The following is a 57,671-nucleotide window of genomic DNA, read 5'->3' on the forward strand; positions in this document are numbered from 1 at the left end:
GACCCCCGTCTCAAAGCGCACGTGACGCGAGGCCTCGACGAACGGGAACATCGCGTCGGGATCGGCGGCATACCAGACGTCGCAGCCGGTCACGGCGCCGTCCTGCGCGCTCACGAGGAGCGCGTTGCCGAATGCCCAATCCATGTGGCGGCAGATCTCGGTCACGGCGACGCGCAACGCCGCCTCGATCTCGGCCGTCCGGTTGGCGCCGTCCGTGATGCGCTGGAGCAACAGCAGGCGCTGCTGGCTCTCGTAGAGCCGCCTCAGCCCTTGTTCGGCGATCGCCTCGGCTTCGATCCTGGCCGCACGCTCGCGAACGACCCGGCGCTCGGCGCGCGCGAGCCGAGCGTCGAGGTCATCGTCCCGAGGCGGAGCGCAATGCTTCAATGAAGCCAGCGAACCGCCAGGCGACACACCGGATTGCCCTCCAGCATGCACGCCATGTGCTCGATCTCCACCTGCTCCCCGAAGCGATCAGCCGCACCTTCGACGAAGCCGTGCGCCAGATGGCACATCTGCCGCGGCGACCGATAGCCGATGACGAGGCGCCCCTCGCCGTCATTGCTGAAGTTGAACTGCGGGCAACCCGCGCCCGAGTAGAGCTTCCGCACCTCGGGATGGATGATGTCGTTGACGCTCAAGATGAAGCTGCGGGCCGAGACGTGGCCGGCGAAGAACGGCTGGTAACGCTCCGCCAGCATCGGCATCGCCGCGCGGCCGAACCAACGGAGAACGTCCGCTGCCTCGAGATCGAGCTGCCTGGCAGCGGCTCCCACGAGCGCGACGATCTCGCTGTCCGGGTAGCTGCCGAGCGACGTGTAGGCGCCGTGCACACCGGCTTCCTCCAGCAGGTCGATCCAGACATCGTCCCCATAAGCGTCGGTGACGGCCTGCTCCAGGAGATTGAACACTACACCCTTCACCGCGCGCTCCCCGCCAAGCGTTGCCGCCCCGTTGGTTGGCGTGATCTAAACGGGTTAAGATCCGGTGTCCGGGCCTCGCGCCGGCGAGCCTCTACCAGCAGCGCGACCTGCGGCCGACCGTCGCGCTCGACGCGCTGGTCGCCGGGGCCGTCGCCGAAGGTCTCGCGCTCGATCCGCCGCTCGTCCGTCGTCGGCTGTTCGACCAGACCACCGCGTCGCCGAGTCTCGACGGTCTCGTGCGCGCGTGACGCTGTCGCCGCGCGCCTGCCGCTCACGATCCGCTCGAGCGTCGTGAGCGGCCACGGAGGCTCGTCACCGTTCGGCGGATGACATGGACGACCGGCCGGGCTAACGGCGGTGCGTGTCGGCGGCCCGGCTCCTCCTGGCGCAACGCCCGTTCGCCGTGCTCCTGTGCGCGGCGGCATTGCTGCTCAAGCTGCTGGTACCGGCCGGCTACATGCTGGCCAGCGAGCATGGGCGGGTGGCGATCGTGATCTGTCCAGGCATGTCGTCCGCGCCGGCCGCGGCCGAGATGCCCGCGATGCACGGCGGCCGGGCCGGCCATGGCGACCGGGCGGATCACGGCAAAGCGGAGATGCCGTGCGCCTTCGCGGGACTGTCCAGCCTGGCGCTCGCCGCGGCCGACCCGATCCAGCTCGCCGCGCTGATCGCCTTCGTGGTCGCGGGTGGGCGCGCGGCCGACGTGGTCACCTCACCGCTGGAGGCCCACCACCTGCGGCCGCCGCTACGAGGGCCACCCGCCTCCTTCTGACCCGCCACCTGGTGTCGTCCGCGACGACGCCCTGTTGATATGCGCCCGGCCGCCGTCGCCGGGCGGGTCGAAGGTATTCCCATGTTCAGACAGTTCGAGATCGTGGGCGCTGCTGCGTCCTGCCTGCTCCTGGCCGCTCCGGCCGCGGCGCGTGTCGACGCGCGGAACGAGGACGCGACCACCACCGAGGGCGACGACGTCGTCGTCACCGCACAGAAGCGACCGCAGGACGTGCGCGACGTGCCGGCGAGCGTCAGCGTCCTGTCGGACCAGCTCCTCCAGCGCCTCGACGCGACCGACTTCTCGCGCATCGCCGACGCGGTCCCGGGGGTCGCGTACGCGACGACCGGCATCGGGAACGCGCAATATATCATCCGCGGCATCGGCGGGGTCGGCTTCGTCCAGTCGCCCACCACGGGCGTCTACCTCGACGAGACGCCGCTGCAGACGCGCGCGCTGCGCGGCTTCTCCCAGCCCGACCCGCAGCTCTTCGACGTGGCGCGCGTCGAGGTGCTGCGCGGCCCGCAGGGCGTGTTGTTCGGCTCGTCGGCGATGGGCGGGCTGGTCCGGATCGTCACGCGCCAGCCCGACGCGTCCGCCACGGCGGCACGCGTCGAGGTGGGCGTCGACACGGTCCGCGACGGCGGCACGGGCGGCGACGCGCGCGCGATGCTGAACGTGCCGCTCGTCGCCGGGACGCTCGCGCTGAGAGTGACCGGCAGCCTGACTCGACAGGCGGGCTGGATCGACGACCTGCGGCCGACCACGGGCGACCTGACCGCGAACCGGGGTACCGACCGGGTCAGGAAGGACGTCAACTGGACGCGGACGGCGATGCTCCGCGGCGCGCTGCGCTGGACCCCCGCGCCCGGCCTCGCGATCACGCCGAGCCTGATATGGCAGGACGGCTACAGCAACGCCGATCGCCCGCACAGCGACGTGACCTTCGGCAGGCGCGCGCGGGAGAAGGCGCGCTACGAGGACACGTTCGCGCGCGACGCGTTCGTGATCGGCTCGCTCCTCGTCGAGAAAAGCGTGGACGCGCTCGGCGGCTTCGACCTGACGGCCAACAGCTCCTATCTGGATCGCCGGTCACGTCTCTCGTTCGACGTCACCGCGTTCGACTCCCCGATCGTCGAGGCGATCGTCGGCCCGGGACCCGACGGCCGCCTGTTCCCGACGCCGCTGCGCGACACCGGCCGCACCAGGCAGTTCACGCAGGAGGTGCGCGTCGCGTCGAGCGGCGTCGGGCGGCTCGGCTACGTGGTCGGCGCGGTCTATCGCGACCTCGACCAGCGCTCCGGGCGGACGATCACCGTGTCGGACCTCTTCGGGATCGTGGCCCCGGCGCCGCTGGGCGCGAGCACGCCGCCGTTCATCCAGGACACCGCCGTCCATTTCGCCGAGGGCGAGCTGGCCGCCTTCGGCGACCTGACCTACGCGATCGCGCCGAGCGTCAGGCTGTCGGCCGGTGCGCGGGCGTTCCGTTACCGGCAGCGCGAGGCGAGCCGGCGCTACGGCATCGGCGGCGCGGTCGGGGGCGATCTCGCCTATGACTATGCCGAGCGCAACCGCGAGACCGGCGTGACGCCGCGCCTCTCGCTGAGCTACGCGCCGAGCGACGTGGCGACGGTGTACGCCAGCTATGCGCAGGGTTTCCGCACCGGCGGCGTCAACGCGCCGATCACCGACGACATCTGCTCGCCCGCGGAGCGTCGTGCCGCCGGCATCCCCGACGTGCCGCCGCCCTATGACAGCGACCGGACGGACAATCTGGAGCTCGGCGCCAAGACGAGTCTCTGGGGCGGTCGACTGCGCGTCGACGGTTCCGCCTTCGCGATCGACTGGAAAGATTACCAGCAAGCGTTCCAGGGCGCCTGCGGGATCAACGGCGCGACGACGATCTCCTTCACCGTCAACGCCGGCCGCGTGCGCAGCCGCGGCGGCGAGCTGGAGCTGACGGCCACGCCGCTCGACGGCCTCGAGCTCCACGCCGGCGGCGCGTTCACCGATGCCACCTACCGCAACGCGGTGCCGAACCTGCTCCTCCCGGCGGGTGCTCGCGTGCTGGACGTGCCGCGCTGGACGTGGAACGCGCGCGGCAGCTACGACGTCTCGCTCCCGCACGCGTGGCGCGGGAGCGTGACGGCGGCGGCGCGGCACGTCGGGCGTTCGAACAGCGGCTTCGGCGAGGGCGAGGTCCTCCCGCGCCCGGCGTACAGCCTGGTCGACGTGACCGTCGGCGTCCGCTCCGAGCGCGGCATCGGCGTGGACCTGTTCGTCACCAACCTGTTCGACGTCGTGCCGATCTTCGGCCAGGAGTTCACGGCCTCGCCGGGCAACACGAGCGCGACGAGCTATTTCTCCTATCTCGTCGGTCCGCCACGAACGATCGGCGTCCGCCTGTCATCGGGGTTCTGACTCGCCCGGTTCAACTCACGCGGTAGGGTGGCCGAGCCGACGGCAGTGCCTTTCGCGCCACCCGGTCAGGATCGCTGAAATATACATGTTCTCCGATCGGCACATGATCCGGTCAGGCCAGAGTATTGGCAGCGATGATTCCTCTAGACTCCTGTATCGCGACGTGCGCTACTCATGGCGTCCTTTAGCAAATCGGGGGCGGCGCCATGCCTGAGAAAACCTTCCTGGTCTCGCTCGACAGGAACGACGGCTCGGCCGCCCTCGCGATCGAGGGCGATACGACCGTCGGTGGAGCTGGTTTCAAAGCGGGCACTATCGCGTGCGCTCAGAGGCTGGCTGTCATGAACGCGCTGGAGGTCACCCACCTCAACATCTCCAGCGCCGCGAAGATGTTGGGGGTCGGTCGGACGACCCTGTACCGGCTCATGTGCGCATATGGTATACAGACGAAGCTAATGCAGCGCGAGAAAGCAGAAGGATTAACAAAGGTCAGTTACGTGGATGGGGAATGGTTCTTGACCGAAACGAGATGATCTTCCAGCTGGGGCCATCGGTGGATCAACCCTGGGGAGCGCCGCGCCTGGCCGAAGGCCTAGCGGGCACGGGAGAGCCAACATGCCCAGCGTCCTTCCGTCCGGCCGGTGAGGCACGTCGGAGAGATCTCGAGGACAGGACGTAGACGAGAGCGCCGGGGAACGATGTCGGGAGAGCTGAGGCGCTCGTGCCAGGCCAAGCGAAGTGCCCGTCTCATGGATCGCTCGTGTCAGCGGCCCGTTAGGTCTTGCTGACGGGCTTGAAGGAACGCGGCATGGCCGAGGTAGAGAAGAGTGACGGCAAGGTCCTCGTGGACGTGGAGAGGCCGAAGCCGTGCTGCATGACCCTGGAGGCCAGCGAGGCGATCGACCTGGCGCAGCAACTCATCGCCGTGGCGATCACCGTCGAGCCGCCGGCGGGTGCCGCCGCCAAACCGCCGACGACCAGGGAGATATGGTGAGGGCGATACCGTCCGAGACGATGAAAGCTCTTCGCCCGACCACACGACGCGGGTGACACCGACGGCGCGTGACCTGGTGAGCGACCGGGTACGCGCCATCGCCGAGGGGCTACGTGCCGCGGCGGGCCTCGCGAGGATGAGAGCGGGAACCGGCGAACCCGCTGATCGCGACGACGACACAGGCCGAGCGTTCATGGTCTTCGCGGCGGAATTGGCGATCGTCGCGGATCAGATGCAGGGCCGGATCCCGGTGAGCCCGGAGGGGGCGCTCTATCGCGGGCCCCGATCGGCCAACGAGGCGGTGATCAGCATCATCCGGTCGACGGATGGTCGCGGGGCCAGTGCGACCGACGTGTCCACCGCTGAAGCGGAAGGGAGAGATGCGGGCGGAAACTTGGCGCGTTCGGCCTGCGAGAACCCGTACGGGCATGACATCTTCGAGCTTCGGACCGCATGGTTCAACGGTTTCAGCGCGGGGCGGGTACGAAGCGCCCACGAGCGCGGTGAGGACTATTAGCTGCTCACGGATGGATCGGTGATCATAGACCGATGCGCGCCGCGAGACGCGGGAAGTGTCGGCGGCGGTTCAGGAGACCTTCTGCCAGGGGTCGATATCTGGCGACGACAGGCGGGCGAGATCCTGACGCACGAACCGGCTGAGGCTCTGAAACGACTTCCCACTGACGTATCCCGCGGCGAAGCGTGACGCCAAGATGGTGTCGGCGCTCTCCTCGACCACATGCGAGATGTCGCCGTGGCGCGGTGCCTGGGCAGGCTGGTCACCGGCACGGTCACGACCATCCGCTACCGCAGCGACATGGCTCTGCGACGCGGTCGGCGCCCGTAGCAGATAGACTCTGCGGCGGCTGTCTCGATGATCAGCGACGGCGCTCCGTCCCGGCCCTGCCGACCTACGCCACCCTCGCCGACGACGACAGAGCGAGGCTGAAGGGGCGGCCGATGCGGGAACGTGCTGTCGGCGAGCAGCCGTCCGTAAGCCGCTGCCAGGCCGAGATGCGACGCTCGCGCGCAGGAAGAGGAGGCCATCGCGGCATTGTGGAGCGAGGTCTGCTCACGCCCCAGAATGTAGTTGATGTCCATGCGCTCTGCTCCTCGAAGCGGGAGCGCTATGTCTCTCAGCCACGTGGTGCCCGGGCGGAAGACGCGGTAGACTGAAGGTGGCGCTTGTCCCGCTACATACAAGGGGGCCGCCCGAGCGGGCGTGATCGGACGGACATCGCCGGCCGCCCCGCTTCGTCCCCACCGCAGGCCTGACACAGGGCGAGCGCGAGAATGTTTCTGACGTGCCGGGCCCGCCGCATGTGGCCGCCCGTTCCACCGGCACACGCGTCACGCACCAAGGAGGTCGGTCATGGCCAACCAGCAAGATAGCTCAGGCAAACGAGATCACGCCGCCGATGACAAAGCCGGCAAAGGCATCATGTCCCGGGTGAACGCGCCGTCCGACCCGAGAACCCAGGACGCCGACAGCGCGTCCGAGGACCGTGAAGCGAAGCCGTCCGGCGACGCGGACCGCCATGACCCGGGTGAGATCCAGCCGAGCTGAACCGTGCTCCGGTGGGCGCCGAGGCCCAGGGCCGCGATGACAGATCTCGCGGCCCTGGCCTCCTGCTCGCGCGGGAGCGCCGGTCGAAGGAGCGTAAGAGGTGAGCTTTCGCGGGCTGGGCATGGTTCCCGCCCCGGCCATCCGACACCCGCCGACGGGTGAGCGTGTTCGGACCCCGCGCGCTCTCGGGACCGGCGAGGTGGCGCTCAGGCAAGTGACCCGAGCGGCCCGTGACCCATCATCTCGCGGTCACCCGGGCGAGAGCGCCGGAGAGCTCGTCGAGCGAGTATGGCTTCCTCAGCAGCTCGTAACCGCTGGAACCCTTCTCCGCGAGGATGTGGCTGTAGCCGCTGGTCAGCACGACGGGGAGAGCCGGGAAGAGCCGCGTGACCTCCTCGGCGAGCTCGATCCCCGATCGCCCCGGCATGACGACGTCGGTGAACACGACATCGAAGCGATCGGGTGCCACGCCCAGCTCGACCAGCGCGGCATCGGCGTCGCTGACCCAGAGCGATTGATGGCCGAGCTCCGCCAGCGCCTGGGTCGCGAACTCGCCGACGTCCTTGTTGTCCTCCACGATGAGGATGCAGGAGCCCGCCCTCAGATTGCGCGTCGGTGCCACCGACACCGCCGACCGCTGCGGGTCGGGCGCCGCCACCGGCAGGTAGAGGGTGAACACCGCTCCGGCGCCGACCTCGCTCGAGACCGCCACGTCTCCCGACGACTGTTTGGCAAAGCCGATCACCTGGCTGAGGCCCAGCCCCGTGCCGTGCCCCACGCCCTTGGTCGTGAAGAACGGCTCGAAGATCTGCCCGATCCGCTCGGCGGGTATGCCGCTCCCGGTATCCGTGATCGAGATGGCGACATGCGCCCCGTCGACGGGGGGATGCGCCCGGACGGCGGGTACCCGATCGACGAGCCGCACCGCGATGGTGAGCGTGCCCTCACTGTCCATGGCGTCGCGGCCGTTGACGGCCATGTTCACGATGGCGGTGTCGAACTGGCTCGGGTCCGCGAGCACGAGCGCCGGTTCGGCGAGCAGGTCGTACCGCGTCTCGATGCGCGAGCCGGTCAGGGTCCGTAGCATGTCCTGCAGCGCGTCGATGTGGTGGGAGGCGTCGATCACCTCGGGCTTGAGGGCCTGGCGTCTGGCAAAGGCGAGGAGCTGGCCGGTGAGCTTCGTCGCGCGGTCGGTCGTGTCGGCGATCGCGTCGATGTAGCGCGCCCGGCGCTCGTCGCTGATGTTGGGCCGGCGCAGCAGATCGACCGAGCCCCGGATGACCGTCAGGAGGTTGTTGAAATCGTGGGCGACGCCGCCGGTGAGTTGCCCGACCGCCTCGACCTTCTGCGATTGCCGAAGAGCTTCCTCGGTCTGGCGCAGCGTGTTCTCCGCGGCCCGCTTCTCGGTGATGTCACGACCGATCGCGAAGATCTCATCGTCGCGCGTGGCCGCGGCCCAGTCGATGAGGCGATAGGATCCGTCCTTGTGCCGCACCTTCTGCGAGAAGGACGAGAGGTCGCCCTGCTGCGCCGTGACCAGGGCTCCCTCGGTGGCACGCGATTCGTCGGGGTGACTGAGCGCGGTCGCCGCCGCGCCGACGAGCTCGTCCTCGTCGTAGCCCAGGATCGTCCCCCAGGCCGGGTTCACGCGACGATAGGTGCCGTCCGACGCCATGACGACCAGCAGGTCGGGCGACGCGGTCCACAACCGCTCCACCTCGCCGGCGAGGACGACGGCCTCGTCGCGCAGCGTGCGCTCCGTCCGGACGCGGTCGCTCTGGTCGAGCATGGCACCGATCATGCGCAGCGGACGCCCCTCATCGTCGCGGATCACGTAGCCGCGATCCCGCACGTCCGCGTAGCTTCCGTCAGCGCGACGGAAGCGATAATCGTCCGACCAGTCGATGTGGCCGTGATCGATCACCGCATGGATGCTGGTCGCGATGCGCTCGCGATCCTCGGGATGGATGTGATCGAGCCACCAGGCACCGCTCGGGTTCACCGTATCGAGCGAGTGGCCGAAGCAGGTGCGGATCGCCTCGTTCCACGTCACCTGATCCGCGACGAGGTCCCAGTCCCAGATCGGATCGTTGGTCGCGCGATTGGCGAAGCGCAGGCGCTGTTCCGTCTCGCGCAGCCGTCGCTCGGCCAGGCGCGCCTCGGTGACATCCTGTACCGTGCCCAGCAGCCGCAGCGCGCGGCCGTCGGCGAAAAAGGCCTGGCCCCGCGCGGCCACGAACCGCAGGCGCCCGTCCGCGATGCCGACGGTCCGGTACTCGGTCTCGAACACACCGTCGCCCTCGGGGTCGAGCGCGCTCGCGACCGCGGCGTCGGCTCCGGCGCGATCGTCGGGATGAAGCCCGCGAAGGAAAGCTCCCTCATACGTGACGTTCGCGTCCGGCGAGAGACCGAAGAGGGCGCGGCAGCCCTCGTCCCACGCGAGATCGCCCGACGTGAGATCATAGTCGAAGGTGCCGAGGCGTGCCGCGTGGGTCATCATCGCGGCGCGGCCGCGCGCGCTTTCCAGCGCCGCTTTGGTCTCGTGCTCGGCGGTGATGTCGCGCACCGCCTTGACGAAGCCGGCTGCCTCGGTGCCGCGGAGAGGCGTCATGGCGCCGTGCGCGAAGAAGCGGCTACCGTCCTTGCGCAGGTGCCAGCGCTCGTCCGAGGCGCGTCCCGCGGCACGCGCTCCGTTGAACTCGCGATCGGGGACGCCCGCGGCGCGATCTTCCGGGGTGAAGAATCGGTCGGCCGGTTGACCGATCATCTCCGCCTCGCTCCACCCGAAGATGCGCTCCGCGCCCTTGCTCCAGCTGGTCACGTTGCCATCGGCATCCATCGCGATGATGGCGTTGTCGATCGCCGAGTCCACGATGGCCTGGTAACGCTCCTCGAGCTTCTCCGAGCGGCGTCGGGCCTCGTCCAGGGCCAGCGCCTGGTCCCTGACCATGATCGCCTGGCGCGCCTCGATCAGGTCGACGACCTGGTCGGCCAGCAGCCTCAGCGCCTCGGCCTGCGGGGCGGTCAGTCCGCCGGGTCGCGGGCTGACATCGATCGCGCAGAGGCTGCCCAACGCGTCGCCGTTCGATGCCACGAGCGGCGCGCCGGCGTAGAAGCGGATGCAGGGCCCGCCGGTGACGAGCGCCATCCCCGCCGTGCGCGCGTCGGCGGAGAGATCCTCGATCTGGAACACGCCGCGCTGTTCGATCGCCAGCGCGCAGACCGACGTGTCCAACGCGGTCTGGCTGACGTCGACGCCGCGCTTGGCCTTGAACCATTGCCGATCCGCGTCGACCAGGCTGACCAGCGCGATCGGGACCTCGCAGACGGCCTGCACCAGCGACACGATGCGATCGAAGCGATCGTCGGCCGGGGTGTCGAGAATGTTGTAGCGGCGCAGCGCGGCCACCCTGTCGTCTGACGCAGACATCATCGCACATCCGGATGCTTATAGGCGAGCACACTCATCCCTTCATGAGATGCGCTCAGGGCTGAGCTGCCGCGGCCGCGAAGCGCGTGGACAGGGATCGCGGTTAGCATGAGTGAAGCGCCACCGTCCACGCGGATCACGCCACGGAAGGCGCTGGGACGAGGAGCCTGCGCGTGACATCGCCGTGCGCTGGGTCCAGCATCAGCACAGTTTCACCGGAGGTGATCTTGCCTGACCTGACCCACCCCGCCCCCAGGCCGCCGGGCCTCAGTTCCGTCCTCGCGCGCAACATCGAACGCATGCGGGAGAGGCGCGATCGGGACGCAGCCGAGGCCAGTTTGTCTGAGAGGTTGTCGGACCGGATCACGCGTTTCGCAGGCAGCATGACGTTCGTCATCGTGCACGCGGTGGCCTATGGGCTGTGGCTAGCGGTGAATCTTCGTGCGATACCGGGCGTCAGACCGTTCGACCCCAGTTTCGTGGTGCTGGCGATGGAGGCCAGCGTGGAAGCGATCTTCCTCTCCACGTTCGTGCTGATCAGCCAGAACAGGATGATGAGCGCCGCCGCCAGACAGTCGGACCTGGATCTCCAGATCAACCTCCTCGCCGAGCACGAGTTGACGCGGCTGGTGGCGCTCGTCGATGCCATGGCGAGGAAGATGGGCGTCGACGTAGTGTCACGCGACGAGCTGGCCGAGATCGAGGAGGACGTCTCCCCGGAGGCGGTGCTCGACGGCCTCGAAGGCGCTCAGGACAACTAAGGGACGGGCCCGGAAGCACTCGCGCGGAGGTGAAGCGACTTCCAAGCCTTACTCGATCACTTGGAGCCGAATTGCCCCGGCTTGGCACCCAGATGCTCCTTCGCGTGGGCACGCGCGGCATGGGCGCTGTGAAACACTTCGGCCTGCAAGGTCGATGTCACGATCGGATAGCTCTGCGAGTTGTATCTCACGTCGCGCACCGTGATGCGATAGCTACCATCCTCACCCTTGGCGATCAGAAATGGCTGCGGGATGATCCTCGACATCGTAGCTTCCTCCAGGGAGAGAACATCCCGCTGGTTCGCGGGATGAAGGGAACACGCCGGGCGGGGATGCCGCCCGGCGGTTCGGACTTACTCGGCCTGCAGGTTGATGGCCGAGGTCTTTCCCCTGCGATCGGTCTCGAGCTCGTACGAGATCCGCTGTTCCTTATCGAGCGTGCGCAGACCGGCCCGCTCCACCGCCGAGATGTGAACGAAGGCATCGTCGCCGCCACCTTCCGGCGCGATGAAGCCATAGCCCTTGTCGGCATTGAAGAATTTGACTGTTCCGGAGATCATGAGGACATCCTTATCCCATGTTGGACGGGCATACGCCACGATTGACGTATCCCGGCTTCGGTGAGGCTAGAAAGGGACAAGGAGCACGACCAGGTCGGCACATATATCCGTCGCATGCGACGTCAGCGTGACCGATATAGGGTCGAACCGCCGCGATGGGAAGGGGCGGGCATGAATGAGCGGGCTACCCCTCGCGCGCCGGTCGCCGCTCCGCCGCTCGAGAACGGTCCCTTCGACGTGCGCCGTGCCTGCCCGGACCTTGCACGACGAACGCGGACGCCCCAGCTATGCCGCGTTGCACAATCATGGCGCGTGCGACGAGCGCGTCGCCGACCGGTTGCTCCTCACTCCCAGCAAGGGGCGCCGTCATGAGCTCTATCTCCGACACGATTACCCGCCTTCGCGCCGTCGGCTCGACGGCGCTGCCTGCCGATGTCGCGGTCAGCCGCCTCACCGCGATGGGAGAGGTCGGCCGGAATCCGGGTGCGCTGCGGGCTTGGCTTCATGTCCCGCCCGAACTGCCCGCCGGGGCTCCGCTCGTCGTCGTCCTGCACGGATGTACGCAGACCGCCGCGGCCTACGACCACGGCTCGGGCTGGTCGGCGCTCGCCGACCGGTTCGGCTTCGCTCTGTTGTACCCGGAGCAGCGGCGCGCCAACAACCCGAACCTCTGCTTCAACTGGTTCTCGCCCGAGGACACACGCCGCGGCGGCGGAGAGGTGGAGTCGATCCGCGAGATGATCGTCGCCGCGGTCGACCGGCTGGGGCTCGACCCGGCGCGGGTCTTCGTCACCGGCCTCTCCGCGGGAGGGGCGATGACCTCCGCGCTTCTGGCGTGTCACCCCGAACTGTTCGCCGGCGGCGCGATCATCGCGGGACTGCCGTTCGGCGTCGCGCGGAACGTGCCGGAGGCGCTGGACCGGATGCGCGGTCGCGGGCACGATCGCGCCGGCCTTGGCGACAGCGTGCGCGCCGCCTCGGCTCACGCGGGCTCCTGGCCGGCGATCGCGGTCTGGCATGGCACCGCCGACGCGACCGTGGACAAGGTCAACGCCGCCCTGATCGTGGACCAGTGGCGCGGGATCCATCGCGTCGACGGAGACGAGGCCGTCGAGACGTCGGACGGCCTCGTCCGCCGCGTCTGGCATGACGAGGCCGGGCGTGCGGTGATACGGCACTATGAGGTCGCCGGCCTGGGGCATGGCACGCCGGTGGCGACCGCGGGTGACGAGGCCTGCGGCGTGCCTGGTCCACACATGCTCGATGCCGGCATTTCCTCCACCTATCGGATCGCCGCTGAGTGGGGCATCGCTCCCCCCGTCGCCCCTCCTCGACCGGCCGACGCGCCGATCGCTGCTATCGCGCCGCCGCGCTTCGACCCGGCGGCGACGATCAACGATGCGCTGCGCGCGGCGGGGCTGATCGGGCGGTGAGACTGCTCATCCGGCATCATACCGTCTATCGCTACGCCAAGCCCGTGCATTTCCTCGCGCATCGCCTGCTGCTCACGCCGCGGGCAGGTCACGACACCATGATCATCCGGTCGAGCCTGGAGCTCGATCCCGCCGCCGAGCTGATCTGGAGCGAGGACCCCGCCGGCAACGTCGCCGCGCTCGCCCTGATCCCGGGCGCCGCCGCGTCGCTGACCATCGTGGCGCGGCACGAGGTGCTGCATATCGCCGAACCTTATCCGATCTACCGGATCGAGCCCTCGGCGCACCGGCACCCGTTCGTCTATGCGTCGGGCGACCTCGCGCTGTTCGGCACCGGGCTGCTCAGCGACGGCGTCGAGGACGCGCCGGATCTGCGATCATGGCTCGCCGGATTTCGCGAGACCGCCCCCACCGACACGCTGATGCTGCTGAACGCGCTCAACGAGGCGGTCGGCGCGGGCATCGCCTATCGCACGCGCGACGAGGAAGGAACGCAGTCGCCGGCGCGCACGCTGGCGCTGCGCAGCGGATCGTGCCGCGACCTGGCAGCGCTGTTCCTCTGGGCGGCGCGGCGACTCGGCTTCGCGGCACGGGCGGTGTCCGGCTATCTGTTCGACCCCGGGGTCATGGCCGGTGACGTCGGCGCGACCCACGCGTGGTGCGACGTCTTCCTGCCGGGCGCCGGCTGGATCGCCTTCGATCCGACCCAACGGCGATCGGGCGGCAGCGGGCTGATCGCCACGGCGGTCGGTGTCACCAGCGAGGCGGTGCTGCCGGTGGTCGGTGGCTACCTGGGAGACGCAGCCGACTTCATGGGCATGGACGCGAGCGTCGTCGTCGAGGCCCTCGATACCGGCACCGATCGTCACGCGTGATGCGCGTGCTGGAGCGCCGATGGCAAAGCTTCGACCAGACGGTCACAGTGTAGCGAGGGACCTCTCGAGTGCGGTCCTTCGTGCGCCCGAGTTCTTGCGCTTCCTACCTGATCCGTGTGGCTCGCGCCGCTGCTTAGACCCTGGTGGAGACCCCTCGGCGCGCGATTCATTCGGTTGTTAGAGGCATGGTGCGAGCCGTTCGACGGCTACCACCTCTATCATCCTAGTCGGAAGCAGCCGTCGCCGGCGTTCCAGCTCGTCCTTGACGCGTTACGCGTCCGGACGCCGAGCAGGTAGGTGCGCCAACTTCCTCTCGAGCCGGTCGGTCACCCTCTATACTGGGCAGATCAGCTGTACGCCGCTATCTTCCTCGGCGAAGTGCAGCGTGAAGCCGTGAAGGTCAGCGATCCCCTTCACCAGCGCCAACCCCAGGCCGTTGCCGCGGGTGGCGCCAGCGCCTCGATACGCGCGCTGGGTCACGAGCGCCCGCTCGCCCACGGCGATCCCCGGTCCGTCGTCGCGTACCGTGACAATCGCGACCGTCTCGCGACGCTCGAGCTCGACCGAGACCCGCCCGCGCGCCGGACCGAATTTTATCGCATTGTCGATGAGGTTGGCGACGGCCTCCATCAGCAGGCTCGGATCCCCCCGCACCTGCGTGCTCGCGTGGACGAGGCAGACGAGCGTGATCCCTTGGTCCTCCGCCATGGGCCGGTGCAGGTCGCAGGCGTCCTCGAGCAGGTGCGCCAAGTCGACGGGCCCGAAACGGCTGCGGCACTCGTGGTCTTCCAGCTCGCGCAGCCGCAGCAGCGCGGCGACGACACCGAGCAGCGAATCGATCTCCGCGAGAGCGCGCTCGATCACCGCCTCGAACGCGCGCTGATCTCCTGCCTCGCGCAACCCACGCTCCAGACCGGCGCGCAGGCGGGTGAGCGGCGTTCGCAGCTGATGGGCGATGTCGTCGCCGATCCCGCGCACGTCGGCGACGAGCAGCTGGAGACGGTCCAGCATCGCGTTGACCTGCGCCCAGAGCAGGCTGACGCTGTCGCCGCGGCGGCCGACCGGGAGACGCTCGCGCAGGTCCCCCGCGACGATCCGCGCGGTCAGTCGTCGCACCGCGTCGACCTCGCGCGCCGCGCGTCGGCCGAGCATCAGCCCGACGCCGAGCGCGAGCAGCAGCCCCGGCACCAGCGCCAGCAGCAGCGAGCGCCACACCAATCGTAGCGCCTCCTCGGCGTCGTCGAGGTCGACGCCGGTGAGCAGCCGGGTGCCGTCGGGCATCGCGCACACCGACAGCCGGGCAACGTCGCTGGTCCGCCCCGGCAGCTCGGTCGGCGCGACCGCGGCGACGAACGAGCGCCCCGCGCCGCTCGCCGCGGGCAGGCGCGCGACGTTGCCCGCGATCAGCCGGCCGCGCGAGTCGAACAGCGCGAGGAACTGCTCGCGGTGGATGTCGCGGCTGAGCCGCTCACGCAGCTCCTCGGGCCGCTCCTCGGCCGGGGTCAGCGCGAAGAAGGTGCAGTCGTCCGCCAGCCCGTGCTCGATCGCGCGGCGGTGATTGTCGTTGGCGAAGCCCCAGAAGATCGCGGTGAGGACGAGCGACTGGAAGACCAGCATCGCCGCGAGCGCCCCGCCCCAGCGCCAGCCGGTCCGCGCGACCGGGTCAGCCCGGAGCATCGAAGACATAACCCTGGCCGCGCACGTTGCGGATCAGCGCGGCCTCGCCCTCGCCGTCGACCTTCCGGCGGAGCCGACCCATGTGGACGTCGACGACGTTGCTGTTGGGCTCGAACGTATAGCCCCACACGTCCTGCAGCAGCATCGAGCGGGTCACGATCCGCCCCTGCCGCCGCGCCAGATAGGCGAGCAGCTTGAGCTCGCGCGGCAGCAGCCCCAGCGGGCGCCCGGCGCGCGTGGCGGTGCCGCCGAGCAGATCGAGGTCGAGCGGGCCGACGATCAGCCGCGTGGCGCGCCCCTCCTCGGGGCGGCGCAGCAGCGCCTCGAGCCGCGCCACCAGCTCCACCAGCGCGAACGGCTTGGGCAGATAGTCGTCGCCGCCCGCGCGCAGTCCGCGCACGCGATCGTCGAGGCTGCCGAGCGCGCTCAGCACGAGCGCGGGGGTGCGGCGCCCCTCGGCGCGCAGCGCGGCGATGAGGTCGAGCCCGTCGCCGTCGGGGAGCTGACGGTCGACGATCATCGCGTCGACCGCCGCCTCGCTTAACGCCGCGCGCGCGTGCGCGAGCGAGGTGCGATGGACCCCGTCGTAACCGGCCGCGGCGAGTTCGAGCAGGATCTCGGTCGCCGTGCCGGCGTCGTCCTCGAGGAGCAGGATCCGCGTCACGCGTGCCGGTGTGCGTCCGAGCGCCGTGCTGAATCAACTGAATAGCAGTTCAGACTCTGAACCGGGATTTAGTCGACGCCGCCCGCGCCGGGCCGCTAGCAGGGCTACGAGGCGAAGGAACGGAGGTGATCGATGCGCCGTGTCGCGCCCGCAATGATGCGCTGGCTCGCCGTGCCCGCGCTGGCGTCCGCCGCGCCCGCGGCGGCACAGACGGTCGCCGCGCCGGCCCTGTCGCTCGACGCGCTCGCGCGCGACGTCGTCGCCAACAACCCCGAGCGGCAATATTACGAGCGCCAGATCGCGGCGGCACGGGTCGAGCAGCAGGCCGCGGGCCGCTGGGCCGATCCGGAGGCGGTGGTCGAGTTCGGCCAGCGTCGCGCGCAGGACGTGACCAGCGGCGCGCTCACCGGCGAGGGCGTCACCTACGCGGTGTCGGTGGTGCAGCCGATCGAGTTCGGCGGCCGCATCGCGCTGCGCCGCGCCATCGCCGAGCGCCAGTTGGGGCTGGCCGAGCTCGGGCTGCGCCAGTTCGACGCGACGCTGGCGGCGCGCGCGCGCTCGCTCGGCTACGGCCTGTTCGCCGCCGACGAGAAAGCGGCGGCGGCGCGCACCGTGGCGACGCGGATGCGCACGCTGGCGCGCGTGATCGTGTCGCGCGACCCGGCCGGGCCTTCCCCCGTGCTGGAGGCGACCGCGCTGGAAGCGGGCGCGGTCGGTGCCGAGCGTACCGCCGCCGGGGCCGACGCCGACGCCAACTCGATCCTGTACGAGCTCAACCAGCTGCGCGGCCAGCCCTTCGCCGCGCGGCTGCGGGTGGTGCGCCCCGACATGGGCCTGCCCGCGCTGCCCACCGGCACGACCTTGGCCGCGGCGGCGAGCGAGAACAATTTCGAGCTCCGCGCGCTCCGCGCCCAGCTGGAGCAGCAGGGCCTCCGCGTCGATCTCGCCCGCAGGGCGCGGGTGCCGGTGGTGAGCGTCGGCCCCTATTACGACCGCGCGCGCTCCGACATCCGCGAGACCAACTACGGCGTGCGGTTGTCGACCACGATCCCGCTGTGGAACCGTCAGGCCGGCGAGGTCGCCGCCGAGCAGGGGCGCCAGGCGCAGGCCAACGCCACCTTGGTCAGCGCCGAGCGGCGCGTCGCGCGCGACGTGTTCGACCAGGCGGCGCAATATGAGGCCAAGCGCGCGGCGCTCACCCGCTGGGACGAGGAGGCACCGCGCCGCTTCGCCGCCGCGGCCGCCGACGCCGACCGCAACTACCGCCTCGGCGCGATCCCGCTGGCGACCTACACGCAGATGCAACAGGCCTATGTCGACGCCACGACCGCGGTGCTCGACACGCGGCGCGAGGCGATCGAGGCGCTGCTCCAGCTGCGCGCACTCAACGGCGGCGACGTGCTGCCGCGATGAACCGGCTGCTCCGCTGGGTGACGCACCACCGCCTCGCGGTCGCACTGGTCGGCGCGATCGTCGCGGCGCTGGGCCTGTGGTCCTTCGCCAGCCTGCAGATCGACGCCATTCCTGACATCACCGGGGTGCAGGTACAGATCAACACCCAGGTGCCCGCGCTCGCCCCCGAGGAGATCGAGCGGCTGGTGACGCTGCCGGTCGAGCGCGCGATGGGGGGCCAGCCCGGACTGGAGCAGACCCGCTCGCTCACCAAGACCGGGCTCAGTCAGGTCACACTGCTGTACAAGGACGGGACCGACCAGCTGCGCGCGCGCCAGCTCGTCACCGAGCGGCTCGCCGCGGTGCGCGACCAATTGCCCGCGGGCAGCACGCCCCAGCTCGCGCCGATCACCACCGGACTCGGCGAGATCTATTATTACACGCTGGAGTGGCGCCGCCCGCCCTCCGGCATGTCGCCCCAGCAGCAGCTGATGGCGCTGTACGAGGCGCAGGAATATACCGTGCGCCCGATGCTGCGCTCGGTCGCGGGCGTCGCCGACGTCAACTCCAACGGCGGGCTGGAACTCCAGTTCGTGGTCGAGCCCGACCCGCGCCGGCTGACGCTCCACGACGTCACCGCCGCCGAACTGGCCGAGGCGGTCGGGCGCAACGTCGAGAACGCGGGCGGCGGCGTGGTCGGCCGCGGCGCGGAACGCTTCACCGTCCGGACCGACGCGCGCGTGATGGACGCGACGCAGATCGGCTCGATCCCGGTCAAATTCGCCGGCGGCGTGCTGCCGCTGCAGGTGCGCGACCTCGCCGACGTGGTGATCGGCGCGGCGCCGCGACAGGGCGCGGCGACGCAGAACGGGCGCGAGACCGTGCTCGGCACGGTGATGATGCTGGTCGGACAGAACAGCCGCCAGGTCGCGCTGCGGGTCGAGGACGCGCTGCCCGGCGTCCGCGCCGCGCTGCCCCGGGGCATGGTGATCGATCGCCAGTACAGCCGCGCCGACCTGGTCGATCGCACCATCCACACCGTCGAGCGCAACCTCGGCGAGGGCGCCCTGCTGGTCGCGCTGGTGCTGCTGGTGGTGATGGGCAATTGGCGCGCCGCGCTGATCGTCGCGCTGGTGATCCCGCTCGCCTTCCTGGTGACGGTCAGCGGAATGCACGCGATCGGCCTGTCGGGCAATCTGATGAGTCTCGGCGCGCTCGATTTCGGCCTGATCGTCGACGGCGCGATCGTCGTCGTCGAGAACAGCCTGCGCCTGCTCGCTGCGCGCCGTCGCGACAAGGGTGAGAATCTCACCGCGGAGGAGCGGCGCGAGACGGTGGCGCGCGCGGCGCGGATGGTGGCGCGGCCGACCTGTTTCGGCATCGCGATCATCGCGCTGGTCTACGTGCCCGTGCTCAGCCTCGGCGGGGTCGAGGGCAAGCTCTTCCAGCCGATGGCGCAGGCGGTGATGCTGGCGATCGTCGCCGGTCTGGTCTGGACCTTCACGATCGTGCCGGCGCTGTCCGCCTGGCTGCTGCGCGCGCCCGCGGGCGACCACGGCGACGCCGCCGCGACCGGGGTGATCGGTTACGCCCAGCGCGGCTACGCCCCGCTGCTCGAGCGCGCGCTGGCGCACCCGCTGCCGCTGGTGCTCGCCGCGCTGGCGCTGCTCGGCGGCACCGCACTGGCGTTCCGCTCGCTCGGCTCGCAGTTCACCCCGCAGCTCGACGAGGGCGCGATCACCGCGATGGTGTACCGCCCCGTCGGCCTGTCACTCGAACGGAGCCTCGCGATCGAGCGCCGCACCGAGCTGGCGATCCGCCGCGCCTTCCCGCAGGTGACCCACACCTTCTCGCGCATCGGCACCAGCGAGGTGGCGACCGACCCGATGCCGCCCAACGAGAACGACCTCTACGTCTTCTATGCGCCCGAGAGGGACTGGCCGCAGGGCGACGGCCGGCCGCGCACCAAGCAGGAGCTGATCGCCGGGATCGAGCGGGTCGCGCGGCGCGTGTATGCCGGGCAGAATTTCGAGTTCGCCCAGCCGATCGAGATGCGCTTCAACGAGATGCTCGAGGGCGTGCGCGCCGACGTGTCGGTCAAATTCTACGGCGACGACTATGACGTGCTCGAGCGCGCCGCCGCCCGGGCCAAGGCGATCCTGGAGCGGCTGCCGGGCACGGAGGGCGTCGGGTTCGAGACCGCCGGGCGGCCCAGGACGATCGTGGTGGAGCTGGACCGCGCCGCGCTGCTGCGGCTCGGGCTCGGCACGCAGGAGGTCAACCGCGCGATCACCGACGCGATCGCGGGCGCCGAGGTCGGCTTCATCCCGCACGACGCGGCGCGCCACGCGATCGTGATCCGCATGAACGAGGCGCTGCGCGCCGACCCGGCCGCGATCCTGGCGCTGCCGCTGCGCGTCGGCGACCATGGCCTGGTGCCGCTGTCGCGCGTGGCGCGACTGCGCCAGACCCGCATGGTCGAGCCGATCCTGCACGACGACGGCAACCGCCGCGCCGCGCTGATGGTCAATCTCTCCACCAGCGACCTCGAGGGCTATGTCACGCGCGCACGCGCCGCGATCGACGGCAAGGTGGGGCTGCCGCCAGACTATCGCGTCGAGTTCGGCGGGCAATATCACCAGCTCGAGGCGGCGCGACGACGATTGGCGATCGTGGTGCCCGCCGCGCTCGTGCTGATCTTCGCCTTGGTCTATGCCGCGCTCGGCAGCGTGCGCGAGGCGGCGATCGTCTATACCGGCATCCCGTTCGCGGTGACCGGCGGGGTGCTGGCGCTGTGGCTGCGCGGCATGCCCTTCTCGATCACCGCCGCGATCGGCTTCATCGCGCTGTCCGGGATCGCGATGCTCAACGGACTGGTGCTGATCGACCATATCAACGCGCTGCGCGACGGTCGCGAGGGCGAGCCGGTCGACGTCGAGGAAGCGGTTCGACGCGGCGCGCGCGACCGGCTGCGCCCGGTGCTCTCCACCGCGCTGGTCGCCTCGATCGGCTTCGTCCCGATGGCGATCGCCACCGGCGCGGGCGCCGAGGTGCAGCGTCCGCTCGCGACCGTGGTGATCGGCGGCATCGTCACCTCGACGATCCTGACACTGCTTCTCCTTCCGAGCCTGTACACCTGGGTCGAGCGCCGCGCGAGGCGCGCCGAGGGGGAGAGCCGATGAACGACCTGAGCGAACACCATCTCGTCCACCGCGTCGGCTGGCTACGCGCCGCGGTACTCGGCGCCAACGACGGGATCATCTCGGTGTCGAGCCTGATCGTCGGCGTCGCCGCGGCGCCGGGTGCCAGCGCGGCGGGCGTGCTGATCGCCGGCACCGCGGCGCTCGCCGGGGGCGCCCTGTCGATGGCGGCGGGCGAATATGTCTCGGTCAGCTCGCAGGCCGATACGGAGCGCGCCGACCTCGCCCGCGAGGCCGCGGAGCTGGCGCGGGCGCCCGCCGCCGAGACGGCCGAGCTCGCCGCCATCTACGTGCAACGCGGGGTCATGCCGGAACTGGCGCGACAGGTGGCGGAGCAGATGATGGCGCATGACGCGCTCGCGGCACACCGCCGCGACGAGCTCGGCCTCGCCGACGAGGGCGGGTCGCGCCCGGGCCAGGCGGCATTGTTCTCGGCCTTCGCCTTCACCGCGGGCGCGGTCGCGCCGGTGCTGGTGGCCGCCCTGGTCGCGCGCGAGCGGGTCACGCTGGCGGTCCCGCTCGTCGCGCTGCTCCTGCTCGCGGTGCTGGGCGCGATCGGCGCGATTGCCGGGGGCGCCTCGATCGCGCGCGGGGTCGCGCGGGTCGCCCTGCTCGGCGCGCTGGCGATGGGGGTCACCGCCGCGATCGGCGGTGTGATGCCGGGAGGCGGCGCCTGAGCTATGCGCCGGGTCGCGGCGGGTCGCCGGGGCCGGGACGCGGCCGCGGCGTCGCGCGAGGGGCCGCCGCGCCGCGCGCGCACGCTGATGGGGCTCGCCGACGCGCCGGCGGTGAGAGGCCGCGCGGCATGCCGGCGCTGACCGTCACGACCGACCGGAACCGATGACAGCGTCGGCCTCGATCTCGACGAGGCGGTCATCGCCGATCGGTGCGGCGACCACGAAGCTGTTGGCAGGCCGGATATCACCGAACACCTCGAGATGAACCGCCGCGACGGCCGGGGCGTCGGCCGCGTCACGCAGGAACACTCGTGTCCGGACCACGTCCTCTAGCGATGCGCCGGCGCGCTCCAAGGCGTGCGCGATCTTGGTCAGCGTGACGCGTGCCTGACCTGCTGCATCGCGAGCATGTTCGACGGCGCCGCCGTCCGACGCGTTCACACCGGAGACGAAGACCATGGCGCCGACGCGGACCGCCTGCGAGAAACCGGCCGCACGCTCGGCCGCGCTGCCGGTATCCACCAGATCTCGTTCGCCTTCCGTCACGATCGACCTCCCACCGGGCATCACCGCAGAGCCGTCAACGCGCTCGGGATCCGTTAGACGCGTCGCGGATGATCCCGAGCTGCCGCTGTCGCGCATAGGAGCGAGGACATCATCTACTCGCGGGCGCTGACCCTCAGCCGGTCTCTGGGGACGCGAGCGGCCGGTCTTCCTCGCGGCGAAGACCCACGAGCGGTCATCCCGCGCGGCGAGATCCCCTCCCCTTCAGGCGGCACGTTCGACCCGACGGTCCAGGATGCGGGCGATGCGGCACGGAGCGCCGACGACCTGGACGCGGGCGGTCAGAGCGTTCGTCGCAGAACGTGCGGCCTGCCCCTCGCCAAGGTGACGAGGAGTTCCCCCAGCAACCCGTTCGCCCAGGCGAACCAGGGCCGCGTAAAACGCGTGGGGTCGTCCTTGTGGAAGGTCTCGTGGACGAAGCCGGTGTCGGCGTCGGTGTCGCGGATCGTGCGCAGGCACGCGCGGACCAGCGCATCGTCGCGGCTGGAGAAGGCGCGCACCAGCGTCGCCATCGGCCAGATCAGGTCGAAGCCGGCGTGCGGCCCGCCCAGCCCCTCGCCGGCGCGGCCGCGGACGAACCAGGGGTTGCGCTCGCTCCACGCCGCCGCCTCGGTGCGGCGCCAGAGCGGGTCGTCGGGCGCGGCGCAGCCGAGGAACGCGAGGCCCGAGAGCGACAGCTCGCAGCAATCGTCCATGAAGAGCGCGTTGCCGAAGCCGTCGACCTCGAACGCCCATATCTCGCTCCCGTCCGCCAGCCGCATCTTGCCGTGGGCGGCGAGCGCGGTCTCGATCTCCGTAGCGAGCGCCGCGGCGTCGGCGGCGAGCGCGGTATCGCCGCGGGCCGCCGTCGCCACCGCCGCCAGCTCGCGCAGGGTCCGCGCGGCGAAGATGTTGGCGGGGATGAGAAAAGGCAGGATCGTCGCGTCGTCGGAAGGACGGAAGCTGGAGTGGATCAGCCCCACCTTGCGCGTCGGGTTGCCGACGCTCCACAGCTGGGTCTCGGTCGGCTGCACGCTGCTGCGCTGAAAGCGGTACGGGCCGGGGTCGTCGCGGCGCTGCTGCTCGCGGAACGTGCGCACGATCGCGCGCGCGGACTGCGCCCATTCGGCGGTGAAGGGCGCGCGATCCTGGGTCGCGCGCCAGTAGCTCGACGCCAGCCGGAGGACGTAGCAGAGCGAGTCGACCTCCCATTTCCGCTCCGCCACGCCCGGCTTCATCTCGGTCTGATCGTGCTGCGAGGAATCTAGGTCCGTGCGCGCGCTCGGGTCCTGCAGGAAGGCGTTGGCATAGGGGTCGATCAGGACGCAGCGCGCCTGGCGCGCGATCAGCCCGCGGAACAGCCTCGTCAGCGCGGGATCACCCGCGGCGATATGGAGATAGGGCCGCAGCTGCGCCGAGGAGTCGCGCAGCCACAGGCACGGTATGTCGCCGGTGATCACGAAGGCGTCGTCGTCGGTGACCGACAGCACCGTCGTGTCGAGCGTGTTCGGATAGCAATTCTCGAACATCCACGCGAGTTTGGGGTCGGCGATCAGCCGTTTGACGCGCACGATCTCGCGCTCGACCGCGGCGCTGTGGAAGCGCCGCTCCGACGCGGGCGGGCGTTTCGACGGTCGCATCGGGGTCGCCGCCGCGACGGGAAGGGCGGCGAGCGCGGCGGGGGCCGCCAGGAGGGCGCGTCGATCGATGCCTCGAGTCGCGCCCGTTCCCGCGCCGTGTCGACCGTCCATGCACAACCCTCTCGTCCACGGCGCCCGCTACATCGGCGCGCGCCTCTCCTGCGTGGCTAGCACAGCTGCGCCGCAATCTTCCACCTACTTTGTTTTTGATTGCTGCACCCCCGTCCGCATGCGACACGACTCCCACACCGATCGACCGCCGGCATACCGAGGCAGACCAGGAGAGAGACATGCACCCGACGCGACGCGCCGTGATGGGGAGCGCCGCCGCGCTGACGATCGGCGCACCCGCCGCCCCCGCCGCGGCGGGCTTCGTCAGCCGAAGGCCGCCGGTGGCGAAGCGCCGCTTCGTCAGTGCCGCGGTGGAGCGCGAGCTCAGCCGCCTCAAGGCCCGGATCGCCGACCCTGAGCTCGCCTGGATGTTCGAGAATTGCTACCCGAACACGCTCGACACCACCGTCTTCTCCGGCGCGATCGACGGCACGCCCGACACGTTCGTGATCACCGGCGACATCGACGCGATGTGGCTGCGCGACAGCGCGGTGCAGGTCGAGCCCTATCTCCACCTCGCCCGCACCGACCGGAAGCTGCGCGTGATGCTGCACGGGCTGATCCAGCGCCAGGCGCGCTGCATCCTGATCGATCCCTATGCCAACGCGTTCGTGCGCGATCCCGGCGCCCGATCCAACCTCGACTCGGCCACACTCGACGACACCGAGATGCGGCCGGGCGTGGCGCAGCGCAAATGGGAGATCGACTCGCTCTGCTATCCGATGCGGCTCGCGCACGATTATTGGGCGACCACGCGCGACCCCGCGCCCTTCGACGAGCTGTGGCGCCGCTCCGCGGCGCTGATCGTCGACACGCTGCGGGTGCAGCAGCGCAAGGACGCGCCTGGCCCGTATCGCTACCAGCGGCTGACCAAGATACCGACCGACAGCCTGATGCTCGACGGCTATGGCCCGCCCTCGAACAAGGTGGGCCTGATCCACTCGGCCTTCCGCCCCTCCGACGACGCCTGCGTCTACCCGTTCCTCGTCCCCGCCAACCTGTTCGCGGTGTCGAGCCTGCGGCAGGTCGCGCGCGTCCACCGCGAGGCGCGCGGCGACGCCGCCGCGGCGGCCGAGGCGGAGGCGCTGGCGACCGAGGTCGAGGCGGCGCTGCGCGCGCACGCGATCGTGCCCGACGGACGCGGGGGCCAGGTCTGGGCCTATGAGGTCGATGGCTTCGGCAACTGGCTGTTCGCCGACGACGCCGGCATCCCCAGCCTGTACGGCCTGCCGCTGATCGAGGCGGCGTCGGTGGACGACCCGCTCTACCAGCGCACCGCGGCGCTGGCGTGGAGCCCGCGCAACCCCTTCTTCGTCCAGGGTCGCGCCGCGAGCGGGATCGGCAGCCCGCACATGGGGCTCGACAAGGTATGGCCGATGGCGATCATCGCGCGCGCGATGGTGACGCGCGACGAAGGGGTGGTGCGCGATTGCCTGCGCACGCTCAAGGCGACCCACGCGGGCACCGGCTTCATGCACGAGTCCTTCCACAAGGACGATCCCGCGCGTTTCACGCGCGCCTGGTTCGCCTGGGTGAACGGCATGTTCGGGCAGATGATCGGCGCGGTCGCCGCGCGCTACCCGCGGCTGCTCGCCGAGCGCTTCTGAGCGACGACGCGGCTCAATCGGCCGCGGACAGGAAGACGAGCTCGTTGAAGGGCAGGATCGCGGCGCCGATCGCGGGCGCGTCGGCGGCCAGCTGCGCGGTCAGCACCGGCGCGGCGGGCACCACCGGATCATCCACCGCGTCGCGGTGACGCGCCACTGCGGCGGTGAGCTCGTCGATCAGCGTCACCGGCAGGCGCCCACCGATCACGATCGCGCCGGGATCGATCAGGCAGCTGATCGTGGCGATCGGTCCCGCCAGCGCCGCCGCGGCCCGCTCGATCCACTCCCGGATCACCGCGGCTGCCGCGGGACCGGCGCCGGCCAGTTCGGCGGGCGGGATCGGCGCGATGCCGTGCGCGGCGAGATCGGCCTTGAGCGCCGACAGCGAGACGATCGACTGGAGCGGAGCGCCGCTGCGATCGGTCAGGAAGCCGATACGGCCCGCGCGCCCGGTCGCGCCGTGGTGATAGCTGCCCGCCACGACCATCCCGCCGCCCAGTCCCGCGGAGAGCAGGACGTAGAAGAAGCTGCGGTGCGTCAGCCCGCTGCCGAAGCGCGCCTCGCCGATGGCCGCCGCGGCCGCGTCATTCTCGGTGATCACCGGCCAGTCGCCGAGCGGGGCGAGCAGCGCGGGCAGGTCGACGCAGTCCCACTCGGCGTACGCGCGCGGCAGGCCGGGCAGGTCGACGTGCCCCAGCCCACCCGGCAGCGCGACCCCCATGCCGAGCACGCGGTCGCGATCGATCGCCCGCTCGGCCAGCAGCGAGCCGATGGAATCGCCGATGAAGGCGGTGACCGTCCGCGGCGCGGCGAAGTCGATCTCCTGCGTGTAGCGCGCGCGCACCGCGCCGGTGAGATCGAGCGCGACCAGGGTGACATGGTCGCGGTCGATGTTGACGCCGTAACTGAAACAGCCGTCCGGGTTCACCGCGAAACGGATCGCGGGCATGCCGCGCACGCCGGTTCGCCGTCCTTTCTCGAACACGAAGCCGCGATCCGTCAGCCGCTGGGTGATGTTCGCGATCGCGGCGGGTGACAGGCCGGTCTGCTCCGCCAGCTGCAGCCGCGTGGACTCGCCCGCGCGCAGGATCGCCTCGAGCACGAGGCGCTCGTTGCGCTCGCCCGCGCGCGCCGGGTTGGTGCCGTGAAGCGTCCGCTGCCCCGGCCCGCTCGCTCCCGTCGCATGAGGTGGCAGGGGCAAGAAGGGTCTCCGGACGGGCGCGGGGCGCGGCGTTCCCCTCGCAGGTAAACGGCGCGCGCGCCACGTACAACCGCCCTGCTCCCACCACGTCTCTAAACTTACACCTACTTTCTTTTCTAATTGACGCGCCCGCCGGATCGGAGGAAAGGTCGGCAACTGCCCCGATCGCGGCGTGCCCTCTCGCGGGCGTGACACAAAGCGCGACACGGCGAGGCAGGAGGGAGAGGGTGGCGCGACCGCATCGTGCCGCCTCCGTCGGGAGGAGCGTGCCATGGGCAGTGCAGCATCGCGCGCGCGCCTGTTGTTCACCGCGTTCGCGGTATCGCTCTCCGGCCTGCTCTTCGGCTTCGACACCGCCGTGATCGCGGGCGTGACCGGCGCGTTGCGCGCGCAGTTCGGGCTGTCGCCCGCCGCGCTGGGTGTGACGGTCTCGTCCGCGCTGCTGGGCACGATGGTCGGCGCGGCGGTGGCCGGCGTGTACGGCGACCGCCGCGGCGCACGCGCTGGCCTGCGGCTCGCCGCCGCGCTCTATCTCGTCTCGGGGCTGGGCTGCGCGCTCGCCTGGGGCTGGGGCGCGCTGATCCTCTTCCGCGTGATGGCCGGGGTCGCGATCGGCGCCTCGTCGGTGCTCGCGCCGGTCTATCTCGCCGAGGTGGCACCCGCCGCGCGGCGCGGCGCGATCGTCGGCAGCTTCCAGGTCAGCATCGTCGCCGGCATCCTGCTCGCCTACGCGAGCAACGCCGCGGTCGGCGCGCTGCTGGCGGACGACGCGGCGGCGTGGCGGTGGAAGCTCGGTCTCACCGCCCTGCCCGCCGCGCTGTTCCAGCTGCTGCTCGTCGCGGTGCCCGACAGCCCGCGCTGGCTGATGCTGCGCGGCCGCCGCGACGAGGCCGCGGCGGCGACGCTGCTGCTCCACGGCGACGGGGCGGTCGAGCTCCCCCCTCCCCCCGCCCCCCGCGCGGTGTCGCTGCGGTCGCTATGGCGCGAGGCGCCGCGCCCGATGGTACTGGCGATCGTCCTGGGCGCGCTCAACCAGCTCACCGGCATCAACGCTATCCTCTATTATCTGAACGATATCTTCGCGGCCGCCGGGTTCCACCAGGTCTCCGCCGACCTGCAGGCGATCGCGGTCGGCGCGGCCAACCTCGTCTTCACGCTCGTCGGCATGGCGCTGATCGACCGGCTCGGCCGCCGCCCGCTCCTCCTCGTCGGCGGTGCGGCGATGGCGGTGCTGCTGCTCGCCGCGACCGCGATCATGCTCGGCGCCCTTCCGCGTGCGCTGATGCTGGCGGTGCTGATCGGCTTCATCGCCGCTTTCGCCACGTCGCAGGGCGCGGTGATCTGGGTCTATCTGAGCGAGATCGTCCCGGCGCACGCGCGCGCCGCGGGGCAGGCGCTGGGCGCGGGCACGATCTGGCTGTTCGACGCGCTGGTCGCCGCGCTCTTCCCGGTCGCCGCCGCGGCGTCGCCGGCCGCGCCCTTCCTGTTCTTCGCCGCGTGCATGGCGGCGCAGTGCGTGCTGGTGTTCCGCTGCTTCCCCGAGACGCGCGGCGCCTCGCTCGAGCAGATCGAGCGGCAGATGCGCGGCACGGCGGAGCCGGCGCGATGACGGCCTATCTCGCGGTCGACGTCGGCGGCTCGCACATCGCCTGCGCGCGCGTCCGAGGCGGCGCGGTGGAGGGGCGCCGCGAGATCAGGCTCGCCGCGCCGACCTCGCTCGCGGCGACGCTGCCGGCGCTGGAGGCGCATCTGACGGCGCTGCGCGGGAGCGAGCCCGCCGGCGGCCTCTCGATCGCCTTCCCCGGCCTGGTCGACCCGCGAAGGGGCTGCGTGGTCTCGACCCCGGCGGGCAAGTTCGAGGACGCGGTCGGCTTCGACTTCGCGGGCTGGGCGCGCGCGCGGCTGGGCCTACCGCTGCTGCTCGAGGTCGACGGGCGCATGGCGCTGCTCGGCGAGCATCGCTTCGGTGCGCTGCGCGGCGCCGACGACGCGGTTCTGCTCAGCCTCGGCACCGGGATCGGCTCGGCGGCGCTGATGCAGGGCACGGTGGTGCGCGGGCGCGGCGGGCACGCCTCGGTGCTCGGCGGCCACCTCACCGTGGCGATCGGCGGGCCGACCTGCCTGTGCGGCAACGTCGGCTGCGCCGAGGCGCTGGCGTCGAGCTGGGCGCTGCCGCGGCTGATCGCGGCATTGCCGCGGCGCGGCGCGCTCCACGACCTCGCCGCGCCCGACCTCAAGGCAGTGTTCGACCTGGCGCGCGGCGGCGACGCGGGCGCGGAGTCGGTGCGCGCCGCCTGCCTCGCCGCCTGGGCGGCCGCCGCGCTCAACCTCGTCCACGCCTATGACGCGACGCGCGTGCTGGTCACCGGCGGGGTCGCCGCGGCGGAGGAGGTGGTGCCCTTCATCCAGTCGCATGTGCGGCGCCACGCCTGGTGCCTGGGCGAGCCGCCGCTGGTGCTGCGCGGCGCGCTCGGCGCCGACGCCGCGCTGCTCGCGGCGACGCCGCTGTGGGAGAGCCGTCGTGACCAACTATGACAAGCGGCCCGTCACCCGCGTCGACGACGCGGCGGACGCCTGCCTGGCCGGGTGGGCGGCGATCCTGCCCCAGCTCGAGGCCGCGCGCGACCTCTGCGTCGAATGCTATCCCGGCGCGCCCATCGCGGCGATCCTCGCGGTGCTGCGGGAGGCGTGGCCCGAGGCGGAGGTGGTCGACACCGCGGCGCTGTTCCGCGACCCCGAGCTGCTCGACTCGGAGATCGACGCGCTGCTCGGCGACGACCCGGTGTTCGCGCGCTTTCCCGCGCTCGGCATCGCCGACTTCCTCGACGAGGCGAAGGTCGCGGCGTGGCGCGCGGCGCGTGCGCCGGGGCGCCGCACGGTCGTCGTCGGCCCCGGCGCCGCGACGATCCTGCCCGGGCGCGACCTGCTGGTCTATGTCGCCATGGCGCGGTGGGAGCTCCAGCAGCGCCAGCGCCGCGGCGAGATCGCCAACCTCGGGGGGCGTGACCGCTCGGCACGCGCGGCGGCGCTCTACCGGCGCGCCTTCTTCGTCGACTGGCGGGTCGGCGACGCGGTGAAATATGCGCTGCTGCCCGAGGCCGACTTCGTGGTGGAGGCGAACGGGCCGGTGCCGCGGATGATCGCGGGCGCGACCTATCATCGCGCGCTCGACGCCGTCGCCGCGCGTCCGTTCCGCGTCGTCCCCTTCTTCGACGCCGGGCCGTGGGGCGGGCAGTGGATGCGGCACACCTTCGACCTGCCCGACGGGCCGCCCAACTATGCCTGGTGCTTCGACTGCGTGCCCGAGGAGAACAGCCTGCTGCTCGGCTTCGGCGAGCAGGCGTTCGAGCTCCCCGCGCTCGACCTGGTGCGGCTCCGCCCCGCGGCGCTGCTCGGCGACGATATCGTCGCGCGCTTCGGCGCCGAGTTCCCGATCCGCTTCGACCTGCTCGACACGATGGAGGGGGGCAACCTCTCGCTCCAGGTCCACCCGCGCGCCGATTATGCGCGCGCCGCCTTCGGCCCGCGCTACACCCAGGACGAGAGCTACTACCTGCTCGACGCCGGCGCGGACGCGTGCGTCTATCTCGGGCTCACCGACGCGGCCGAACCCGCCGCCGTCGCCGCCGCGCTGACCGCGGCGCAGGCGGGCGGGCCCGCGCCCGACGTCGACGCGCTGGTCAACCGGCTTCCGGCGCGCGCGCACGACCATTTCCTGATCCCCGCGGGCACGATCCACTGTTCGGGGCGGAACGCGATGGTGCTCGAGATCAGCGCCACGCCGTATATCTTCACCTTCAAGCTGTGGGACTGGGGACGGCTCGGGCTCGACGGCCGGCCGCGCCCGATCCACCTCGAGCACGGCCTCGCCAACATCGACTGGACGCGGCGCGAGAGGGTGACCCGCACCGAGCTGGTCAACCAGGTCAGCCGCGTGGCGAGCGGGAGCGACTGGCGCCGCGAGCGCACCGGGCTGCACCCGCTCGAGTTCATCGAGACCGAGCGCGCCTGGTTCGAGACGGTGGTCGAGCTCGACACCGCGGGCACGCTCAACGTCCTCAACCTCGTCGCCGGCGCGGCGGCGGTGGTCGAGAGCCCGACCGGCGCCTTCGCGCCCTTCGAGGTGCATTACGCCGAGACCTTCGTCATCCCGGCCGCCCTCGGCCGCTACCGGCTGCGCGCGCTCGCGCCGCCGGGCGCGGCCTGCGCGGTGATGCGGGCCTGGGTGCGCCCGTCCGACCAGTGACAACGACGACAAGAACGCAGGGGAGAGTGACCATGACCCAGTTGAACAAGCTCGCGCGGACCTCCGCGCTGGCGCTCGCCGCGGCCTCGCTGTGGCCCGCCGCGGCGATCGCGCAGGACGCGCCGCCCGCCGCGCCGCAGGGCGAGGCGCCGGCCGAGGCCGGGCCGCCCGCCGCGGCGGACGGCGCGGTCGCCGCGCCGCCGGGGTCAGACGACATCGTCGTCACCGGGCTGCGCCGCAGCCTCCAGACCGCGCAGGCGCTCAAGCGTGACTCCGACCAGATCGTCGACGCGGTGGTGGCCGAGGATATCGGCAAGCTGCCGGACAACAACGCCTCCGAGGCGCTGGCGCGGATCACCGGCGTTCAGGTCAATCGCAGCAGCGACGAGGCCGGCGGCGTGCAGGTGCGCGGCCTGCCTAACCTGACCACCACCTACAACGGCCGCGAGATGTTCACCGCCGAGCTGCGCAACGTCGCGCTGCAGGACTTCCCCGCCGGCGCGCTCGCCGGGCTCGAGGTGTACAAGACCACCAGCGCCGACCTGATCGAGGGCGGCATCGCCGGCCTGATCAACGTGCGCTCGCGCCGCCCGTTCGACTTCGACGGCTTCCAGATCGCGGGCGCGGTGCGCGGCACCTACGGCGACCAGGCGCGCAAGTATGACCCCAACTTCAACGTGCTGGTGACCGACCGCTGGGACACGCCGATCGGCGAACTGGGCGCGCTGGTCAACGTGTCCTACACCCAGCTCCATTATCTCACCTCGTCGCGCTACATCAACGGTAACATCGTGAGCCCCGGCGCGAACCAGCCGGTCGACGGACCGCGCGACTTCGTGCTGCCCGAGAGCGCGGGCGTGTATTACGACCGCGGCAAACGCTGGCGGCCGTCGGTCAACGGCACGATCCAGTGGCGCCCCGCCCCCAACCTGGAATTCTACGTCGACGGGCTGTTCCAGGGCGCGCGGACGGACGTGGCCAACGATTTCGCGGGCTTCGATCTCGTCAACAACAACCCGGCGCTGACCAACATCGTCCGCAACGCCGCCGAGCCGGGGACGCTCGAGAGCATCACCGTCACGCCCGATTTCGCCAACGGGCGCGGCATCGACTTCTCGCGCAGCACGCGCGCGGGGCGCACCAACGCCTATCAGGGGGCGATCGGCGGGTCGTGGAAAACCGGCCGCGCGACGCTGACGACCGACTTCGCGTATACCGACTCGAAGGCCGAATATACCGACTATAACATCGACTTCGCGCCGGCGACCGCGCAGTCGGCCAACCTCGTCTTCGACATCGGCGGGCAGGACGGCGGCGCCCAGTTCGGCCTGCCCGGCTTCGCCGCCAACGACGCCAACAGCTACATCCTGCGCGGCATCTACGACCGCCGCTCGCTGGCGACCGGCAAGGGCATCCAGTGGCGGACCGACCTCAAGCTTGAGACCGAGCTGCCCGTGATCACCCAGCTCGATGTCGGCTTCCGCCTGACCGACCGCGACGCGCGGCTGCAGAGCGGCGGGCGCTACGCCACGCTGCGCCCGCTCGGCCTAAGCCTCTCCGACATCCCCGGCGGCGACACCGGCACGCCGATCGACCGCGGCTTCCGCGGCGGCCAGGCGCCCGGGCTGAGCCAGTGGTACGCGCCGACGCGCGCGGGGATCGTCGACAATATCGAGGCGCTGCGCGACCTCGCGCGTAGCGGGCTGGAACAGATCGGCACCCCCGCCGCGCTGGCCGAGCGCGCTGCGTGGGACTCCGACATCCCCGCCTATGTGCAGAACGAGCGGCTCGACGCGGTGGAGAAATCCTACGCCTTCTACGGCCAGTTCCACTATGGCTTCGACGTGGGCGGCGTGCCGGTCGACGGCGTGGTCGGCGCGCGGATCGTCAACACCAAGGCGCGGCTGACCGGCAACGCGCTGGTCGGCGGGGAGCTTCAGACCACCACCTCGCGGCAGAACTATGTCGACGTGCTGCCCAGCGCCTCGTTCCGCGCCAAGTTCACCGACCAGCTCCAGCTGCGCCTCTCCGCGACCGAGACGCGCACGCGGCCCGAGTACAACCAGCTCAACCCCGCGGTGACGATCGGCAGCCCCGGCGTGACGCCGATCACGGGCAGCAGCGGCAACATCAACCTGCAACCGATCCTGTCGACCAACTATGACGCCTCGCTGGAATGGTATTTCTCCAAGACCGGCTCGCTGACCGGGGCGATCTTCCGCCGCGACGTGCAGGGCTTCATCACCAACCTCAACAGCCAGGTCGATCTCGGTTATCCCTCGCTCGTGACGGTCAACCGGCCCGAGAACGGCGGCAAGGGCCGCTTGCAGGGCGCCGAGGTGGCGTTCCAGACCTTCTTCGACTTCCTGCCGGGCGTGCTGAGCGGCTTCGGCACCCAGCTCAACGCCACCTATATCGACGCGTCGCAGGCGCTGCCCGTCTCGCTCGGCGTGGCCGGGCAGGACAGCGACATCCCCGGCGTGTCGAAGTGGAGCTACAACGCGGTCGGCATCTACGAGAAGGGACCGGTGTCGGCGCGGCTGGCGTACAACTGGCGCTCGCGCGTGACCAACTTCTTCGCCACCGACAACGCCGGCCAGCTGATCGGCGCCGAGTTCAACCGGCCGATCGAGCGGCTCGACTTCTCGCTGTCGGTCGCCGCGATCGAGGCGGTGACGCTGACCTTCGACGTCAGCAACATCACCGGATCGCCCTATCGCGCGCTGCGCGCGGTGCCGGGGCTGGCCAACGCGAGCTACCCGCGCGACGTCCGCTACGAGAGCCGCGTCTTCGCGCTCGGCGCGCGGTTCCGCTTCTGATGGCGGCGCATCCGACGCGCCGCGCGGTCGTCGGCGGCGCGCTGGCGCTCGCCGGCGCGCGCGGGACGGCGGCGCCCGCCCCCGATCATGGAGAGCGCGCGCTCGCCTGGCACGGCGCGCTCGAGAGGGCCTTCGCGGTGGGTGACGGCACCGGGCTCTACCGCGAGTATCATCCGCCCCGCCCGAGCGACGAGCTTTACTCGACCGAGTGGCCCTTCTCGCAGGCGCATGTCGCGCTGCTCGACCTCGCGATGATGCCGGGCGCGGCGGGGCGCCGCTTCGCGCCCGCGCTCGCCACGGTGCGCGCGGCGCAGCAGCGTTACTGGTCGCGGACCTCGACCACCGGGGTCGCGGGGCATCTCGCCAAGGTGGTCGCGCCGCTCGGTCACGGCGACGACCTCTATTACGACGACAATGAGTGGGTCGGGCTCGCCGAGGTGCAGCACCATCTCTACCGCCGCGACGCCGAGTCGCTGCGCCGCGCGCGCGCGATCTTCGCGCTGGTGCGCTCGGGCTGGTCCGAGGAGAAGGGGCTGCGCTCGCCCGGCGGGGTGGTGTGGACGCAGAAGCGCGACAACGGCGACCGCAACACCGTGTCGAACATGCCCGCCGCCGAGCTCGGCGCGCGCCTGTACCTGATCACGCGCGAGCGCGCGTATCTCGACGACGCACTGCGCTATTATCGCTGGACCAACGCGACGCTGCAGCGCCGCGACGGCCTGTACGCCGACCATATCAAGCGCGACGGCACGATCGAGCCGCGCGTGTGGAGCTACAATCAGGGCGTACCGGTCGGGGTCAACGTGCTGCTGTGGCGCGCCACGGGCGAGGCGCGCTACCTCGCCGAGGCGCGCCGCGTCGCCGCGGCGAGCCACGATCGGCTCGTCGCGCCCGGCCAGGTCGACGACCAGCCGCCGCCCTTCAACGCGATCTACTTCAAGAACCTGCTGCTGCTGGCGCACGCGACGCGGGAGCGCCGCGACGTGGATGCCATGCGCGGCTATGCCGACCGGATGTGGCGCGGTCGGCGCAACGACGCCGGCCTCGTGCAGTTCGGCGGCCGCCGCGCCGAGCTGATCGACACGGCCGCGCTGGTGCAGGTCGAGGCCGTGCTGGCGTGGCGCCCGGCCGACTGGGCCATGCTCTACTGATGCGCGGCGCGGCGCTGCTCGCGCTCGTCGCCGCGCCAGCGGTGGCGGCGCCCGCCGCCCTGACGCCGGGATCCGCCTATGTGGCGCTCGGCAGCTCCTATGCGGCGGGGGCGGGGATCGGCGCGCCGGCACCGTCGACGCCGGCGCGCTGCGGCCAGACCGTCAACAACTATCCCCGCCTCGTCGCGAGGCGGCTCCACCTCGACCTCGTCGACGCGAGCTGCGGCGGGTCGACCACGACGCATCTTCTCCACGCCTGGGACGAGCTGCCGGCGCAGCTCGACCGCGTCACCGCGGCGACCCGGCTGGTGACGGTGACGATCGGGGGCAACGACGTCCATCTCGTCGGCGACCTCGCGCGTGCCGAGTGCGTCTCGGCGCGCGCGGGCGAGGCCCGGCGCTGCGCGCGGCCGCCCGCCCCGACCGCGGCGGCATGGGCGCGACTGGAGCGCAACCTCGCCCAGGTGGCGCGGGAGGTGCGCCGGCGCGCGCCGCGCGCGCGGCTCGTGTTCGTCGACTATCTCGACATGCTGCCGGCGCGCCCATGCGCCACCATCCCCTATGACGCGGTCGCGCTGACACGCGCGCGCGCGACCTATCGCCGGCTCGCGCGCGTCACCGCCGCGGTCGCGCGGCGTGCGGGCGCGACGCTGCTGCGCGCGGGCGCCCTGTCGCGCGGCCATGATTCCTGCTCGGCCGAGCCATACGCGGTCGGCCGGTCGAACGACGGCGCGTCGTGGCACCCGACCGCGGCGGGGCATGCCGCGGTCGCTGCGGCGCTCGTCCGCATCTTGGACGGTGACACGGGTCGAGCGCGCGACGGCCGCAATGCCCGGCAGCCGGTAGACCGTCGCGCGCGGGGCGCGGCGGCCGATGCCCGGTCGCCGGTCGGTGTTGCCAGCGACGCACTGCCCCGCACATGAGGATGGGCGCGCTGGGCACGGCAGCACGGATCGCAGGCGTGGGGCGCGCATGAGACCGACTAGGCGCGCTCGGGCGAGGGCGCTAGGCTGCGGCGTCGGGTGCGATCCTTCGCCGCCGGCGATCGACGAGCGACCAACGCGAAGGCGAAAGACCATGTTCTCGTTCAGATCCCCCCAGCTGAACGGCGCCGTCGTGGCGGCCCTCGCCGGTGTCTTCGTCGCCTGCCGCGCCTATCAGGCGTTCGCCGCCGAGACGCCGAGCCTCGACCCTGCGCCGGCGCTCGCACGAACGGACGTTCCCGCATGGCCCTATCCGCGCGGCGTGCCGGACGAGGCGAAGGAAGACGGGACGTTGTTCCATGTTCCCGGGAGCAGACAGGCGTTCACCTTCACCCAGATCAACGGGCAGAGGGCGACGATCGACTGGTTTCCGGAGCGCCATCCGGTGCCGCCGGCGCCCGTGATCAGCGGGAGAGAGGGCGCCTATAACGCCTGCGGCCAGTGCCACCTCATCGATGGTGGCGGCAAGCCCGACACCAGCGATCTTCGCGGTCTGCCGGTCGCCTACATGCTGCAACAGCTCGCCGACATGCGGGACGATCATCGTCACGCGTCGATCAGCGGTGCGCCGCTCGCCAAGATGGTGGAGATCGCGAAGGCACTGCCCCTCGATGATGCGCGGCAGGCCTCGGAATATTTCCACTCCATCAGACCGGTGAAGAGGCTCCGCCTCGTCGAGAGCGACGTCGTGCCCGTCACCCATCCTGCCGCGCACGCCGTGCAGAAGGTTGACCCGAGCGGCGCCACCGAGCCGATCGGCACGCGGATCATCGAGGTGCCGCAGAGCTTCGAGCGTACCTTGCTGCGCGATCCCTCGTCGGACTTCATCGCCTATGTACCCGTCGGCAGCATCAGGAAGGGCAAGGCGCTGGCGACCAGCGGCGGAGGAGGCAGGACTTTACCCTGCGCCTCCTGCCATGGCGAAGACCTGAGGGGCTCGGGCGACGAATTCCCGAGCATCGCGGGTCGATCGCCCACCGCGATGGCCCGCCAATTGTATGACTTCAAGAGCGGCACTCGCGACGGCAAGAACGCGGTGGCGATGAGGCCGGTGGTATCGCGGTTGACCGACGCGGACATCGTGAACCTCACGGCCTATCTGGCGTCGCTGGAGCCGTGAGGCAGCCGATCCACTCCACGCCGCGCTCGCTCGCGGGGTGGACGCGGCGCCGGTGCCGCAAGCGCAAGATTGGCGCTGGATCGTCCGAGCGCCAGCGCCGTATCGGAAGCGGAGAGGGCCGGACCCGCGCGGTCCGTGGGAGGTGAGATGTATCGGCTGATCGGCATCCTGATGATCATGCTCGCCTCGGCGGGCTGGGCCGCACCGCAGCGGGCAGACCGACCGGTTCGCGTGGCGATCGCCCGCCTCACCCACGGGCATGTCGCCGGACTGCTCGGCAGGCGCGCGACGGGCGACGTCGAGATCGTCGGTATCTACGAGCCGGATCGAGCCGTCGCCGCGCGCTACGTCCGCGATTACCACCTCGATCCCACGCTCGTGCACGACCGGCTCGCGCCGATGCTGGACCAGGTGCGACCAGAGGCCGTGCTGGCTTTCGGATCGGTGGCGGAACATCGCGCGGTGGTCGAGGCGGCGGCGCCCCGGCGGATCCACGTCATGGTCGAGAAGCCGCTGAGCTTCGACGCGGCGGAGGCCGCGGCGATGGCGGCGCTCGCGCGGCGGCACGGTATCCAGCTGCTCACCAACTATGAGACCAGCTGGTATCCGAGCCGTACCGCGCTCAGTGCGGCGCTCGCGGCGGGCAGCGTGGGCGCGATCCGCAAGGTCGTGTTCCGCGACGGTCATTACGGTCCCAAGGAGATCGGCGTGCAGCCCGAGTTCCTCTCCTGGCTGGTCGACCCGAGCGCCAACGGGGGCGGCGCGATCGTCGATTTCGGCTGCTACGGTGCCAACCTGATGACCTGGCTGATGCAGGGCAAGGCGCCGGTCAGCGTCACCGCCGTGACACAGCGGCTCAAGAGCGACCCGGTCTACGCGCGGGTCGACGACGAGGCGACCATCGTGCTGACCTACCCCGGTGCTACGGCGCTTCTGCAGGCGTCGTGGAACTGGCCCGACCATCGCAAGGACATCCAGCTCTTCGGCGAGACGGGCGTGCTGTCGACGCTCGACGGGAAAACGCTGCTGCTGCGGCGCCGCGGCGAACCGGTGGACCGCTCGCTCGCGACGCCAGCCCCCACGTTCAGCGACCCGTTCGCCTTTCTCGCCGCCGTTGTTCGCGGACGCGCCAGCGTGGCCGACACGGACCCGTCGTCGCTCGCCAACGCGCTGGTCGTGGCGCGAATCCTCGACGCCGCGCGCCGTTCCGCCGCGACCGGAAGGACGGTGGTTCTCGATCAAGAGTGACGCAGAGAGCAGGGGTGGAGACCCGAAAGGGGTCGTCGGGAGCGGACCGCTGACTCCCCGGCACCGGTCAGTGCCTCATGCTCAGCTTCGCCGGCTGGTCGCCGCCGGCGCCTGGGAGACGGAGCGGCGATCTGTCGTGCCGGTCTGCCCGCACCTCACCATGCTCAGGGCAGTTGCAGGGAAAGATCATACTTTCCGCAGGTCTGAGCGGCTGCGGAGCCGAACCGCCGCCCTGCTACACGAGTGACTGACGTCATGCAGTCCCTTGATATTAAGTATGACATGTTTACGGATACCCGAAAGGAGAGATCCCATGCTGTTCCGCTTGCTCGTCGGAGCCGGACTGTTCGCCTTCGCCGGACCGGCGGCCGCGCAGGCGCGCTACGACAAGGCCTCCCGCATCTTTCGGCTCGACGGCGGCGACGTGACCTACGCGTTCAAGGTGAACGCGTCCGGCATCCTCCAGTCGGTGTACTGGGGCAAGCGGCTGCCCGACAGCGCGCCGCTGGCCGCGCCCGAGCTGTCCGGGCTCAGCGGCTTCGACGTTGCCACGAATGTGGTACCCCAGGAATTCGCCGGACAGGGCGGTGGCCTGTACGCCGAGCCGGCCCTGAAGGTCACCTACCCCGATGGGAACCGCGATCTCGTCCTCTACTACCGCGATCACCAGATCGACGGCGACGAGATACGGGTAACGCTCAGCGATCTGGACCGCCCCATCTTCGTCACGCTGACCTATAGGATCGACCGCGACACCGGAGTGGTCGCCCGCTCCGCGGTGATCGAGAACCGAAGCACCGGTGACGTGCGCCTGGACCAGGTCGCGGCGGCCGGACTCACCCTCCCCGTGGCATATGACTATAGGCTCCATTATTCCACCGGGCGCTGGGCCGCGGAGTGGACGCTACAGGAAAGGCCACTGCGTACCGGCGCCACCGTGCTCGAGAGCCGCCGCGGCTCGACCGGCAGCGAGAACAATCCCTGGTTCCAGATCACGCGCGCGAACACCACCGAGGAGAGCGGACCGGCGTGGATCGGCGCGCTGGGGTGGAGCGGGTCATGGCGGATGTCGTTCGACCAGGACGTGACCGGGCGCGTGCGGATCGTGGGCGGCTTCAATCCCTTCGACTTCGCCTATCGGCTTCGCCCCGGCGCCAAGCTGGAGACGCCGATGTTCTACGTCGGCTTCTCGGATCAGGGTCGCGGCGGAGCGTCCCGGCTGTTCCACCGCTTCGAACGCGAGCGGATCCTGCCGCGTCGCGGCGGCGACGCGCCCGCCCTGCGCAAGGTGCTCTACAACAGCTGGGAGGCGACCGAGTTCAAGGTCAACGAGGCGGAGCAGCTGGCGCTGGCGACGCGCGCCGCCAGCCTCGGCGTCGAGCGCTTCGTGATGGACGACGGCTGGTTCGGCGCGCGCGACAGCGACCATGCCGGGCTGGGCGACTGGACGGTCAACCCGCGCAAGTTCCCGAACGGGCTCACACCACTGATCGACCGGGTCAAGGCGCTCGGCATGGATTTCGGCCTGTGGGTCGAGCCCGAGATGGTCAATCCTGACAGTGACCTGTTCCGCGCCCACCCCGATTGGGCGATGCAGTACAAGGGCCGCCCGCGGACCGAGGGGCGCAACCAGCTGGTGCTGAACCTCGCGCGCACCGACGTGCGCGACCACGTCCTGAAGGTGCTCGACGATCTGCTGACGCAGAACGACATCGCCTTTCTCAAGTGGGACTATAACCGCAACTGGTCCGAGCCGGGCTGGCCCGACGCCGACGTCGCCGACCAGCAGACGATCTACGTCGCGTACGTCCGCAACCTCTACTACATCCTCGACGAGCTGCGCCGCCGACATCCCGCGATCGAGATCGAGAGCTGCTCGGGCGGCGGCGGGCGGGTCGACCTCGGCATCATGGCGCGCACCGACGAGATGTGGCCGTCCGACAATACCGACCCGTTCGACCGGCTGCAGATCCAGGACGGCTACACCCAGGCCTATGCGCCCGGCACGATGATGGCCTGGGTGACGGACAGTCCCAACTGGGTGAACCAGCGACAGACCACGCTGCCGTTCCGTTTCCTGTCCGCGATGCAGGGCGGCCTCGGCATCGGCACGAACCTCAACAGATGGGGTGACGCGGACATGGCGACAGCCCGCTACTACGTCGCCTCCTACAAGCGCATCCGCGAGACCGTCCAGCACGGCTCCCTGTACCGGCTCAACCGAGAGAACCCCGCGGATGCGCGCTGGACCAACCTCTACGTCGCGCAGGACCGCGCGCGGGCGGCGCTGTTCACCCTCGTCGGCTCGACCCACAAGCTCGACGTGATGCCGACGATCCAGCTGCTGGGGCTCGATCCCGATGCGGTCTATCGGATCGAGGCGATGGACTCGACGCCGCTGCCAGCGACGATCCCGGCCCAAGCCACCGGCGCCTATTGGATGAACCACGGCGTCGACGTCACGCTGCGGGGCGACTTCGTGGGCGTCGGCATGATCCTGACCCGCGTGCGGTAGACATAAGTCCGATATATTAAGCTAGCCGACCTTCCCCCGTCGTTCGCTGATCGACGGCGGAGGCTGGCGCGCGTTAGCTCGTGCAAGGCACGGCTCCATGCCGACCCGTGACGACGAAAGCAGATGCCGCGACGAATGAGGCTGGACATCCGCGGTAATATCATATTTGTTCTCTGTAAGGCCTGAGAGCCAACAGGGGAGACGACGATGTCGAACGCCAGGTATATGTCCGTGCTGATGTCGGGGGCGGCCGTCGGCCTCCTCCTGTCCCTGTCTCCGGAGATCGCCATGGCGCAGACCGCGCCGACGACGCCGGCGTCCCCTGCCGCGACCTCACCTACCGTCCCCTCCGACGGCGAGCAGATCGCCCCCGACGGGCAGCCGGTCGACGACATCGTCGTGACCGGCATCCGCGCCAGCCTCGAGAGCTCGCTCGAGCTGAAGCGGGACACGATCGGCGTGGTGGACGCGATCTCCGCCGAGGACATCGGCAACTTCCCGGACGCGAACATCGCCGAGTCATTGCAGCGCATCCCCGGCGTGTCGGTCGACCGGGTCAACGGCGAGGGCCGCGGGGTCACCGTCCGCGGGCTCGGACCCGAGTTCAACACCGTGCTGCTGAACGGCCGGCTGCTGTCGACCGAAGGCGGCGGCCGGTCCTTCTCCTTCGACATCCTCTCGTCCGAGCTGATCAGCGGCGCGGAGGTCTACAAGTCGTCCGAAGCGCGGCTGCAGGAGGGCGGCATCGGCTCCACCGTGATCCTCCGCACCGCTCGGCCGACCGACCGCGCCGGCTTCCGCTTCGCGGGCAGCGCGGCGGGGCGCCACGACAACACGGCGGACAAGATCACCCCGGTCATCTCCGGCGTGATCAGCGGCTCCAACGACGAGCGCACCTTCGGCGTGCTGGCGAGCTTCATCTACGACAAGCGCATCTCGCGGCTGGGCAACATCTCGACCGACGGCTGGATCACCGACCAGAACATCGACACCAACGGCGACGGCGTGCGCGACTCGCGGCCTGCCGGGGGCGAGGGCGTCTCGCTGCCCAGGACGCTCAACTTCACCTCCACCTACAACGATCGCGAGCGGATCGGCGGCACGTTCGCGGTCGACTATTTCGCCTCGGACGCGCTGAAGTTCCGCTTCGACGCGCTCTACACGCAGCAGAAGACGAAGAGCGTCACGAACCAGCTGGGCTATTACACCGACCCCGATCGCATCACCTCCGCGACCGTCAACGGGAACGGCACGGTGACCGACTTCACCGTCCTGCCCGCCACCGCGACCTCGGGCCTCGCGTCGGACAACATCCTGGCCACCAACCCGCAGGACGCGCGCACCTATCAGCTCGGCCTCAATGTCGAGTGGAAGCCGGCGGACGCGCTGACCATCGTCGGCGATGTGGCGCACTCGAACACGCGCAACGACTCCGACCAGCTCTTCTATGTCGTCGGCACGCGCCAGATCGGCGTCACGCCGCGGTTCACCTTGGACGGTCCCGATGGACTGCCGACGATCACGGACACGCTCGCGACGAACGACAAGTCCGCGCCGCGGCTGCACTGCTGCTCGGAGCGCGGCGGCCGCAACCGCGATACCGTCAATCAGGCCACGGTCGACCTGACCTGGGACGTGGGCAGCGTGCTGGACAAGCTCCAGGCCGGGCTGCTCTTCACCAACCGCAAGAAGACCACGGTGGTGCGTGAATCGCCGGAGCCGCTCGGCTGCTTCTACTGCGGCTACCAGGCGCTCGCGCCGGGATCGCTCTTCACCGACTTCAACGCGAACGTGCTCGGGCGCAATCTCACCTGGCTGACCTACGATCGCGACGCGCTGGTGGCCTATTACGGGTCGGCCGCCGCGGTGAACCAGGTCGGCGACAACTCGCAGTCCGCGATCGACGCGCGCAACCGCTTCCTCGCGGTCTACCAGGGCAACAACAACAGCCTCGATCCGATCGACCGCGACCGCGGCTCGGGCACGGTGCGCGAGAACACCTACGCGGCCTATCTGCAGACGCTGTTCAAGGGCGACATCGGTAGCAGCCGGTGGAGCGCGATGCTGGGCGCGCGGCTGGTCCATACGGACGTGTACGCCACGGGCTTCTCGGTGACGCTGCTCGACGTGATCCAGAATCCCGCCGACCCGACCGCCGCCGTGCCGGTCTACAGCCCGACCGTCCCGGTCGACGCCACCAACCGCTACACCTACGTGCTGCCGACCGTGAACTTCCGCCTCGACGCGACCGACAAGCTGGTACTGCGCCTCGCCGGCTCGCGCACCCTGACGCGACCGACGCTCAGCCGCCTCGGCCTCAGCCAGGACTTCGTCTTCCGGCCGCCGAACTCCAACACGGTGAGCGGCGGCAACCCCTATCTGAAGCCGTTCCTCGCGTGGAACGCGGATCTCTCGGCCGACTATTATTTCTCGCGCGCCAGCTACGCCAGCGTGACCGGCTTCTACAAGAAGCTGCAGAACTTCATCATATCGGGGCAGCAGCCGGAGGAGTATTTCGGCCTCGATTTCATCGCCAATCGGCCGTACAACGCGCAGAACGGCGACGTATACGGGATCGAGGGCGCCGTGCAGGCCACCTTCGACTTCCTGCCCGCACCCTTCAACCATCTGGGCGCCAGCGCGAACTACACAAAGGTGAAGAGCTCGATCCGCTTCGATCCGTCGCTCAGCAACCAGACCTTCAACGTGGAAGGCCTGTCGGACACCGCCAATCTGGTCGCCTTCTACGAGGACGATCGCTTCCAGTTGCGCGCAGCGTACAATTGGCGCGCACCGTTCCTGCGCCAGACGTTCGGGCCCCAGAGCCAGCCGGAGAACATCTTCGGATACGAGCAGATCGACCTGAGCGGTTCGATCAAGATCAACGACCGGGTCGCGGTGTTCGGCGAGGTACTGAACCTCACCGACGAGCAGTTCCGCAGCTACTCGCGCTTTACGGAGCGGCTCATCACCGTGTCCGACCAAGGCCGCCGCATCTCGCTCGGCCTGAGGGCGAACTTCTGAGCCTCGTGTGAGGGATGAGCTCATGGTCGAACCGGTCGTTCGCGCGTAGGAGGGCGGCATGACCATCGCTCCGGTCCCCGAGCCGCTCGTCCTCGCCTCCGCCAGCGGCGTGACGGCCGCGATCAGCCCCTTCGGCGCGCGGCTCATCCGCATCGACGCGCCGGACCGGACGGGTCGGGTCGAACGGGTGCTGCTCGGCTATGACGATCCCGAAGCGAACCGGCGCGCCGCCCTGCCGGACGGCGGAGCGTATCTCGGCGCGACCTGCGGGCGTGTCGCGAACCGCATCGCCGACGCGGCCTTCGCGCTGGACGGGGTGCGCCACCGGCTCGCGGCGAACGAGGGCGCGCACCAGCGCCACGGCGGCCCGGTCGGGTTCGATCGCGCGAACTGGACCGTCCGCGAGGCTAGCCCAAACCATGTCACGATGCGCCACCACAGTCCCGACGGCGATCAGGGGTTCCCAGGCGCGCTCGACATCACGTCGTCCTTCGACCTGTCGGACGACGGCGAGCTCTCCATCGTCTATACCGCGCGGACGACCCGGCCGACCCACGTCAATCTCGTGTCGCACGGCTACTTCAACCTGTCCGGCGGGAGCGGCACGATCGCGGACCACCTGCTGCGGGTCGACGCGGACTCCTTCCTCGCGATCGATGCCGACCAGCTGCCGCAAGACGTGCGGCCGGTTCGTGGCACGCCTTTCGACTTCACCGCGGCGCGGCGGGTCGGGAGCCTACTCGAGAGCGAGGACGAGCAGGCGCGCCTCTCCCGCGGCGGCAACCACAATTTCTGCCTCAAGGGCGTCGGAGTGCGTCCCGTCGCATGGCTGGAACATCCGGGTAGCGGCCGCACGCTGACGCTCTCGACCGATCAGCCCGGGCTGCAGCTCTACGCGGCCGGTTGGCTGGAAGAGGTCTGGCGGCCGCACGCCGCTTTGTGCCTCGAGGCGCAGGCCTGGCCCAACGCGTGCAACCGCCCCGACTTTCCCCCGACGCGGCTCGATCCCGGCGAGCGCTACCGCTCGGAGGTGCGGTTGCGCTTCGGGGTCGCACCAGAGGGCATGCTCGGCTAGGCACGAGACATGATCGACGCATCAGCAGGAGAACGGCTTCCGCGGGAGGACGGCGCGCCGACGGTGCCGAGCGAGGGTCGCAACCTGACGGCCAGCATCGTCAACGATCTGGGTCTCGCCATCGTCACGCAGGCGTTCCGTGCCGACCAGCCGTTCCCGACCGAGGCGGAGCTCTGCCACCGCTACGACGCCAGCCGCCCCGTGCTGCGCGAGGCCGTGAAGATGCTCACCGCGAAGGGGCTGCTGCTGGCACGGAAGCGCGCCGGCACTGTCGTGCAGCCCGAGGGCAGCTGGAACCTGCTCGACCCCGACGTGCTGCGTTGGATGCTGCAGCGCGAGTTCTCGATCGATCTGCTCATCGACTTCACCGAGATCCGCATGTCGATCGAGCCGCGGGCGGCGACACTGGCGGCGCACTCGGCGACCGGGCCGCAACGACGCGCGATCAGCGAGGCGATCCAGAACATGTTCGCCGCCGATCACGGCGACGGCGACGCGCTGGACGCCGACATCGCTTTCCACGTTGCCGTGCTCGAGGCGAGCAACAATCGCTTCATGCGCCAGTTCACCGGACTGGTGGAGACCACGCTGCGTTTCTCCATCCGCCGAACCAACGAGTACAAGGGCGTGCCGCGCGCGAGCGCGCGCGACCACAAGCGCGTCGCCGATGCGATCCTGGAAGGGGAGCCGGTGCTCGCGGGCGCCCGCATGAGCGACCTGATCCGTGGCGCGCTCGAGCTCCTGCTCGTCGCGGGGAAGCACCCGCTGCGACCGTGACCGAGGCTTCTCAACGGCAAGGGAGTGCGACGATGGGCGATCATCCGGGGCTGACGTTGATGCTGGCGGAGATGGCGCGTCAGCGCGGCGACGCTCTCGCGACCCTCGACACGCCCGGCCCTGCCGTCGACGCGATCGCGGAGAGCGCGCGGCGGACCGGGTCGCTGCTGCTCTACGCGATGGGCGGGTCGCAGCATGTCAACCGCATCGTCGCGCCGCTCTACCGGGATCTCGGGCTCGACGCTCGCACGATGATCGCCTCGGCCGCGCTGAGCGCACCGCTGCCCGACCGGCCGCGCACCGCGCTGATCCTCTCGCAGTCCGGAGAGTCGGGCGAGATCCGCCAGCTGCTCGCACGGCCGAGCGGATCGGAGGAGCGGTTCGGCCTGACGCTCGAGCCGGGGAGCACGCTCGCGCGCGGCGTACGCGCCGCCATCGTCGCGCACGGTGGCACCGAGCATGCCTTCGCCGCCACTCGCAGCATCGTGCTCAGCCTCGCGATGCACGGGGTCATTCTGGAGCGGCTCGGCGCGTCGCAGGGCCCGCTGCGTCGGGTTCTGGAGACCGAGGCCGTCATCGACATGGAGGAGGCGGCCGATACGCTCGACGGCTGCGACGCCTATGTTTTCGCCGGCTGGCACGCGATGCACGGCACCGCCGAGAGCGCCGCGCTCTCGCTCATGGAGCTGGCGCGGCTGCCCTCGATCGGCTTCGAGGGCGGGCAGTTCCGCCACGGCCCGCTCGAGCTGCTACGACCCGGGATCGGCGTGATCCTCCTGCGCAGCGCGGGTGTCGACGCCGCGCTCGTGCCACCCACCGCGACGGCCGTGGCGCGCACCGGCGCGGCGTTGGTCATCCTCGACGCCAGCGGCTCGGCGTCGCTGCTCGCGGGCACGGAGGTCGCGCTTCCCGCCAATCATGGACTTGCCGCCGCGACCGACATGGTGCTCGCGGTGCAGCAGCTGAACGTCGCGATGGCGCTGAGGACGATCCCGGCCGGGATCGGCACGCCGCGGCACACATCGAAGGTGACCGAATGACCGCCGCGCTCACCGCCACTCGCGCTCGATCTGCTCGAGCGTCTTCCCCTTCGTCTCCGGCAGGCGGCGCAGGATGAAGAGGAAGCCGGCGGCGCACACGATGCCGTAGCACCAGAATGTGTAACCCGTCCCCGCCCAGGCGTTGATCAGGGGGAAGGTGTAGGTCAGGAGGAAGCAGGCGCCCCAGAGCGCGGTGGTCGCCACCGCCATGCTCGCGCCCCGCGCCTCGCCCGGGAATATCTCCGCCAAGGCCACCCAGGTCACCGGGGCGAGCGTCATCGCGTACACCGCGATCGCGGCGACCACCAGCAGCAGCAGCGGCCAGCCCTGCAGGGCCGCGACATAGGCGCCGCCGAGCACGGCGTAGATCAGCGCCAGGCCGACGCAGCCGATGAGGAGCAGGCGGCGTCGCCCCCAGCGCTCGACGGTCACGAGCGCGACCAGGGTGAAGACGCAGTTGACCGCGCCGGTGACGACGATGTTGAACAACGTGTCCGACACCGCATAGCCCGCGCCCGCGAAGATCTCCTGCGCGTAGTTGAAGATGACGTTGATGCCGCACCATTGCTGCAGCACCGCCAGCGCGATGCCTATGACCATCACGCGGCGGAAGCGGGGCTCCGCCACGATGGCGCGCAGGCTTCGTCCGGGCGCCGCCGCCAGCGCAGTCCTGATCTCCGCGAGTGCGGCATCGGCATGCGCGTCGCCACCGAGGCGGCGCAGCACCGCGTCCGCACGATCCCACCGGCCGCGCTGCGCGAGCCAGCGGGGGCTCTCCGGGATGGTCAGGCAGCCGATCACGAAGGCGGCCGCCGGCACCGCGGCCGCGGCGAACATCCAGCGCCAGCCGACCGTTCCGTTCCACGAGGCGGCGATCGCCGCGACGTCCGCGCCCCGGGGGACCGGTGCGGCGATGAGCCAATTGACGATCTGTGCCCCGAGCAGGCCGAGCACCACCGCGATCTGGTTGAGCACGACGAGCCGGCCGCGACTGCCGGCCGGCGCGATCTCGGCGATGTAGAGCGGCGAGAGCCCTGACGCCATGCCGATCGCGACGCCGCCGGCGATACGCCACGCCACGAAGGCGCCGAAGCCACCGGCCAGCGAGGTGCCGATCGAGGAGACCGCGAAGATCAGCGCCGCGGCAAGGAGAGCGGGGCGGCGCCCGTGACGGTCCGCGAGCACGCCGGAACCGCTCGCGCCGGCGAGGCAGCCGATCAGGGCACAGCTGACCGCCCATGCCTGCTGCCATGGCGTCACCAGGCCGAACGCCGCCTCGTAGAAAGGCTTTGCGCCGCCGATCACGACCCAGTCGTAGCCGAACAGCAATCCGCCCAGCGCCGACACCGCCGCCGCCAGCCACATCGCCCGGGTCGCGCCCGGCGTCACCGCCGCCGCGTCGCCGTGCTTCACCCCGACGTCGCTGACGTGCATGCTACAGTCTCCCCATCCGGCCGCCGTCGGCGACCACGTCCTCGCCGGTGATGAATCGCGCCGCGTCCGAGGCGAGAAAGGCCACCAGCGCCGCCACGTCCTCCGGCTGCCCGAGGTCGTCCGGATCGATCACTTCCGCGCCGGAGCGGATGTTCGGGCTGGCGCGAAGCATCGCGGTGTCGATCGCCCCGGGCAGTACGGCGTTGACGCGGATGCCGAGCGGCTTGCCCTCGATCGCGGCCGAGCGGGTGAGGCTGACAAGCGCCGCCTTGGCAGCCGCATAAGGAGCGACCAGCGGCGATGTCCGCCGAGCATGTACGGATGCCACGTTCACGACGCAGCCGCCCGGTCGCATCCGACGGAACGCCTCGCCGATGAGCAGCGCGGCGCCGATCAGGTTCACGTCGAGCAGGCGACGCCAATCGTCTGCCCCTAGTTCGGCGAGCGGCTTGTAGATCATCATACCCGCGACGTTCACGATCACGTCGATCGTTCCGAAGGCGGTATGCGCCTCGGCCACCGCCTCGGTCACCGCCGCCGCGTCGGTCACGTCGACGCGGTGCACCAACACCTGCGTCGCGCCGAGCGCCCGCAGCGCCGACGAAGCGTCGTCTGGATCGCCCCGGGCATCGAGCAGCAGGAGCGATCCGCCCTGGCCCGCGAACACGCGGGCCACCGCCATCCCGATGTCACCGAGCCCCCCGGTGATGACGACGCCCCGCCCGCTCACCATTCCCGCAACTCACCGTGCGGCCCGCGCCATGCCGGGTTGCGCCAGCGATGCGGCGTTGCCGCCATCTCACGCACGGCGTCCTCGTCGATCTCGACGCCTAGCCCTGGGCCCGTGGGTACCGCCATGCTTCCACCCTCGATGCCGAACAGCTCGGGGTTGCGCGTCAGTCCGGTGAGATCGGTCGAGGCGGCATTGTAGTGGATGCCCATGGAGACCTCCTGGATGACGAAGTTGGGCGTGGCCGCCGCCAAATGGAGACAGGCGGCCAGCGCGATCGGGCCGATCGGACAGTGCGGGGCGACCGCGACGTCATATGCCTCCGCCATGGCCGCGATGCGCCGGCACTCGGAGATGCCGCCCGCGTGGGCGAGATCGGGCTGAGCGATGTCGACCGCACCGCTCTCGAAGAAGGGCCGGAAGTCCCACCGGCTGTAGAGTCGCTCGCCCAGCGCGAGCGGCACGCTGCTGAAGCCGGCGAGACGGGCGAACACCTCAGCATTGTCGCCCAAGACGATCTCCTCGGCGAACAGCGGGCCGAACGGCTCGATCGCGCGCAGCACCTGGCGCGCCATCGGTTGGTGGACGCGTCCGTGGAAGTCGATCCCGACGTCGATGCCCGTGGCGCGTACCTCGCTCACGCGCGCGGCGAGTTCGTCCACCGTTCGCGGGCTATCGAGCCAGCCGAGATCGTCGGTCCCGTTCATCTTCACCGCCGTGAAGCCCTGAGCGATCCTCTCGCGCGCCGCGGTGGCGACATCCGACGGGCGGTCGCCGCCGATCCAGGCGTAGACGGCGATACGGTCGCGCACGCGTCCGCCGAGCAGCTGGTAGACCGGGACGCCGAGCTTGCGCGCCTTGATGTCCCATAAGGCGTGATCCACGCCGGCGATGGCGGAGAGCAAGACCGGCCCCCCTCGATAGAACCCCAGCCGATGCGAGAGCTGCCACGCGTCCTCGATCCGCTCGGGATCATGACCGATCAGCCTGTCCCGCATGGCGTCGAGTGCGCCCATGACGGCCTCGACGTGCCCCTCGAGGGTCGCTTCTCCCCAGCCTATCGCGCCCTGCGCCGTCTCGACGCGGACGAAGAGCCAGCGCGGCGGCACGGCGAATGCCTCCACGCGAACGATCCGGTCAGCCGCGCCGCTCATCGGGTGCGGCTCACCGCAGCCATCCCCGGACTCGCCTTGCCTTCCACGATGTCCCCCCAAGCGGCTTCTCGATGACCACAGTAAAGGATGACCCCGCGCGGTCAATCAAAGATCATATTTAATGTGAAGGGACCGGCGATCAGGCGACATATCCGGAGCAGGGGATCAGGGCTGGCATGCGGATCCTGGCGGAGAAGCCACGATAGCCGGCGACTGAGCGGAGACGCGAAATAGCATATTTTGCCCGCGACGAAGAGGCGGCATCCCAGGGAGATTAGAAGGTGAGTCCGCCGGCGACAAACGCGTGGAACGCCGCGTGCCCGCCGCCGTCGCTGATGCTCGGGCCACATGATCCCAAGATGCGGAGCGTGCGACTCAGCTGCACGATGCCGCCCATGCCGATGATCGTGGAAGCGCGTCCACCGCGGCGATCGGCACCCTGCCGCTGTGCCTCGAGCCCGAGAAGCAGGTGCGAGGATAGCGTGCGAGTCACCGCGATACCCCCCGTCCAGTAGTTGCGATTGCCGGCACCTGGGTTCAGAGCATAGCCTCCGCCGCCGAACACGGACCACGCCCCTACGTTTTTCTGGCCCCAGATGGGGAGCAGCGCGGTCACCCGACGCGCGCTCAGGCTTCGTGCTCCGGTCGGCAAGGTCGTACCGGGAAAGGCCGCGATGGAGACGGCGTGCTCGTCGTCGTGATAGAAGCGGTACTTCACCGAAAGCTCGAGATCGCCGCGCCCGCTCGTGTAGCCGGCGCGCTCATGTGCGAAGGCCAGAGGCAGGCCAACCGTCAGCTGCAGATCGTGTAGAGCACCATAGTTGATCTCGGCACCGACCGCACCGCCATATTCCGCGCCGCGGCCGTCGACCTCGAACAAGGGCGCGTAGATCTCCCAGTGACGGAAGTCGGTCGGCTCCGGATCGTCGGTGAGAAACGGTGGCCCCGCCGCCGCGGGTGTCGCGACGATCAAGGCGACCGCCGCGGCGACGAGATATCGTATGTCAGCCATGATCGTCGGCCGGCATCACGCTGGGCCGTTGGGGCAGCACCGCGATGAGCAGCATGATCACGGCTGCGAGGATCAGCGACGCGACGGGGCGGCTCACGTCGAGACCGCCCTTCGAGACCGGCTTGTCGAAGAGATCGCCGACCGTTGCCCCGAGCGGCCGGGTCAGAATGAACGCCGCCCAGAACAACGCCACGCGACTGACGCCCGTCGTTCGATAGAGGATGGCGAGCAGCGCCAGGCCGGCGGCGAACACCAGCGCACCGCCACCATAGCCCAGCCCGCCGTCCGCCGCCCAGTCCCCCAGCGCGGTACCGAGCGTTTGCGAGAAAGTGATCGTGATCCAGTAGAAGAGCTCGGCACGCGGCGTTGCGACACTGCTCACCGCGACCGTGCCGAGCGTCCACCGCCACGATGCGAGCGACGCGAGCACGCAGGCGAGGAGAAGAAGCGAGCCGCCCGCATAGCCGATGCCGAGCGACCGATCCGCGAAGTCGGCCAGTGTCGTTCCGGCGGTCGTCGAGGCGATGATCGTTGCCCAATAGAGCCAGGGATTGAAGCGGCGCGCCCTGATCTGCAGCCAGACAAGCGCGAACAGGAGCAGGCCGAATATCGCGGTTCCGGCGAGGTAACCGTTGATCCCGGATTGCCCCGCCTCGGACGTGGTCTCGCCCAGCCACGTCATCGACACCGTGTCCCCGCCCGTTTCGCCGAGCGTCGTGGCGAGGATCTTGATGATCCAGAACCCGAGGGTGACGGCGGGGACCTTGGCGGCGTGACGATCGAGAGCGGTCATCACCACGTCTTAGCCCGGCACTTCGGTCGCGTGGAGCGGATTTCATGCGACGCCATGATCGCTGCATCGGCGTGAACGGACGGTGCTCAGGGCCAGGGCTGTCACGATCCGCGGTCAGATCGCGGAGCGGGACAAGGTCACGACGCGCGAGACCGTCTCGGGCGTTCACGGCGGCCCGCTGGATGCCGAAGCGTGGGGAAGGACCGACCTGATGGACATCGCGCGGGTCGCGGGGACGGCGGCGGGGACGTTCGAGCAGCTACGGCCTGCGCCGTCCGCCTCCGGCGCACTCGGACCCGGTGCCGGACCTTCGGGGCCGCGCGATCGCGCGCCCGAGGCGGACGCTGGTTCATGCGACCGGCCCGAGCAGCAATGCTGTCGACGTTGTGATCTCGGGTCATCCTGCGTCGTCGCGCGTTCGACGCGGCATGGATCAGAAGCAGACACCCATCCTCGAGGCGCTGGCGACGATGGAGCGAAGGCCCGTCCGCGGCTTCGGCGCGCCTGGCCACAATCTGGGTCGGGGTGCCGCGCGCGACGTCCGCAAATTGCTCGGCTCGCGCGTGTTCGAGGCGGACGTCATCACCCCCAAGGGGCTCGACGATCGAAGGGAGGGCGCGCATGTCGTTCAGCGGGCGCACGAGATCGCGGCGGAGGCGTGGAACGCCGACTTCTGCCGGTTCGTGACCGGGGGCTCCACGCTGAGCCTCCACATGGCGCTGGCCGCGGTGGCCCGTGCCGGCGACACGATCCTGCTGGCTGCCAACGTTCACAAGGCGGAGCGTGCGCATGCGCTGGCGGCGGGGCTGGACGCGCGCATCGTGCCCGTGATCGTCGACGATGGCTGGGACGTCGAGCACGGCGTCGACCCCGCCGCCCTTGCCGCCGCTCTCGACGCTAACCCGGGCGCCAAGGCGTTCGTCCTGGTCTCGCCGACCTATTACGGCGTGACGAGCGACGTCGCCGCCCTGGCCGACCTTTGCCACCGGCGCGGCGTACCCCTGATCTGCGACGCGGCATGGGGTGGCGCCTTCGCCTTCTGCGAGGCGCTGCCCGACGACGCGCTGACGAAGGGGGCCGACGTGGCCGTCTACAGCATGCACAAGACGATGGGCGCGCTGACCCAAGGTTCCGCGCTCCTCGCGCGCGGCGAGCTGGTCGACCGGCAGCGGCTGTGGATGGCGTACGAGCTCTACGAGACGACCAGCCCCTCGGTGCCGATCCTGGCTAGCCTCGACGCCGCGCGGCGCGACCATGCCGTGGACGGCGAGGCGATATGGCGCGGGACGATCGCGCGGGCCGCAGATCTGCGCGCGCGGCTGGCGGGCATCGCGGGCATCCGCGTCCTGGATGAGCCGGACCTTCCGCCGGGCTCGCAGCTCGATCCCACGAAGGTGTTGATCGACGTGTCGGCTCTCGGCGTCTCGGGATACGCGATCGACGACTGGCTCAACGAGCATCACCGGCTCTGCGTCGGTCTCTCCGACGCGCGCCACCTGCTCGCCGTCGTCTCGGTCGGCACGACCGTCGGCGACGTGCGCGCGCTGGCGAAGGGCCTCGCCGACTGCGTCGCGCGGATTGGGAAAGGCGACCTGACGCCGACGTCGGCGGCCGAGGCGCCCCGCATCGCGACGCTGACGACGGAGATGGCGGCGGCGCCCGCCGACGCTCTCTTCGGGCCGGTCGAGCATGTCCGGCTGGAAGAGGCGGCGGGCCGGATCGCCGCGGAGATCGTCGCCCCCGCCCCGCCAGGCGTACCCCGGCTCGTTCCCGGCCAGCGGATCGGCGCCGAGCACGTCGCTTGGCTGACCGCCAATCGCGACCTGGGCATGTTCCTGCTCGATCCGACCGACCCTAGTGAACGGACGATCCGATGCGTCGCGGCCAGCGCCGACGCGCCGAGCTGACGCGGCGCCGGACGTCACCGCTCCCCTCTCTCGGACGCCCGTTCGCCCTCGCGATCGACCCTACGTATGCGCCCGACCACGCCTGCGCCGGTGCGCGGACGGTGCACGGCGACCTATCCCCCGCTCGCACCCGAGATAGCGAACAGGCCCCCCAGGCCGAGCGCGTAAAGGACGAGCACAACGAACGAATCGATCCCCATCCGCCAGATCTGCCGCCTGGGTCGGAAGATCAGGCCGGCGGCGTAGACGCAGGTCAGCAGCACGCCGAGACCGGCGAGATAGATGTCGCTCGCCTCGGCATCGGGGAGCACGGCCTTGCCGGAGATGACGACGGCCAACAGGAAGAGGACGGGAAGAAAGGCGTTTCCACCGAAGATGTCGCTGACCGCGAGCTGATAGTCCTTCATGCGGACGGAGGTGATACCGGTCGAGAGTTCGGGCAGCGACGTCGCGGCCGCAAGCACCGTCGCGCCAAATAGCACCCCGCTGAGCCCGATATGATCGGCTATCGCATCGCCGCTCCGCTCCAGCAGCACGCCGGCTGCCAGGGTCGCCAGCGCCGCCGTACCGAAGGTGGCTGCGACGCGGATCGTGCTCTCGCCCTGCCGATCCGATGCGTCATCCTTCTTCGCCTGCGAATGGCCTTTGGGCTCTTCCTGCCCGTCGGGAGCGGTGCCGCTGGCATCTTGCCACGGCAGTCCCTCGCTGGCTTTGCTGGCGAGCCACACACCGACCACCCACAGGACGGCGATCAACACCGCCCCGGGGGTCAGGCGGGCAGCGATGAGCGTGCTGGGCAATTGCGTCGCCATGATCGACACGATCAACACCGCCACGACCAGCACCGCCTCGACGACCAGCGTGAGGCTGGCGGCACGGTAACTGAGAGGGACCTTCTCCTTCATGGCGACGTCCATCGCCACCAGCACGACCGTCTGGATGGCGATGCCGCCCAGGATGTTGCCAACCGCCACGCCCAGGTTGCCGGCCAGCGCCGCGCTGACGGTGATCGCGATCTCGGGCAGGTTGGTGGCCAAGGCGAGCACGATGATCCCGCCGAGCGCCTTGCCTAGGTGGAGCCGCGCGGACAGGATGTCGGTCGTGTCGGCGAGCTTGACACCCGCGATCCAGATCACGCCCGCGCACGCCGCGAAGATCGCGAGCAGGATCGGCAGGCCGAGTCCGTCGAACATACGAAACTTCCAGTTTGGCGGCGAGCCACGGGCGACCGTTCTTAGCGAACCAGCTGACCAGGCGTTCCGCGCGGCGCGCGCGGTGCCGAGGAGTCGAGCGCCGCGACTTCGAAAATCGGCGTCGTTCGTTCAGGGCGGGCCGACCGCTTACCAGCATCGGGACGCCTGCTGATCGTCGCTGAGACGAAGTGCCGAGCGCCGCGCCTCGGGACGGGGAGGCGTTTGTCTCGCGCGTGCCCACCATGCGCGCCTAGTGCGGTATGCCCGTCGCGACCTCGCGCGGCGGGCAGCTCGAGAATGACGATGATGCCGAGGAGCAGGCTGGCGATCGGGCGAGGGGCGACGTCCGGGGCCTGAGCGCAACGACGCAGGCGCCCTCTCCTGCCCGCTCCCTTCGCGATCGGCGCCGGCGGCGAGCGAGCCTGCTCTCCGCCGGCATTCGGTTCCGCTTCTAGAACCGAGACAAGCACGTGTTCGCGGGATCGTCTCGGGGGATCATAGCGGGCGGCGAGTCATGATCGCTTGCCTAGCGCTATGATCGCAAGGCTCTACCAGAACGCATAGGCCACCCCCGGGCGGCGGGAAACGCTCGGTCATGCCACATGATCAGGCGTGCGGTCAGCACGAGCGGCGACGATCGAACCTGGCGATCATTCCCGCAGGCCGTGGTGGTCAAGAAGTCTCCGAGGCGCGATCGCCCGAGCCGGCGCGCGACCGGCGCCGCGACGGACCGGGGCAGCGAGCAGCGTGGCGACGCGGTTCCTCTAGCGTCGCGGCGCCGGCCCTTCCCCGCCGCCGCGCAGCGCTGCTTCGGCCCAGGTGGTCACGAGCGGCACGTCGGTGGCGTGCCCGATCTTGCGCGTGACCAACTCCACGACGCGCGCGCCGCGCAGCGCGGCGCGCAGCGGGCGCGCCGCCATGCCGAGGCGCATCGCGCCCGAGCGCGCGAGCAGCCGGCCGTCGCCGTAGACCAGGAATTCCGCGGCGTCGCGCGTGTCGCGGGTGGAATCATCGACGCCGATCATCGCCTCGAACCGTTCCGCGCCGCGCGCGCGTACCTCGAGCCGCGACTGCGCCAGCACGCCGATGCCGGTGTCATAGACGTGCCCCGCGACCTGCAGCGTCTGGTCATAGGGCGTGGCGTCGGCCTGCGCGCCGCCCCAGCCGGCGTAGGTCGGGCGCTCGCCGGTGTCGCGCGTGCCGCTCCACTGCCCCATCATCCGGTGCACCACCGGGTCGGGCTCGGGTACGACCACGCCGTCGACCGCGACGTTGACGTCGCCGGGCACCTCCGAGAGGTACATGCCGTCGCGCAGCCGCCGCGTGCCGCTCACCTCGAAGACGCGGCTCTCGCGCGGCGCCAGCGTGAATCTCGCCTCGCCGGTGAAGGGGGCGAGCGGGCGCCCGCTCCACAGGTCGCGCAGCGTGATCGGCGCGTCGGGCGCGAGCTTGAGCTGCGCCGCGGTGAGATCCATCTCCGCCGGCGCCAGCCCGCGGTTGAGCAGCACGACCGCCTTGTGACCGTTGCTCAGCGTCTTCACGATCGTCTGCACGTCGTCCGAGGCGTAGGCGATCACGCCCTGGTGGCCGCCCGGGTCCTGGTTGACGCGCACGACGTCGGCGTTGCCCCAGATCTTCATGAGGCTGTCGGGCGCCTGGCGCAGGTCGTAGCCGATGAACAGGGGCGCGTCGATGATCGCCCAGAGCGCGAAATGCGTGCGCGCCTCGGTGAGGTGATCGGCGTCGAAGTCGCCCTGGCCGATGAACAGCATGTCGGGATCGTTCCACGCCCCGGGCTTGGCGTAGAGCGCGCGGGTCGCCGCGCTGTCGAACGAGTGGAGCATGCGCGTCCAGTGCGGCGTGATGTCCTGGCTGGTGCGCCACATCTGGCCGACCTCCTTGCCCCAGCGGCGCACGTCCGCGCTGCCCCAGGTGCACAGCGCCAGGATCGAGTCACCGCTGGGCCGGTAGCGCGCGATCGCCGCCGCGACCGCGGCATAGAGCGAGCGGACCTGCGCCACGTCGGTGCGGTTGATCGAGGCCTGGTCGATCAGCGGCGGGAACGCGCGATAGCCGTTCTGCACCACCACCGGCGCGCCGGGCGCGTAGACGTTGATCCCGCAGGCATCGACCTTGAGATAGTCGAAGCCCCAGTCGCGGAAGTAGAGCGCGATATCCTGGTCGACATGGCCGTGGAGGCCCACCTCGCGCTCCGCCGTGCTCCCCTCGGGCAGGTTGGGCGAGCGCAGGTCATAGGCCTGCGAGCAGGCGTTGCGCCCGATGTCGCTGTACAGCCCGGCCTTGAGCCCCATCGCGTGGAGCCGGTCGGTGAAGGGACGGAAGCTGGTGTCGCCGCCCGCGACCGCGGCCGAGGGGAAGATTCGCGTGCGGATCACCAGCCGCCCGTCGCTGGTACGGCGCTTGAGCCACCAGCCGTCGTCGACGTTGACGTAGCGATAGCCGAGCCTGGCCAGCCCGCTGTCGACCAGCTTCTGCGCGGCGCCCATCACTTTCGCCTCGTCGACCTCGGTGCGGAAGGCGTTCCACGAACTCCACCCCATCGGCGGCGTGCGCGCGGCGGTGTGCTCGGGCGCCGACCAGCGCCCTGTCGGGGCGAGCGGGTCGGGCGCGGCAGCGGCGGGGCCGGCGAGCACGAGCGCGAGCGCGGTGAGGGACAGGGTCGGCAGGCGCATCGGACGGGACCTCGCTGTTCGCCACATCATAGATCTCGCTGCTGCACCAGAAAGGCCCGGAGACGTCGCTCCACCCGCTCCGCCGCGCTCCGGCGAACGCCGGAGCCCAGAGCCGCGCGCGTCGGCGCCTGTGGCACTAGGCTCCTGCCTGTGCAGGAGAACAGCGGCGGATCAGGCGGAGAGCGCAACGGCTAGCGCGTCGTCGCCAGATGCCGCGCGTACAGTGCCGCGCCATAGCCGGGCGCGTGGAGCGGCTCGACCGGCGCGCAGCCCGCCGCCTCCAGCCCGGTCGCGAAGGCGTCGCGCACC

Annotated in this window: 47 protein-coding genes (2 of these 47 running past the window's edge); 27 read left to right on the forward strand and 20 right to left on the reverse strand. The window is 70.5% G+C overall.

Features of this window, described 5'->3' with window-relative positions; genetic code table 11:
* Together KZ813_RS06040 and KZ813_RS06045 are read right to left on the reverse strand one after the other, a co-directional pair.
* Positions 1-414, reverse strand: the 5' portion of a protein-coding gene (locus tag KZ813_RS06040) for a putative bifunctional diguanylate cyclase/phosphodiesterase (protein ID WP_308461795.1). Its footprint begins 1,611 nt before the window's first position; the window shows 414 of its 2,025 coding nt (coding positions 1-414); it begins with the start codon at positions 412-414; the stop codon falls past the left edge of the window.
* Positions 384-923: a heme NO-binding domain-containing protein gene (locus tag KZ813_RS06045; RefSeq protein WP_219754067.1), complete on the reverse strand. Its 540-nt coding sequence runs from the start codon at positions 921-923 to the stop codon at positions 384-386. Before KZ813_RS06045 ends, KZ813_RS06040 begins: the two co-directional genes overlap by 31 nt.
* Before the next feature lie 361 nt (positions 924-1,284).
* Between KZ813_RS06045 and KZ813_RS06050 the strand changes: the two genes are divergently transcribed.
* The 5 genes from KZ813_RS06050 (at position 1,285) to KZ813_RS06070 (ending at position 5,627) form a co-directional block, all read left to right on the forward strand.
* A complete protein-coding gene (locus KZ813_RS06050) occupies positions 1,285-1,695 on the forward strand; it encodes a DUF2946 family protein (protein WP_308461796.1) in 411 nt (136 codons plus the stop codon).
* 81 nt (positions 1,696-1,776) lie between these two features.
* A complete protein-coding gene (locus tag KZ813_RS06055) occupies positions 1,777-4,116 on the forward strand; it encodes a TonB-dependent receptor (RefSeq protein ID WP_219754068.1) in 2,340 nt (779 codons plus the stop codon).
* Between the two features lie 206 nt (positions 4,117-4,322).
* On the forward strand, positions 4,323-4,649 hold the full coding sequence (locus KZ813_RS06060; protein ID WP_219754069.1) for a helix-turn-helix domain-containing protein: 327 nt from the start codon (positions 4,323-4,325) through the stop codon (positions 4,647-4,649).
* A 275-nt stretch (positions 4,650-4,924) separates the two neighbouring features.
* On the forward strand, positions 4,925-5,110 hold the full coding sequence (locus KZ813_RS06065) for a hypothetical protein (protein WP_219754070.1): 186 nt from the start codon (positions 4,925-4,927) through the stop codon (positions 5,108-5,110).
* Positions 5,111-5,186: 76 nt separating this feature from the next.
* The gene (locus KZ813_RS06070; RefSeq protein ID WP_219754071.1) at positions 5,187-5,627 is read left to right on the forward strand and encodes a hypothetical protein; all 441 of its coding nucleotides are present in this window, start codon (positions 5,187-5,189) and stop codon (positions 5,625-5,627) included.
* A 69-nt stretch (positions 5,628-5,696) separates the two neighbouring features.
* Here KZ813_RS06070 and KZ813_RS06075 read toward each other — a convergent pair whose 3' ends face one another.
* Both KZ813_RS06075 and KZ813_RS06080 read right to left on the reverse strand, forming a co-directional pair.
* Positions 5,697-5,849, reverse strand: a complete 153-nt coding sequence (locus KZ813_RS06075; protein WP_219754072.1) for a hypothetical protein — start codon at positions 5,847-5,849, stop codon at positions 5,697-5,699.
* 65 nt (positions 5,850-5,914) lie between these two features.
* Positions 5,915-6,211: a hypothetical protein gene (locus tag KZ813_RS06080; RefSeq protein WP_219754073.1), complete on the reverse strand. Its 297-nt coding sequence runs from the start codon at positions 6,209-6,211 to the stop codon at positions 5,915-5,917.
* A gap of 271 nt (positions 6,212-6,482) precedes the next feature.
* On the opposite strand from KZ813_RS06080, the gene KZ813_RS06085 reads away from it, so the two are divergent.
* Complete coding sequence (locus tag KZ813_RS06085; protein ID WP_219754074.1) at positions 6,483-6,677, forward strand: hypothetical protein; 195 nt, start codon at positions 6,483-6,485, stop codon at positions 6,675-6,677.
* 238 nt (positions 6,678-6,915) lie between these two features.
* On the opposite strand, the gene KZ813_RS06090 is transcribed toward KZ813_RS06085, so the two are convergent.
* Positions 6,916-10,110: a PAS domain S-box protein gene (locus KZ813_RS06090; RefSeq protein ID WP_308461797.1), complete on the reverse strand. Its 3,195-nt coding sequence runs from the start codon at positions 10,108-10,110 to the stop codon at positions 6,916-6,918.
* Between the two features lie 224 nt (positions 10,111-10,334).
* On the opposite strand from KZ813_RS06090, the gene KZ813_RS06095 reads away from it, so the two are divergent.
* On the forward strand, positions 10,335-10,868 hold the full coding sequence (locus KZ813_RS06095; RefSeq protein WP_258046454.1) for a DUF1003 domain-containing protein: 534 nt from the start codon (positions 10,335-10,337) through the stop codon (positions 10,866-10,868).
* A 56-nt stretch (positions 10,869-10,924) separates the two neighbouring features.
* Here KZ813_RS06095 and KZ813_RS06100 read toward each other — a convergent pair whose 3' ends face one another.
* Together KZ813_RS06100 and KZ813_RS06105 are read right to left on the reverse strand one after the other, a co-directional pair.
* Positions 10,925-11,134 (reverse strand): hypothetical protein, encoded by a 210-nt coding sequence (locus tag KZ813_RS06100; RefSeq protein ID WP_219754076.1) that lies wholly within the window; start codon positions 11,132-11,134, stop codon positions 10,925-10,927.
* An 87-nt stretch (positions 11,135-11,221) separates the two neighbouring features.
* On the reverse strand, positions 11,222-11,428 hold the full coding sequence (locus KZ813_RS06105) for a cold-shock protein (RefSeq protein WP_219754077.1): 207 nt from the start codon (positions 11,426-11,428) through the stop codon (positions 11,222-11,224).
* A gap of 305 nt (positions 11,429-11,733) precedes the next feature.
* On the opposite strand from KZ813_RS06105, the gene KZ813_RS06110 reads away from it, so the two are divergent.
* Both KZ813_RS06110 and KZ813_RS06115 read left to right on the forward strand, forming a co-directional pair.
* Positions 11,734-12,861 carry an extracellular catalytic domain type 1 short-chain-length polyhydroxyalkanoate depolymerase gene (locus tag KZ813_RS06110; protein ID WP_258046455.1) on the forward strand — a complete coding sequence of 376 codons (1,128 nt, stop codon included), beginning with the start codon at positions 11,734-11,736 and terminating at the stop codon, positions 12,859-12,861.
* Entirely contained in the window at positions 12,858-13,736 is an 879-nt protein-coding gene (locus tag KZ813_RS06115) for a transglutaminase family protein (protein WP_219754078.1), read from the forward strand. Before KZ813_RS06110 ends, KZ813_RS06115 begins: the two co-directional genes overlap by 4 nt.
* Before the next feature lie 333 nt (positions 13,737-14,069).
* On the opposite strand, the gene KZ813_RS06120 is transcribed toward KZ813_RS06115, so the two are convergent.
* Together KZ813_RS06120 and KZ813_RS06125 are read right to left on the reverse strand one after the other, a co-directional pair.
* Positions 14,070-15,413, reverse strand: coding sequence for a sensor histidine kinase (locus KZ813_RS06120; protein ID WP_258046456.1), 1,344 nt, complete (start codon positions 15,411-15,413; stop codon positions 14,070-14,072).
* A complete protein-coding gene (locus tag KZ813_RS06125; RefSeq protein WP_219754080.1) occupies positions 15,400-16,077 on the reverse strand; it encodes a response regulator transcription factor in 678 nt (225 codons plus the stop codon). The genes KZ813_RS06120 and KZ813_RS06125 overlap by 14 nt, the downstream gene beginning before the upstream one ends.
* Before the next feature lie 132 nt (positions 16,078-16,209).
* Between KZ813_RS06125 and KZ813_RS06130 the strand changes: the two genes are divergently transcribed.
* From KZ813_RS06130 to KZ813_RS06140, 3 genes are read left to right on the forward strand one after another with little or no spacing between them, the layout of a single operon-like run.
* Positions 16,210-17,490 (forward strand): TolC family protein, encoded by a 1,281-nt coding sequence (locus KZ813_RS06130; RefSeq protein WP_258046457.1) that lies wholly within the window; start codon positions 16,210-16,212, stop codon positions 17,488-17,490.
* On the forward strand, positions 17,487-20,651 hold the full coding sequence (locus KZ813_RS06135; RefSeq protein WP_219754081.1) for an efflux RND transporter permease subunit: 3,165 nt from the start codon (positions 17,487-17,489) through the stop codon (positions 20,649-20,651). The genes KZ813_RS06130 and KZ813_RS06135 overlap by 4 nt, the downstream gene beginning before the upstream one ends.
* Positions 20,648-21,346 (forward strand): VIT1/CCC1 transporter family protein, encoded by a 699-nt coding sequence (locus tag KZ813_RS06140; RefSeq protein WP_219754082.1) that lies wholly within the window; start codon positions 20,648-20,650, stop codon positions 21,344-21,346. Before KZ813_RS06135 ends, KZ813_RS06140 begins: the two co-directional genes overlap by 4 nt.
* A 144-nt stretch (positions 21,347-21,490) precedes the next feature.
* On the opposite strand, the gene KZ813_RS06145 is transcribed toward KZ813_RS06140, so the two are convergent.
* Both KZ813_RS06145 and KZ813_RS06150 read right to left on the reverse strand, forming a co-directional pair.
* Positions 21,491-21,892: a Rid family hydrolase gene (locus KZ813_RS06145; RefSeq protein WP_219754083.1), complete on the reverse strand. Its 402-nt coding sequence runs from the start codon at positions 21,890-21,892 to the stop codon at positions 21,491-21,493.
* Between the two features lie 299 nt (positions 21,893-22,191).
* The gene (locus KZ813_RS06150) at positions 22,192-23,640 is read right to left on the reverse strand and encodes a glycoside hydrolase family 125 protein (protein ID WP_219754084.1); all 1,449 of its coding nucleotides are present in this window, start codon (positions 23,638-23,640) and stop codon (positions 22,192-22,194) included.
* A 179-nt stretch (positions 23,641-23,819) separates the two neighbouring features.
* Here KZ813_RS06150 and KZ813_RS06155 point away from each other — a divergent pair, with 179 nt between their 5' ends.
* Positions 23,820-25,247 carry a glycoside hydrolase family 125 protein gene (locus KZ813_RS06155; protein WP_219754085.1) on the forward strand — a complete coding sequence of 476 codons (1,428 nt, stop codon included), beginning with the start codon at positions 23,820-23,822 and terminating at the stop codon, positions 25,245-25,247.
* 13 nt (positions 25,248-25,260) lie between these two features.
* Here the strand turns inward: KZ813_RS06155 and KZ813_RS06160 are convergent, their stop codons facing one another.
* On the reverse strand, positions 25,261-26,448 hold the full coding sequence (locus tag KZ813_RS06160) for an ROK family transcriptional regulator (protein WP_219754086.1): 1,188 nt from the start codon (positions 26,446-26,448) through the stop codon (positions 25,261-25,263).
* A 271-nt stretch (positions 26,449-26,719) separates the two neighbouring features.
* Here KZ813_RS06160 and KZ813_RS06165 point away from each other — a divergent pair, with 271 nt between their 5' ends.
* From KZ813_RS06165 to KZ813_RS06225, 13 genes are all read left to right on the forward strand, one after another.
* Positions 26,720-28,057, forward strand: coding sequence for a sugar porter family MFS transporter (locus tag KZ813_RS06165; protein WP_219754087.1), 1,338 nt, complete (start codon positions 26,720-26,722; stop codon positions 28,055-28,057).
* Positions 28,054-28,983 carry an ROK family protein gene (locus KZ813_RS06170; protein ID WP_219754088.1) on the forward strand — a complete coding sequence of 310 codons (930 nt, stop codon included), beginning with the start codon at positions 28,054-28,056 and terminating at the stop codon, positions 28,981-28,983. Before KZ813_RS06165 ends, KZ813_RS06170 begins: the two co-directional genes overlap by 4 nt.
* The gene (locus tag KZ813_RS06175; RefSeq protein ID WP_219754089.1) at positions 28,970-30,694 is read left to right on the forward strand and encodes a class I mannose-6-phosphate isomerase; all 1,725 of its coding nucleotides are present in this window, start codon (positions 28,970-28,972) and stop codon (positions 30,692-30,694) included. The genes KZ813_RS06170 and KZ813_RS06175 overlap by 14 nt, the downstream gene beginning before the upstream one ends.
* 32 nt (positions 30,695-30,726) lie before the next feature.
* Positions 30,727-33,513, forward strand: coding sequence for a TonB-dependent receptor (locus KZ813_RS06180; protein ID WP_219754090.1), 2,787 nt, complete (start codon positions 30,727-30,729; stop codon positions 33,511-33,513).
* Complete coding sequence (locus KZ813_RS06185; protein WP_219754091.1) at positions 33,513-34,664, forward strand: glycoside hydrolase family 76 protein; 1,152 nt, start codon at positions 33,513-33,515, stop codon at positions 34,662-34,664. Before KZ813_RS06180 ends, KZ813_RS06185 begins: the two co-directional genes overlap by 1 nt.
* Complete coding sequence (locus tag KZ813_RS06190) at positions 34,664-35,587, forward strand: SGNH/GDSL hydrolase family protein (RefSeq protein ID WP_219754092.1); 924 nt, start codon at positions 34,664-34,666, stop codon at positions 35,585-35,587. Before KZ813_RS06185 ends, KZ813_RS06190 begins: the two co-directional genes overlap by 1 nt.
* Before the next feature lie 154 nt (positions 35,588-35,741).
* Positions 35,742-36,767, forward strand: coding sequence for a c-type cytochrome (locus KZ813_RS06195; protein ID WP_219754093.1), 1,026 nt, complete (start codon positions 35,742-35,744; stop codon positions 36,765-36,767).
* Positions 36,768-36,914: 147 nt separating this feature from the next.
* A complete protein-coding gene (locus KZ813_RS06200) occupies positions 36,915-38,015 on the forward strand; it encodes a Gfo/Idh/MocA family protein (RefSeq protein ID WP_219754094.1) in 1,101 nt (366 codons plus the stop codon).
* 313 nt (positions 38,016-38,328) lie between these two features.
* A complete protein-coding gene (locus KZ813_RS06205; protein ID WP_219754095.1) occupies positions 38,329-40,530 on the forward strand; it encodes an alpha-galactosidase in 2,202 nt (733 codons plus the stop codon).
* A gap of 288 nt (positions 40,531-40,818) precedes the next feature.
* Complete coding sequence (locus KZ813_RS06210; protein ID WP_219754096.1) at positions 40,819-43,554, forward strand: TonB-dependent receptor; 2,736 nt, start codon at positions 40,819-40,821, stop codon at positions 43,552-43,554.
* A gap of 58 nt (positions 43,555-43,612) precedes the next feature.
* Positions 43,613-44,629, forward strand: a complete 1,017-nt coding sequence (locus KZ813_RS06215) for an aldose epimerase family protein (protein WP_219754097.1) — start codon at positions 43,613-43,615, stop codon at positions 44,627-44,629.
* Between the two features lie 9 nt (positions 44,630-44,638).
* The gene (locus KZ813_RS06220) at positions 44,639-45,406 is read left to right on the forward strand and encodes a FadR/GntR family transcriptional regulator (protein ID WP_219754098.1); all 768 of its coding nucleotides are present in this window, start codon (positions 44,639-44,641) and stop codon (positions 45,404-45,406) included.
* A 32-nt stretch (positions 45,407-45,438) separates the two neighbouring features.
* Positions 45,439-46,446, forward strand: a complete 1,008-nt coding sequence (locus KZ813_RS06225) for an SIS domain-containing protein (RefSeq protein ID WP_219754099.1) — start codon at positions 45,439-45,441, stop codon at positions 46,444-46,446.
* A gap of 9 nt (positions 46,447-46,455) precedes the next feature.
* On the opposite strand, the gene KZ813_RS06230 is transcribed toward KZ813_RS06225, so the two are convergent.
* From KZ813_RS06230 to KZ813_RS06250, 5 genes are all read right to left on the reverse strand, one after another.
* Positions 46,456-47,880: a sugar porter family MFS transporter gene (locus tag KZ813_RS06230; protein WP_219754100.1), complete on the reverse strand. Its 1,425-nt coding sequence runs from the start codon at positions 47,878-47,880 to the stop codon at positions 46,456-46,458.
* Between the two features lies 1 nt (position 47,881).
* Entirely contained in the window at positions 47,882-48,613 is a 732-nt protein-coding gene (locus tag KZ813_RS06235; RefSeq protein WP_219754101.1) for an SDR family NAD(P)-dependent oxidoreductase, read from the reverse strand.
* Positions 48,607-49,869 carry a galactonate dehydratase gene (gene dgoD / locus KZ813_RS06240; RefSeq protein ID WP_258046458.1) on the reverse strand — a complete coding sequence of 421 codons (1,263 nt, stop codon included), beginning with the start codon at positions 49,867-49,869 and terminating at the stop codon, positions 48,607-48,609. The genes KZ813_RS06235 and dgoD overlap by 7 nt, the downstream gene beginning before the upstream one ends.
* Positions 49,870-50,038: 169 nt before the next feature.
* Positions 50,039-50,776 carry a hypothetical protein gene (locus KZ813_RS06245; protein ID WP_219754102.1) on the reverse strand — a complete coding sequence of 246 codons (738 nt, stop codon included), beginning with the start codon at positions 50,774-50,776 and terminating at the stop codon, positions 50,039-50,041.
* Entirely contained in the window at positions 50,769-51,569 is an 801-nt protein-coding gene (locus tag KZ813_RS06250; protein WP_219754103.1) for a COG4705 family protein, read from the reverse strand. Before KZ813_RS06250 ends, KZ813_RS06245 begins: the two co-directional genes overlap by 8 nt.
* Positions 51,570-51,997: 428 nt before the next feature.
* Here KZ813_RS06250 and KZ813_RS06255 point away from each other — a divergent pair, with 428 nt between their 5' ends.
* Positions 51,998-53,476 (forward strand): aminotransferase class I/II-fold pyridoxal phosphate-dependent enzyme, encoded by a 1,479-nt coding sequence (locus KZ813_RS06255; protein WP_219754104.1) that lies wholly within the window; start codon positions 51,998-52,000, stop codon positions 53,474-53,476.
* Positions 53,477-53,589: 113 nt separating this feature from the next.
* Here KZ813_RS06255 and KZ813_RS06260 read toward each other — a convergent pair whose 3' ends face one another.
* From KZ813_RS06260 to KZ813_RS06270, 3 genes are all read right to left on the reverse strand, one after another.
* Positions 53,590-54,669 carry a sodium:calcium antiporter gene (locus tag KZ813_RS06260; protein ID WP_219754105.1) on the reverse strand — a complete coding sequence of 360 codons (1,080 nt, stop codon included), beginning with the start codon at positions 54,667-54,669 and terminating at the stop codon, positions 53,590-53,592.
* Positions 54,670-55,433: 764 nt separating this feature from the next.
* Positions 55,434-57,362, reverse strand: a complete 1,929-nt coding sequence (locus KZ813_RS06265) for an NPCBM/NEW2 domain-containing protein (RefSeq protein WP_219754106.1) — start codon at positions 57,360-57,362, stop codon at positions 55,434-55,436.
* A 191-nt stretch (positions 57,363-57,553) separates the two neighbouring features.
* Positions 57,554-57,671, reverse strand: the 3' end of a protein-coding gene (locus KZ813_RS06270; protein WP_219754107.1) for an N-acetylglucosamine kinase. The gene runs 815 nt beyond the window's last position; 118 of the gene's 933 nt are visible here — the last part of the coding sequence; the start codon falls outside the window, past its right edge — the gene reads right to left on this strand; the stop codon is at positions 57,554-57,556.

Origin of the sequence: Sphingomonas folli, assembly GCF_019429525.1 — a bacterium.
In the GTDB taxonomy this organism is placed as follows: Bacteria; Pseudomonadota; Alphaproteobacteria; order Sphingomonadales; family Sphingomonadaceae; genus Sphingomonas; species Sphingomonas folii.

Coding starts and splice junctions, on each gene's coding strand:
- KZ813_RS06055 (WP_219754068.1), top strand. CDS start 1,777: ATGTTCAGACAGTTCGAGATCGTGGGCGCTGCTGCGTCCTGCCTGCTC.
- KZ813_RS06060 (WP_219754069.1), top strand. CDS start 4,323: ATGCCTGAGAAAACCTTCCTGGTCTCGCTCGACAGGAACGACGGCTCG.
- KZ813_RS06065 (WP_219754070.1), top strand. CDS start 4,925: ATGGCCGAGGTAGAGAAGAGTGACGGCAAGGTCCTCGTGGACGTGGAG.
- KZ813_RS06080 (WP_219754073.1), bottom strand. CDS start 6,211: ATGGACATCAACTACATTCTGGGGCGTGAGCAGACCTCGCTCCACAAT.
- KZ813_RS06085 (WP_219754074.1), top strand. CDS start 6,483: ATGGCCAACCAGCAAGATAGCTCAGGCAAACGAGATCACGCCGCCGAT.
- KZ813_RS06090 (WP_308461797.1), bottom strand. CDS start 10,110: ATGATGTCTGCGTCAGACGACAGGGTGGCCGCGCTGCGCCGCTACAAC.
- KZ813_RS06100 (WP_219754076.1), bottom strand. CDS start 11,134: ATGTCGAGGATCATCCCGCAGCCATTTCTGATCGCCAAGGGTGAGGAT.
- KZ813_RS06105 (WP_219754077.1), bottom strand. CDS start 11,428: ATGATCTCCGGAACAGTCAAATTCTTCAATGCCGACAAGGGCTATGGC.
- KZ813_RS06110 (WP_258046455.1), top strand. CDS start 11,734: ATGGCGCGTGCGACGAGCGCGTCGCCGACCGGTTGCTCCTCACTCCCA.
- KZ813_RS06120 (WP_258046456.1), bottom strand. CDS start 15,413: ATGCTCCGGGCTGACCCGGTCGCGCGGACCGGCTGGCGCTGGGGCGGG.
- KZ813_RS06130 (WP_258046457.1), top strand. CDS start 16,210: ATGCGCCGTGTCGCGCCCGCAATGATGCGCTGGCTCGCCGTGCCCGCG.
- KZ813_RS06135 (WP_219754081.1), top strand. CDS start 17,487: ATGAACCGGCTGCTCCGCTGGGTGACGCACCACCGCCTCGCGGTCGCA.
- KZ813_RS06140 (WP_219754082.1), top strand. CDS start 20,648: ATGAACGACCTGAGCGAACACCATCTCGTCCACCGCGTCGGCTGGCTA.
- KZ813_RS06150 (WP_219754084.1), bottom strand. CDS start 23,640: ATGGACGGTCGACACGGCGCGGGAACGGGCGCGACTCGAGGCATCGAT.
- KZ813_RS06155 (WP_219754085.1), top strand. CDS start 23,820: ATGCACCCGACGCGACGCGCCGTGATGGGGAGCGCCGCCGCGCTGACG.
- KZ813_RS06165 (WP_219754087.1), top strand. CDS start 26,720: ATGGGCAGTGCAGCATCGCGCGCGCGCCTGTTGTTCACCGCGTTCGCG.
- KZ813_RS06170 (WP_219754088.1), top strand. CDS start 28,054: ATGACGGCCTATCTCGCGGTCGACGTCGGCGGCTCGCACATCGCCTGC.
- KZ813_RS06180 (WP_219754090.1), top strand. CDS start 30,727: ATGACCCAGTTGAACAAGCTCGCGCGGACCTCCGCGCTGGCGCTCGCC.
- KZ813_RS06185 (WP_219754091.1), top strand. CDS start 33,513: ATGGCGGCGCATCCGACGCGCCGCGCGGTCGTCGGCGGCGCGCTGGCG.
- KZ813_RS06190 (WP_219754092.1), top strand. CDS start 34,664: ATGCGCGGCGCGGCGCTGCTCGCGCTCGTCGCCGCGCCAGCGGTGGCG.
- KZ813_RS06195 (WP_219754093.1), top strand. CDS start 35,742: ATGTTCTCGTTCAGATCCCCCCAGCTGAACGGCGCCGTCGTGGCGGCC.
- KZ813_RS06200 (WP_219754094.1), top strand. CDS start 36,915: ATGTATCGGCTGATCGGCATCCTGATGATCATGCTCGCCTCGGCGGGC.
- KZ813_RS06205 (WP_219754095.1), top strand. CDS start 38,329: ATGCTGTTCCGCTTGCTCGTCGGAGCCGGACTGTTCGCCTTCGCCGGA.
- KZ813_RS06210 (WP_219754096.1), top strand. CDS start 40,819: ATGGCGCAGACCGCGCCGACGACGCCGGCGTCCCCTGCCGCGACCTCA.
- KZ813_RS06215 (WP_219754097.1), top strand. CDS start 43,613: ATGACCATCGCTCCGGTCCCCGAGCCGCTCGTCCTCGCCTCCGCCAGC.
- KZ813_RS06220 (WP_219754098.1), top strand. CDS start 44,639: ATGATCGACGCATCAGCAGGAGAACGGCTTCCGCGGGAGGACGGCGCG.
- KZ813_RS06225 (WP_219754099.1), top strand. CDS start 45,439: ATGGGCGATCATCCGGGGCTGACGTTGATGCTGGCGGAGATGGCGCGT.
- KZ813_RS06230 (WP_219754100.1), bottom strand. CDS start 47,880: ATGCACGTCAGCGACGTCGGGGTGAAGCACGGCGACGCGGCGGCGGTG.
- KZ813_RS06235 (WP_219754101.1), bottom strand. CDS start 48,613: ATGGTGAGCGGGCGGGGCGTCGTCATCACCGGGGGGCTCGGTGACATC.
- KZ813_RS06245 (WP_219754102.1), bottom strand. CDS start 50,776: ATGGCTGACATACGATATCTCGTCGCCGCGGCGGTCGCCTTGATCGTC.
- KZ813_RS06250 (WP_219754103.1), bottom strand. CDS start 51,569: ATGACCGCTCTCGATCGTCACGCCGCCAAGGTCCCCGCCGTCACCCTC.
- KZ813_RS06255 (WP_219754104.1), top strand. CDS start 51,998: ATGGATCAGAAGCAGACACCCATCCTCGAGGCGCTGGCGACGATGGAG.
- KZ813_RS06260 (WP_219754105.1), bottom strand. CDS start 54,669: ATGTTCGACGGACTCGGCCTGCCGATCCTGCTCGCGATCTTCGCGGCG.
- KZ813_RS06265 (WP_219754106.1), bottom strand. CDS start 57,362: ATGCGCCTGCCGACCCTGTCCCTCACCGCGCTCGCGCTCGTGCTCGCC.